Raw genomic sequence first — 45,462 nt, 5'->3', positions numbered from 1 at the left:
TTCTGGATCAGCTGGTTGGCGGCCAGCGGCCGGCCGAACTGCTTGCGGTCGAGCGTGTACTGCCGAACGCGATGCCAGCAATCCTCGGCCGCACCGAGCGCGCCCCAGGCGATGCCGTAGCGGGCGCTGTTCAGGCAGGTGAACGGGCCCTTCAGGCCCCGCACCTCGGGAAAGGCGTTTTCCTCGGGGCCGAACACCTCGTCCATCACGATCTCGCCGGTGAGCGAGGCGCGCAGGCCGACCTTGCCCTTGATGGCGGGTGCCGACAGGCCCTTCCAGCCCTTCTCGAGCACGAAGCCGCGGATGGCGCCCTCGTCGTCCTTGGCCCAGACGACGAACACGTCGGCGATCGGGCTGTTGGTGATCCACATCTTCGAGCCGGTCAGGCTGTAGCCACCGTCGACCTTGCGGGCGCGGGTGATCATGCTACCGGGGTCGGAGCCGTGGTTCGGCTCGGTCAGGCCGAAGCAGCCAATCCATTCGCCGGTGGCCAGCTTGGGCAGGTATTTCTGCTTGGTGGCTTCGTTGCCGAATTCGTTGATCGGCACCATCACCAGCGACGACTGCACGCTCATCATCGAGCGGTAGCCGGAGTCGACACGTTCGACTTCGCGTGCCACCAGGCCGTAGCAGACGTAATTCAGGCCGGCGCCGCCGTATTGCTCGGGGATGGTGGGGCCCAGCAGGCCCAGCTCGCCCATTTCGCGGAAGATCGCCGGGTCGGTCTTCTCGTGGCGGAAGGCCTCCAGCACGCGCGGGGCCAGGCGGTCCTGGCTGTAGGCGCGCGCAGCATCGCGCACCTGGCGCTCGTCGTCGGTCAGTTGCTGGTCCAGCAACAGCGGGTCATCCCAGTGAAAAGAGGCGCGAGCAGCCATGGCGAAGTCTCCAGTTGTTCCAGCGTGGAATCATAGAATCCTGAAGTCAGGCAATCAAACGCCTTTTTCGCACTGATCTGTGCGTTGATGGAACTCCGGAGCGCCGAATGCGCCGAAAACTGCCTTCCACTGCTGCGCTGGCCGCTTTCGAGGCGGCAGCGCGTCACCAGAGCTTCACCAAGGCGGCCGCCGAACTGGCGGTGACGCAGAGCGCCGTCTGCCGCCAGATCGCGTCGCTTGAATCGTTCCTGGGCGTGGCCCTGTTTCGCCGCAGCCAGCGCGGCGTGGGGCTGACCGAAGCCGGCCAGCGCTACAGCCGCAGCGTGGCCACCCGGCTGGACGAGGTCGAGCGCGACACGCTGGACCTGATGGCGCAAGCCGGGCTGGGCGGGCAGGGCGGGGCGCTGGAGCTGGCGGTGGTGCCGACCTTCGCGACGCAGTGGCTGCTGCCGCGGCTGGCGGGGTTTCAGGCGACGCACCCCGGCATCACGGTCCACTTCAGCTCACGCACGCGGCCGTTCCTGTTTGCCGATACCGGCCTCGACGCTGCGATCCACGCCGGCAACGGTCTTTGGCCCGGTACCGAAGGACGGCTGCTGATGGCCGAAACGCTGGTCACGGTCGCCAGCCCGGCGCTTTTGAAGGGGCGCACGGACTGGACGCCGCAATCGCTGTCGACCTTGCCGCTGCTGCAGGCCAGCACCCGGCCCTATGCCTGGCGGCATTGGTTCGAGTCGCAAGGCCTGGAAGTCGAGCACGACATGGCTGGCGCGCGGATGGAGCTGTTCTCGATGCTCAGCGAGGCGGCGGTGCAGGGCCTGGGCGTGGCACTGGTGCCGCGCATGCTGGTCGACAACGAGCTGGCCAGCGGAAGGCTGGTGCAGGTGGTGCCTCACGCCTTCCTGAGCGATCGGCGCTACTACCTGCTGTACCCGGAGCACAAGGCCGCGTCGCCGGCGCTGAAGGCGTTTGCGGATTGGCTGGATGCGGAGGCGGCGGGCTATCGTGCCGAGGTCGGCTTGGTGTAGCGACCAAGGTTTCGACAAGCTCAGCCTGAACGGATGAGTTGGCTCAGCCCGAACGGAGCGGGAAGAGTTCAGTCTCCGTGTTTATCGGCTTCCGAGGTGAACGCGTCGGCGTAGAACTCGTCGTCGGGCAGGCCGCACTGAACCTCGAAGTCCTTGTGGGCCGACTCGACCATGATCGGCACGCCGCAGGCGTAGACCTGGTGGCCGGAGAGATCGGGCCAATCGGCCATCACCGCATGGTGGACGAAGCCGGTGCGGCCGGTCCAGCCGTCTTCGGCCTTCGGCTCGGACAGCACCGGCACATAGCGCAGGTGCGGCAACCTGGCCGCGGCGGCTTCGGCCCAGTCGTGCAGGTACAGATCGGCCTTGCTGCGGGCGCCCCAGTACAGCACCGCCGGGCGTGTGCTGCGCAGCTCTTCGAGACGTTCGATCAACGCCTTCACCGGTGCGAAACCGGTACCCGAGGCGAGCAGGATCAACGGCTTGTCGGAGTCTTCGCGCAGGAAGAAGCTGCCGAACGGGCCCTCCATCCGCACGATGTCTTTCTCTTTCATCGTGCCGAACACGTGGTCGGTGAACTTGCCACCGGGCATGTGGCGGATGTGCAGCTCGATCGACGGCGGGGTGCCCAGGTTGTGCGGCGCATTCGCCATCGAGTAGCTGCGCCGGGAGCCGTCGCGCAAGATGAACTCGATGTACTGGCCGGCGCGGTACTGGAAGTTCTGGTTCGCGGGCAACTGCACGCGGATCACCGCGACGTCGCCGGTCGGGCGCTCGATGCTGAGCACACGGCCCGGCATCTTCAGGATCGGGAATTCGCCGGCGCCAGGCACGGTACGGGCTTCGACCAGGCAATCGGTCTGCGGCGTGGCGCAACAGGTCAGGATCAGGCCACTCGCCTCTTCGGCTTCCGACAGCGCCTTGAGCTGGTGCGCCCCGTGGATCACGCGGCCTTCGAGCAGACGGCTCTTGCAGGTGCCGCAGGCGCCGTCCTTGCAGCCATAGGGCAGGCCGATGCCCTGGCGGATCGCGGCGCCGAGGATGGGCTCGTCACGCGTGACGTCGAAGCTGCGGCCCGAGGGCTGGAGGGTTACGGTGAAAGTCATGGTCGAAGCAGACAGAGGCGATCGCGGCGAGGCTGGCGAGCCAGGTGGGCGGCGCGCAGGCCGGCAGGCAGGCAAGAAGGGGCGGGGCGCCGCCTACACTGGCGCGCGGTCCAGCCGCCATTTTGCCCGGCGCCTTGCTGCCCCCATCTGATGCACCCCAAGACCCTGCGTGCCAAACGCCCCACGTTGCTGATCGTCGGCTGCGGCGATGTCGGCCTGCGCGTGCTGCGCCTGCTGGGGACGGCGGGTCACCGCTGGCGGCTGTTGGCGCTGACCAGTTCGTCTGCGCGCGTGGCGCCCCTGCGCGCCGCCGGCGCGGTGCCGCTGCTGGGCAACCTGGACGATCCGGCCACGCTGGCCCGTCTGGCCGGCCTGGCCGATGCGGTGCTGCACCTGGCGCCGCCGCCGGGCGAGGGCACGACGGATCGCCGGACTGGCAACCTGCTGCGTGCGCTGGCGCTGCGTGGCGGGCCGCGCCGCATCGTCTACGCCAGCACCACCGGCGTCTATGGCGATTGCGAAGGCGCCTGGGTCGATGAGAGCCGGACGCTCGCGCCCGCCACCGCGCGCGGGCGTCGGCGCGCGGACGCGGAAGCACGCCTGCGCTGGGCCGGCAGGGCGTTCGGCTGGCGTGTCAGTCTGCTTCGCGTGCCGGGCATCTATGCGCTGGACCGCGAAGGCGGCGATCCGCGTGACCGGGTGCGCCGCGGCGCGCCGGTGCTGGCCGCCGCCGATGATGTCTACACCAACCACATCCACGCCGACGATCTGGCGCGAGCCTGCGTGGCCGCCTTGCTGCGCGGCGCAGCGCAGCGGGCCTACAACGTCTGCGACGACAGCGTGCTGAAGATGGGGGACCACTTCGACGCCGTCGCCGACCGCTTCGGTTTGCCACGCCCACCCCGCATCAGCCGCGCCGAGGCGCTGCAACGGATGACGCCGGTGCAGATGAGCTTCCTCAGCGAGTCGCGACGCCTGTCCAATCAGCGGTTGAAGCGGGAGCTGCGCCTGCGGTTGCGCTATCCGACGGTCGCGGATGGCCTGCAAACGCCTTGAACGGCGGTGTCGCGTCGTTCAGGTGCCACAGCGGATGCGCTGCTTGCTCAAGGCCACGTCGTCGAACCACAGCATCATCGGCTGCCCGGCATAACTCTCCCAGCCGATGCGGAAGTCGACCGGTGCCGGGCGCCAGCTGCCGCGGGCCAGCCATTGTGAGTCGACCTCCGGTGTGGGCGTGGTGTCCACGTGCAGGCCCGCGACCTCCGGGCCGTTGAACCAGGTCTTCATGACACCCTTGTTGCCATTGACCACGAACTCGACGCAATGCCACGCGCCGGCGGCCGGCGATACGCTCAGCGCGATGCCAGCCGGGCTCAGAACCGGCACGGTGGCGTCGTCGGATTCACGGTTCCACATCAGGATGCGGTTCTGGCCGCCCAGCCGCAGATCGCGCTGGTTGTCGTTGGCGTCTTTCATCGCCATGAACGTGACGTGGCCGTCCCCCAGCGGTTCGGCGAAACGGACGAAGAAGCGGCCGAAGAATCGCAGCCCCAGCGAGGCCGGGATCGGCGTGGCGGCGAAGATGTGGTTGCAGTAGCCGCCGGTGCTGGTGACCTTCAGCGATTGTTTGCCGCGGTGGGCGATGGTGGCGTCCACCGTGGCCTGGCCAGTGCCTGTGCAATTGGCGCCGCCCACGGCCCACAGCCCGGGGTTCGGTGGGCCGCCGGGTGTGGCCGACTCGAAGTTGTCGCACAGGGCGACATCATTGCAGGAGCCGGCCGGTTCCGACCAGCGCTCGGCGTCACCAGCAAGCGCGCCGGCGCCTGCCGCACATTGCGTGGCCAGCAGCAGGATGCTGGACAACGTTGTCTTTCTGAATCGAGCGGGGCGTTGGCGCAAGCCTTGCATGGGTCTTGTCTCCGGAGTTGGGGTGCGGGGGGTGTGGGGCCAGGACGCGTGGCACCGGCGGGTCGGGGCGAGCCCAGCCGGGGGGCCATTGACACGACCGGCGGCGATGCTAGGGGCGTCGGTCGTGTCCGGCAATGCCTTCCCGCGGCTTGGCCGCAGACCTTACGCGCCCTTACAGCGCCAGGGTGTGGTCGAGCCGGCGTTGCGGCGCGTCGACAGACCACCTCGTCGCCAGTGCGTGGCCGGCTACGTTCCTTCGGGCTGCTTGATCGTGGTCTGCCTGTCCACCGTATGCAGCGGCACACGCATCGAGCGGCCGTCTCGCAAGATGTCCAGCGACACGTCGCGCTCCGGCGCACCGCCACCCCAAAGCCGGTGCCACAAGGTCTGCAGGCTGTCGACGGCCTGCCCGTCGATGCGCACGATCTGGTCGCCCGGCCGCAGGCCAGCGGCTTCCGCCGGGCCTGCGCGGTTGACACGCAGCACCCGCACCTCACCGCCCAGCTCGATGCAATTCACACCCATCCACGCGCGTTTGCTTTGGGTGGAGCGGCCCTGGGCCAGCAGCTCATCCAGGATTGGCTTGAGCAGGTCGATCGGCACGAACATGTTGCCGGCCACCGACGGCTGGTCCGGCCCCAATGCATCGCTGACGACCAGGGAGCCGACCCCCAGCAACTCGCCTTGAAGGTTGAACAGCGCCGCGCCGCTGTGGTCGGTGCGCGGCGGTACGGTGAACAGCGCATGGTCGAGGTGGTACTCCCAGTAGCCCGAGAACGGGCGCTGCGACACCCGCCTGGCCATGCTGATGCCGGCACCTTCGCCACCCGAGATGACGAGCAGCGTGTCGTTGTCGCCGACGGTGGCCGGCTCGCCCAACGGCGCCGCCGGCAGGTCCAGCGGAATCAAGGACTTGATCAGCCCGAAGCCGGTGGCCACGTCGTAGCCCACCACCCTGGCCGGTACGCGGCGCCCGTCGTCAGGCAGCAACAGCACCTGGTCGGCTTCGAGGATCAGGTAGCCGATCGTCAGCACCAGACCATCGGCGCCAATGACCACGCCCGATCCTTGCCGCACGGCGCCCAATGTGGCGCTGGAGTTGGCGTTGTCGACCGCTACCGCGAGCACACCGACCACAGCGTCGCTGGCCCGCTTGATCCCTTGCGACGACGCGGCCTCCTCGGCTGCCAACACCGTCGGCCCACTGCAGGCCAACGCCCAGGCCCATGCCCAGAAAAGGATGGTGCGAACGACGCGACCCATGGCACACCTCCACGACGGCTGGCCGTGATTCGCTCCCAGCATGCGCCGAGCGGCGTCGGCAATCAAGCCGCAGGGTTACTCGCCGAACGTGCCTGCCGCCTTCGTCTCGGCCAATGGCGCCGGCGCGCGGTGTCAGCGGCGGCGGCGTGACGGGAAGGGGGCCTGGCCGCGCCAGAAACGGATCATCAGCCATCCGCCCAGCATGCCGCCCAGGTGGGCGAAGTGGGCGATGCCGTCCCGGCCCAGCAGGCCTTGCAGCAGCTCCAGCCCGCCGAACACCGCGACGAATGTCCGCGCCTTCATCGGGATCGGCGGGAACAGCGGCATGATCGTCCGGTTGGGAAACAGCATGCCGTAGGCGAAGAGCAGGCCGAACAATCCACCGGATGCACCCACCGTGGGCACGTACGAGTGGCGCAGCGCCGTGAACACCAGCTGGGTGGCTGCGGCCGTCAGCACGCTGGCCAGCAGGAAGGCCAGCAGGCGCTTGTGGCCCCACAGGCGTTCCAGCTCAGAGCCGAACATCCACAGGCCGAGCATGTTGAAGAACAGATGCAGCGGGTCGCCATGCAGGAAGGCATAGGTGACCGGTTGCCATGGCAGGAAGCGGCCGCTGTCCAGGGGCCACAGCGCGAACCAGGGATCCAGTGGAATGAAGTTGCCGAGCAGCAGCTGCACGCAGAAGACCGCCGTGCAAATCAGCATCAGCGCCTTGGTGACGGGAGGCATCGGCGGCATGGCGTGTCGCTGGAAGCGTGAAGCTGAGGGTCACTGGTGCCCGGGGCCGGACTCGAACCGGCACACCTTGCGGCGGGGGATTTTGAATCCCCTGCGTCTACCGATTTCGCCACCCGGGCCAGTGTGTGCTTGCGTGTGCTCGTGCCCGTTGGTGACTGCGTGGCGCAGCACCCAAAGGCACGTCGGGCGCGGATTATGGCATGCGCCGGCGCCGTCTTTGGCCCTGCACCCATAATGCAACGCAGCCTTCTTCACGACCTCGACATGCCTGCCTACAAGACGCTGGAAGACGCGATTGGTTCGACCCCGCTGGTGCGGTTGCAGCGCCTGCCCGGCCCGGAGGTGCAGGCGCGCGGCAACGTGATCCTGGGCAAGCTCGAAGGCAACAACCCGGCCGGCTCGGTGAAGGACAGGCCGGCGATCAGCATGATCCGCAATGCCGAGACGCGCGGCGAGATCAAGCCCGGCGACACGCTGATCGAGGCGACCTCGGGCAACACCGGCATCGCGTTGGCGATGGCGGCGGCGATCAAGGGCTACCGGATGCTGCTGATCATGCCGGAGGACCTGTCGGTCGAGCGAGCCCAGACGATGAAGGCCTTCGGCGCCGAGCTGATCCTGACGCCCAAGTCGGGTGGCATGGAGCTGGCGCGCGACCTGGCCGAGCAGATGCAAAGAGACGGCAAGGGCCGCGTGCTGGACCAGTTCGCCAACCCGGACAACCCGCGCATCCACTACGAGACCACCGGGCCCGAGATCTGGGCCGATACCGAAGGCCAGATCACGCACTTCGTCAGCGCGATGGGCACCACCGGCACGATCACCGGTGTCTCGCGTTTCCTCAAAGAGAAGAAGCCCGGCGTGCGCATCATTGGCGCGCAACCTTCGGAGGGCTCCCGCATCCCCGGCATCCGCAAATGGCCGCCGGCGTACCTGCCGAAGATCTACGACCCGAGCGCGGTCGACGAGATGGTCTACGTGAGCCAATCCAACGCCGAGGACATGGCGCGCCGGCTGGCGGCCGAAGAGGGCCTGTTCGCCGGTATCTCGGCAGCGGGTGCGCTGTGGGTCGCGTTGCAGGTGGCGCGGGTGGTCGAGAACGCGACCATCGTGTTCGTGGTCTGTGACCGTGGCGACCGCTACCTCTCGACCGGCGTCTTTCCGGCCTGACGCGCATGGCAGCGGACTACAAGTTTTGCCCCCAGTGCGCTGGTGCGCTGGCGTGGATCGAGGCCGATGAAGATGGCGGCGTCAAGAGCCGGCTGCGCTGCGCCGCTTGCGACTTCACCCATTGGAACAACCCGACGCCGGTGCTGGCGGCGGTGGTCGAATGCGTGGACCGTGGCGGCAAGCTGCTGCTGGCCCGCAATGCGGCGTGGACGGGCCGGATGTTCGCGCTGATCACCGGCTTCATGGAGGCCGGCGAATCACCCGAGGCGGGCATTGCGCGCGAGGTGCAGGAAGAAACCTCGCTGGTCGCCGAGGCCGTCAAGCTGATCGGCGTTTACGACTTCCAGCGCATGAACCAGGTGATCATCGCCTACCACGTGCAGGCTCGCGGCGAGATCGTGCTGTCACCCGAACTGGCCGAGTACAAGCTGTTCGAGCCCGGCGACACGCTCTGCTGGCCGGCCGGCACGGGCTATGCGCTGGCCGAATGGCTGCGGGGCCGCGGCTTCGAGCCGAAATTCATCGAGTTCGCCAAGCCGCAACCCAAGCCTGAGGGCGCGGGCGTCGGCGAAACCACCGCTTCATAGAAACCGAGGACGAACCATGGGACAGGCCATCGACGTACACAAGGAGCTGGACACCCGGGGCCTGAACTGCCCGCTGCCGATCCTGAAGGCGAAGAAGGCGCTGGCCGACATGAGCAGCGGCCAGATCCTGAAGGTCGTGGCCACCGACCCCGGCTCGATGCGCGACTTCCAGGCCTTTGCCCGCCAGACCGGCAACGAACTGCTGGACCAGCAGACGCAGGACGCGGAGTTCATCCACTTCTTGAGGAGACGTTGACCCCCACGCTCCCTCCGGTCGCTGCCTTGCAGGCCGCGCCGAGCCAGAGGCTCGACCCTTAGCTAGGCACAAACAGTCCTCAGGACTGTTTGTGTCCGAGCAAAGCCCCCCGAGGGGGCTCGCGCAGCGGACCGGCGAAGCCGGATCCGCGCACGCCACTTGGAAGGCGCCAATGAAAAAGGCCGCCTGTGAAGGCGGCCTTTGTTCATGGCGCGGAAGCTTCAAAGCTCGAGCTTTTTCAGGTACTCGCGGAAGCCCGGGCCGAGCTGTGGGTGCGCGAGTGCGAGTTCGACGTTGGCCTCGAGGAAGCCTTCCTTGCTGCCGCAGTCGTAGCGCTTGCCCTTGTAGCGGTAGGCGAAGACCTTTTCGCGGCGCATCAGCGCGGCAATGCCGTCGGTCAGCTGGATCTCGCCGCCCACGCCACGCGGTTGGCTCGCGATCTCGCGGAACACGCCGGGCGTCAGGATGTAGCGGCCGGCCACGCCCAGGTTCGATGGGGCGTTCTCCGGCGACGGCTTCTCGACGATGTGGGTCAGGTCCATCATCCGGTCGTTCACCGGCGTGCCGGCGACGATACCGTAGCGCCTGGTGTGTTCCGGCAAGACTTCCTGCACCGCGATGATGGACGCGTGCCACTCATCGAACTGTTCGACCATCTGGGTCAGGATCGGCGGTTCGCCAACCATCAGGTCGTCGGCCAGCAGCACCGCGAACGGCTCGTTGACGACCACGCACTGCGCGCACAACACCGCATGCCCCAAGCCGAGCGCCTTGGGCTGGCGGATATAGATGCATTCCATGTCGTCGGGCTTGACCGACGAAACCAGCTCCAGCAACTCTTTCTTGCCGGCCGCTTCCAGCTCCGACTCCAGCTCGTAGGCGGTGTCGAAGTGGTCGGGGATCGCGCGCTTGTTGCGGCCGTTGACGAAGATCATCTGCCGGATGCCGGCGGCGTAGGCCTCTTCGACCGCGTACTGGATCAGCGGCTTGTCGACGACTGGCAGCATTTCCTTGGGTTGGGCCTTGGTGGCGGGCAGGAAACGGGTGCCCAGGCCAGCGACCGGGAAGATGGCCTTGTTGATTTTCTTCACGCTGTGTGTTCCTTGTAGACGATTCGTCAAGGGGGCAAAGATTGTGCCGCCCCGGGCGCTTCAAGCCGCGGGCAAGCGGCCCAGTTGTTCACGCAACGAGGCCAGCGTGCGATCGTGGTCGGCCAACCGTTTGCGCATGTCGGCCACCACGGCTTCGGGCGCACGGGCGACGAACTTCTCGTTGCCGAGCTGCGCTTCGGCCTTGGCCTTCTCGCCCTCGATCCGAGTGATCTCCTTGGTCAGGCGAATGTGCTCGGCGCCGACGTCGATTTCGACCTTCAGCGCCAGACGGGCATTGCCCTGCACGGCGACCGGGGCCATGGCCGTGGCCTCGGCGAAGGCGGCTTCGTCGGGCATGATCTGCACTTCGCTCACCTTGGCCAGCGCCTTCAGCACCGGCGTCGCGGCGGCGAAGAACTCGGGCTCGCCGATCACGATCAGCGGCACCCGCTCGGCCGGCGACAGACCCATCTCGCCGCGCAGCCCGCGGCTGGCGCCCACCATGGCCTTCAGCTGCGCGACCCAGGCGTCGGCCACCGGGTCGATCTTGTCCGGTTGCGGCACCGGGTAGGTGGCCGTGGCCAGGGTGGTGCCGTCGCCTTCCGTGCGGCGGCCGGCGACCACTGCGACCGTGTCCCACAGCTCGGCGGTGATGAACGGCGTGATCGGGTGCAACAGGCGCAGCACCGTTTCCAGGACGCGGACCAGCGTGCGGCGCGTGGCGCGCGCTTCGGCTTCGCCGCCGGTCTGGATCTGCACCTTGGCGATCTCGAGATACCAGTCGCAGTACTCGTCCCAGACGAACGAGTAGATCGCGTTGGCGACGTTGTCGAGCCGGTAGTCGGCAAAGCCTTGCACGACAGCCATCTCGACGCGCTGCAACTCGCCGGCAATCCAGCGGTCGGCGGCCGAGAACTTCATGTAGCCGTGGAAGGCGCCGCCCGGCTCGCAGTCGGCCTTGCTGTGCTCCTTCAGGCCGCAATCGGCGCCCTCGCAGTTCATCAGCACGAACTTGGTCGCGTTCCAGAGCTTGTTGCAGAAGTTGCGGTACCCCTCACAGCGCTTCGAGTCGAAGTTGATCGTGCGGCCCAGCGAGGCCAGCGCCGCGAAGGTGAAACGCAGGGCGTCGGCACCGTAGCCCGGAATGCCTTCGGGGAACTCCTTCTCGGTCGACTTGCGCACCTTCGGCGCCGTCTCGGGCTTGCGCAGCCCCACCACGCGCTTGTCCAGCAGCTCGGGCAGCGCGATGCCGTCGATCAGGTCGACAGGGTCGAGCACGTTGCCCTCGGACTTGCTCATCTTGTTGCCGTGGGCATCGAGCACCAGGCCGTGGATATAGACGTCCTTGAACGGCACCTGGCCGGTGAAGTGCTTGGTCATCATGATCATCCGGGCGACCCAGAAGAAGATGATGTCGTGGCCGGTGACCAGCACGGATGACGGCAAGAAGAGCGATTGTTCCAGCGTCTTTTCAGGCCAGCCCAGTGTCGAGAACGGCACCAGCGCCGACGAATACCAGGTGTCCAGCACGTCCGGGTCGCGCGTCAGTGCACCGCGGTAGCCGGCCGCGTCGGCCTTGGCACGGGCCTCGGCCTCGGTGCGGGCGACGAACAGCTCGCCCTTGTCGCCGTACCAGGCCGGAATCTGGTGGCCCCACCAGAGCTGGCGCGAGATGCACCAGTCCTGGATGTTCTTCATCCACTGGTTGTAGGTGTTGACCCAGTTCTCGGGCACGAACCTGACCTGGCCCGAGTCGACCGCGTCGATGGCCTTCTGCGCGATGCTGGTGCCATCGGCGCCGGGCTTGGTCATCGCGACGTACCACTGGTCGGTCAGCATGGGCTCGATCACCTGGCCCGAACGGGCGCAGCGCGGCACGGTCAGGCGGTGCTTCTTGGTTTCGACCAACAGGCCTTCGGCTTCCAGTTGCGCGACGATCTTCTTGCGCGCCACGTAGCGGTCCAGCCCGCGATACGCCTCGGGCGACTCGTCGTTGACCTTGGCTTCGAGCGTGAAGATGGTCAGCATCGGCAGGCCGTGGCGCAGCCCGACCTGGTAGTCGTTCGGGTCGTGCGCGGGCGTCACCTTGACGACGCCGGTGCCGAAAGCCTTCTCGACGTAGTCGTCGGCGATCACCGGTACCAGGCGGCCGGTGATCGGCAGGCGCACCTGCTTGCCGATCAAATGGGCATAACGTTCGTCTTCAGGGTGCACCATCACCGCGGTGTCGCCCAGCATCGTCTCGGGCCGGGTGGTGGCGACGACCAGCGATTCGTCGCTGCCCTCGATGGGATAGCGGATGAACCAGAGGTGGCCGTCTTCCTCTTCGCTCTCGACCTCGAGGTCGGACACGGCGGACATCAGCCCCGGGTCCCAGCTGACCAGGCGCTTGCCGCGGTAGATCAGGCCTTCTTCATACAGCCGGACGAAGGTCTCGGTGACGGTGGCCGACAGCTTGTCGTCCATCGTGAAGTACTCGTGCTCCCAGCTCACCGAGTCGCCCATGCGGCGCATCTGGCGGGTGATGGTGGCGCCGCTCTGCGCCTTCCATTCCCAGACCTTGGCGACGAAGTTCTCGCGGCCCAGGTCGTGGCGGTTGGTGCCTTGCTCTTGCAGCTGGCGTTCGACGACGATCTGCGTGGCGATGCCGGCGTGGTCGGTGCCCGGCACCCACAGCGTGTTGAAGCCGCGCATCCGGTGGTAGCGTGTCAACGAGTCCATGATGGTCTGGTTGAACGCATGGCCCATGTGCAGGGTGCCCGTCACGTTGGGCGGCGGCAGCTGGATGCAGAACGAGGGTTTGCTGGCGTCCAGCGTCGGCGCATAGATGCCGCTGGCTTCCCACAAAGGGGCCCAGCGGGCTTCGATGGCGGCGGGCTCGAAGGATTTGGCGAGTTCGGTCATGGGCGAGGAATGGCGATTGCTGCAACAGCTTGACACGTAAAGCATGTCAACCCGCAAGGCGCCAAAAGAGTTGGGCCGATTGTAGGTCGCCCCTGTGGGCGGTCGAGACCAACGAGGAGACCCGGATGAGCTTGAATCCCCGAGTGAAAAAGACCTGGCTGGGCCGTTGGCCGGGCCGCGCCGCTGCGCTGGCCGCTGCTGCGTTGGTGGCCGCCTGCGGTGGCGGCGACGGAGGGCCGCTGACCTGTTCGGCGTCCGACGAGAAGATCTGGCTGCGCGAGTACATGGACGACTGGTACTTCTGGTACAAGGTCAGCCCCAGCCCGAACCCCGACGGCTACCTGTCGGTCGACAGCTACTTCAACGCCTTGCTCTACCAGGGCGGCCTGGCCGATTTTCCGAAGGCCGACGAGTGGAGCTACATGGTCTCCCAGGAAGCGTTCGACCGCACCTATGGCGATGGCCGCACGCTTGGATACGGGGTGATGGTGGCCGGTCTCGAGGTGGCGGGACACCCCGATTGGCCGCTGTACATCCGCTACATCGAGCCTGGCTCGCCGGCGGCGCTGGCTGGCCTGCAACGCGGTGACCGGATCATGGCCGTCAACGGCAAGTCGGCATCGCAGATCATTTCGGACAACAACTACGCCGATCTCTCGCCGGCCGACACCGGCGACATGGTGACGATCGACATCCGCAACGCCGACGGCGACAGTCGGGTGCAACTGACGGCGACCATCTACGACCTCGAGCCGGTCCCCAACAGCCGTGTGTTCTCGACGCCGGACGGCCGCAAGATGGGCTATGTGCAGGTCAAGGACATGATCGACCAGGCCTTGTCGCCATTCGACACGGTGTTCGGCCAGTTCAAGGCCGCCGGCGTGCAGGACGTGATCATCGACCTGCGCTACAACGGCGGCGGCCTGATTTCAGTGGCCAACAAGATTTCGTCGTTCCCCAATGGGGCGGCGACCAGCGGCAACGTCTTCGCGAGCCTGCTCTACAACGACAAGCGCTCGGGCCACAACGAGAGCTTCCGCTTCCAGAGCTATGCCAATGCGACCGGCCTGTCGCGCGTCTATGTGCTGACCGGGCCGCGCACCTGCTCGGCCAGCGAACAGGTCATCAACGGCCTGCGGCCCTACGTGACGGTGGTGACGATCGGCGACTCCACCTGCGGCAAGCCGGTGGGCTTCCTGCCCCAGGCGGATGGTTGCGGCGCGGTGGTCAACGCGGTGAACTTCGAGACGGTCAACTCGCAGAACCAGGGCCGCTATTTCGACGGCTTCGACGCGACCTGCGCGGTGGCCGAGGACTTCAGCCAGCCGCAAGGCTCGGCGACCGATCCGCTGATCATCGCCGCCGAAGACCTGGCCGACGGCTTCGCCTGCCCGACGCTGGCGGTGGCGGCGAAAAGCAAGCTGCTGGGCCTGCGCAAGCCTGCTGATCGGCCCCAGTGGGTCGAAGCGGGCGAACGCCGCGGCATGATCGGGAAGTAAGCCCCGGCGGCGGATTGCCGCCGCCCCTTGCAGCCGAGCCGGTCGCAACCCGACCGGCTCTTTCGCTGGGTGCTGCGCACGTTCACATGAACAGGTGCTCGCCCGCGTTCTCGCCGCCCAGCACGACGTAGTTGACCTTCTTCAGGTCGGGCAGCGCGCGGCCGCCCGCGTAGGAGATCGAGCTTTGCAGGTCTTCCTGCATCTCGCGCAGCGTCTCGGCCAGCGTGCCCTTGATTGGCTCGAGAATGCGCTTGCCTTCGACGTGCTTGTACTCGCCCTTGTTGAAGTCGCTGGCCGAGCCGAAGTATTCCTTGTAGAGCTTGCCGTCGACCTCGACCGTTTGGCCGGGCGATTCTTCATGGCCGGCGAACAGTGAGCCGACCATGACCATCGCGGCGCCGAAGCGCACGCTCTTGGCGATGTCGCCGTGATGGCGAATGCCGCCGTCGGCAATGATGGGTTTGGTCGCCACGCGGGCACACCATTTCAGCGCCGAAAGTTGCCATCCGCCGGTGCCGAAGCCAGTCTTCAGCCGCGTGATGCAGACCTTGCCCGGGCCGACGCCGACCTTGGTCGCGTCGGCGCCCCAGTTCTCGAGATCGATCACGCCCTCGGGCGTGCCTACGTTGCCGGCGATCACGAACGATTGCGGCAGCTTCTGCTTGATGTGGTCGATCATGCGGCGCACGCTCTCGGCGTGGCCGTGCGCGATGTCGATCGTGATGTAGTCGGCGCCCAGTCCTTCGGCGGCCAGGCGGTCGATCGCGGCGCGGTCTGCATCTTTCACGCCGGCGCTGATCGAGACCATCTGGCCCAGCCCGCGCATGCGGCGCGCGAACTCGACGTTGTCGAGGTCGAAACGGTGCATCACGTAGAAGTAGCCGTTGGCGGCCAGCCATTCGGCGATCGGCTCGTCGAGCACCGTCTTCATGTTGGCCGGCACCACCGGCAGCTTGAAGCGGCGGCCGCCGAATTCGACACTGGTGTCGCATTCCGAACGGCTGTCGACCCGGCACTTGCGCGGCAAGAGCAGGATGTTGTCGTAGTCAAAGATTTCCATGGCTTCGCATTGCGTGTCATGGCGGCGCGTTGATCGCAGTGCGCCGCCGTGGGCTGCGAGCGCTTGACCTGGACCGGCCATGTGCCGCTCAAGGGCGCCAGCGGTGGCGCGAAGCGGACACAAGAAACCGGGCGCCAGAGTTTGGGCCCGGTGGCACATTCTACGCAGGCGCACCTGCCAGCAGGCGCGAAAGGTCTAGCGTCGATTCGCGGCCCAGTTGCCCGCCGTGCAGGTCCCACCAGACCTCGGCAGCGGCTGCGCCCAACGCGCGCAGGTGTTCGAGAAAAGGCAGGTGCGCGATCAACCGGGTTTCACCCGCCAGGGCGGCCAGATGCGGCCGCCCGTCCACCAGGTGCAACCGGCGGCGGCGCAAACGGCGCTCGCGGGCGCTCATCGGCCAGCCGCCGGGGGCGTTGCGCCAATCGGCCAGCCACTGGAGTTCGCGCATCAGCGGCGTGGTGAAGGCCAGTTCTTGTGCGTGGTGTCGGATCTCTTCGGCGCTGCGCGGCGGGCCACCGTGGCCGGCGGGCGGGGTCAGCAGCACCAGCAGCAGGTCGTCGGCAGAGGTCTCGGTCAGCAATGGCCACAGTGGCGGGTTGGCGGCAAAAGCGCCGTCCCAGTAGGCCTCTCCGGCGATCAAGACGCTGTGGTGCAGGTTGGGCAGGCAGGCCGACGCGAGCAGGGCGTCGGCACTGATCTCGTGTTCGCGAAACAGGCGCAGGCGGCCGGAAGCCGCATGGGTGGTCGCAATGAACAACTGCACCGGGCTCTCGCGGCGCAGGCGCGCGAAGTCGACCTGGGCCTCGACGATCTCGCGCAGCGGGTTCAGCCCCATCGGGTTGAACTGATAGGGCGACACCAGATGCACCCAGCGCAGCGCGGCGCGGGCGGCTGGCGCGAAACCGGGTGCTTCATGTCCACCGGTGGTGAACCACTCGAATGGCAGGCGGGTGCCAAGCGCCTGCCAAAACGCACGCAAGGCTGCTCGTGCACCGTCGCGCCCGCCCTCGGCCAGGCCGTGGGCCAGCACCACCGCATTCATCGCACCGGCGCTGGCGCCGCTGAGCGCACGCACCTCCACGCTCTCGCGGGCCAGCAGCGCATCCAGCACGCCCCAGGTGAACGCGCCATGGGCGCCGCCGCCTTGAAGCGCAAGGGCCAGGGGGCGAGGGCGGTTCCACGGCGACCAGGTCATCGGCGATCGGTGAAGCAGGCGGTCCAAAGCGAAGAGGGCACGCACGAAGCATGCCCCGTTGGAGTGACATCCGTCGGTCGAGCCCTGAGGCCGGGCGCCCCGTCCCTAGAATGCAACGATGACAGATCTATTCGCCGGCGCGGACGCCGCAGCCCGCCACCCGGCCGCGGGCGACGCGCTGCTGCGTGCCCTGAACCCTGAGCAACTGGCTGCGGTGACGCTGCCCGCCGAGCCGGCGCTGATCCTGGCCGGCGCCGGATCGGGCAAGACCCGGGTGCTGACGACGCGCATTGCCTGGCTGCTGCAAACGGGCCAAGTGTCGCCCGGCGGCGTGATGGCGGTGACATTCACCAACAAGGCCGCCAAGGAGATGATGACGCGCCTGGGCGCGATGCTGCCGGTCAACGTGCGTGGCATGTGGATCGGCACGTTCCATGGCCTGTGCAACCGTTTCCTGCGCGCCCACTGGAAGCTCGCCGCATTGCCGCAAAGCTTTCAAATCCTCGACAGCGGCGACAGCTTGTCGGCCGTCAAGCGCGTGATCAAGGCGATGAACCTCGACGAAGAGCGCTTCGTGCCCAAGCAGGTGGCCTGGTTCATCGCCGGCAGCAAGGAAGACGGCCTGCGGCCGAAAGACGTCGAGATCCGCGATGGCCAGATGCAGAAGATGGTCGAGATCTACCAGGCCTATGAAGACCAGTGCCAGCGCGAAGGGGTGGTCGACTTTGCCGAGCTGATGCTGCGCAGCTACGAGTTGATGCGCGACAACCTGGCGCTGCGTGAGCACTACCAGCGTCGTTTCGCGCACATCCTGGTCGATGAGTTCCAGGACACCAACCGCCTGCAGTACGCGTGGCTGAAGATGTTCGCCGGCCCGCCGCGCGATGGTGCCGGCGCGGTGTTCGCAGTCGGCGACGACGACCAGAGCATCTACGCGTTTCGTGGCGCCCAGGTCAGCAACATGGCCGACTTCGAGCGCGAGTTCCGCGTCAAGCACCTGATCAAGCTGGAGCGCAACTACCGCAGCTTCGGCAATATCCTGGACAGCGCCAACCACCTGATCAGCCACAACACGCACCGGCTGGGCAAGAACCTGCGCACCGAGGCCGGCCCGGGCGAGCCGGTGCGCGTGCAGGAATCGAACAGCGACTTCAACGAGGCGCAGTGGCTGCTCGAAGAAGCGCAACAACTGCACCGCAGCGGCATGCCGCGGCGCGAGATCGCGATCCTCTACCGCAGCAACGCGCAGTCGCGGGTGCTCGAATCGGCGCTGTTCAATGCCGGGGTGCCCTACCGCGTCTACGGCGGCTTGCGCTTCTTCGAGCGGGCCGAGGTCAAGCATGCGCTGGCCTACCTGCGGCTGGTCGAGAACCCGAACGACGACACGAGCTACCTGCGCGTCGTCAACTTCCCGACCCGCGGCATCGGCGCCCGCACGCTGGAACAACTGCAAGACGCGGCCCGCAGCAGCGGCCGCAGCCTGTGGCAGTCGGCCGGGGCGATCAGCGGTAAGGGTGGCGCGAACCTGGCGGCCTTCCACACGCTGATCGACAACCTGCGTGCGACGACCCAGGGCCTGACGCTGCGCGAGATCATCGAACAGATGCTGCAGGCCAGCGGCCTCATCGACTTCTATCGCACCGAGAAAGAAGGGGCCGACCGGATCGAGAACTTGGAGGAACTCGTCAATGCGGCCGAGGCCTTCGTGACGCAAGAGGGTTTCGGCAAGGACGCCGTGGCGTTGCCGGTGGATGAGCAGGGGCCGGGCACGCTGGCCGTCGGGTTGCCACCGGCGCTGGCCGCCGTCGATGTCACGCCGGATGCAGAAACCGGCGAAATCATCAGCCCGCTGGCGGCATTTCTGACACATGCGGCGCTGGAGGCTGGTGACAATCAGGCACAGGCAGGTCAAGACGCCGTGCAATTGATGACGGTTCATTCGGCCAAGGGTCTCGAGTTTGATGCCGTGTTCATCACCGGCCTCGAGGAAGGCCTCTTCCCGCACGAAAACTCGTTGTCCGATGCCGACGGCCTCGAAGAAGAGCGGCGCCTGATGTACGTGGCGATCACGCGCGCGCGCCAGCGGCTGTACCTGAGCTTCAGCCAAACCCGCATGTTGCACGGCCAGACACGCTACAACGTCAAGAGCCGCTTCTTCGACGAGCTGCCGGAAGGCGCGTTGAAGTGGCTGACGCCGCGCAACCAGGGTTTCGGATCGGGGTATGCGCGTGACTATCAGGCGGCATGGCAGCGTGGCAGTGGCCTGGGCTCGATGGTGGGCGCTGGCCGCCATGCCGGCTGGCAGCCGCCCGCCGCACCACCGGTGCCGGCTCGCATGGTCGAGGCGGCGGCCAAGCAGGCCGGACACGGCCTGCGCGTGGGGCAGGGCGTGTTCCACAACAAGTTCGGCGAGGGCGTGGTGGTGACACTCGAGGGCGCGGGGCCTGATGCGCGCGCCCAGGTGCACTTCGGGCGTCACGGCACCAAGTGGTTGGCTCTGTCCGTGGCCAAGCTGACGCCAACGGAATAGACGATGACCCAGCCGCGGCGGCAGCCTCCATTTTGTCGGCGCATCGCCGGCATGGGGCTGCTGCTGTCGGCGCTGGTCCCGGCCACGCTCAACGCCCGGGCCGGTGTCGAGATCGATGCCGTCGAGCGGTTGGAGCGCGAGAGCCGCGCCAAGCCGGACGTCATTGCCGACGAACTGGAGAAGCTGCTGGCCAACGGGCCGGTCGAGGGCGCGGCGCGTCTGGATGCCGAGCACCTGCTGGGCATGTTGCGGGCCCACCTGCACCAGCCTGGCGCGGCCGAGACCGTCGCTCAGGCCCTGGTCAAGACGGGCGCGCCGGCGTACAGCAAGCTGCCGGGCGAGCAACTCCACGCCGCTGCGATGTGCATCCGCGCGCAGGTGGCGCTGAGCAACGGCGGTTCGCTGACGCGGGCCGATACGCAGTGGGACGAGATCGAACATTCGCTGCGTGCGATCCCGTCGGTGCGCGTGCGCATGCGGTGCCTGTCCGCTGCCGCCGGGATCAAGCAACGCATCGGCCACATCGATGAGTCGGTGCGCTTGTCGCAGGAAGTGATCCGCCTCGCCGACGAAGGCGGCATGGCATGGCGACGCAGCGTGTACCGCTCGGCGCTGGCGTACACGCTGTACCGCGGCGGTCAGCTCGAACATGCGACGCGCCTGAACGACGAGGCCAAGAAGATCGCCGCCGAAAGCCAGGACTGGATGTCGATGGCCGAGGCGATGACGACCGACAGCATCCTGCTGACGGACAGTGGGCGCCCGAAAGAGGAACTGGCGGCACTGAACGGCGCGATCGAGTATGCCCGCAAGGCCGGCGCCGCGCGCGACGAGGCGCTCGGCTTGGCCAATCTGTCGGACTACTACCTGCACGCCGCCGAATACTCGCGCGCCTACGAGATCGCCCAACGAGCCGTGCCGCTGGCTCGCGCGCTGCACGACGTGTCGACCGAGAACCTGGCGCACCTGAACAGCGGGCTGGCGTTGATCTCGATGAAGCGCAAGGACGAGGGCATGGCATTGATCCGCCCGCTGCTGGAGTTCGACCGCGCCGCCAACGACATCGCCAGCCTCGCCGAATCGACGCGCGACGTGGCCACCTACCTGGAAAGGGCCGGCTACCTGACGGAGGCCTATGCGGCCTACCAGTCGCTGCGTGGGCTGTCGAACGAGCTGGCTCGGCGCGACCAGCAAGAGGCCGTGCTGGAGCTGCAGGAAAGCTTCGACGCCCAGCAGCGCAAGCGCGAGCTGGCCTTGTTGAACGAGGACAACGCGCTGAAAGAAGAGCAGCTGCGCGGCCGCGAGCTCGAATACAAGATCTGGGCCCTGACCGCGGGGATCGTGCTGTCGCTGCTTGCGCTGGCGGCGCGCATGTACGGTAGCCTGCGCGCCACGCAGCAGGCGCTGCGCCTGCGCAATGCCCAACTGCGCCGCCACAGCCTGCAAGACCCGCTGACCGGCCTGGCCAACCGGCGCCAGTTCCACGAGATCACCAGCGGCGACGGCGCGAGCGGCTCGGCGCGGGGCACGCTGTACCTGCTGGACCTGGACCACTTCAAGAGCATCAACGATCACCATGGACATGCGGCCGGCGATGCGGTGCTGGTCGAGACCGCTCGCAGGCTGCGGGCTGTGCTGCGCGAAGAAGACCTGGTGGTGCGGTGGGGAGGCGAAGAGTTTCTGGTGCTGGTGTCGGCGATGGCGCACGAACGCGTCGAGCCGCTGGCCCAGCGGCTGCTGAACGCGGTGGCCGGCATGCCGATGATCGTGGGCGACAAGCGCGTCAACGTGACCACCTCGATCGGTTTTGCCGAGTTTCCGTTCCCGCCGCATCGGTTGGACCTGCCATGGGACCTGGCCGTCGACATCGTCGACAACGCGATGTACGTGGCCAAGACGCTGGGGCGCAATCGGGCCTGCGGCGTCGGCGCGGTGCCGGCCGGCACGCTGGCCGAAGTCGATGCGGTGGTGCAGGATCTGGAGCAGTCCTGGCGCGAAGGGCGGGTTCAGCTGACGGTGCTGGAAGGCCCCGCGGCGGAGGCCAACCCATGAGGCCTGTTCACATCGTCGCGGTCTGCTTCATCGTCGCAAACCTGACCCTGGCCTGGCCGCTGGTCGGCCAGCCGGCAGCCCCGCAGGCCGCGGCGCAGGGCGCGCCGCAGACGGTGATGCAGGAAGCGCCGCCGAGCGCTGGCACGCCTGTCAGGGCCGGCCAGAACGCCCCGGCGACAGCCTCGCTGGAGGCCTGGCGCGGTCTCGACAAGCTCGAAGGCGCCATCGCGCTGGCCGAGTTGAACGAATTGGCCAACCGCTGGGCCGTCGAAGGCTACGACGAACCCGACATCGTGCTGCAACGGCTGGACGAACTGCAAAAGGGCCTGTCGGCGGCGCCATCACTGGCCTGGACCCGGGTGGTCGAGCGCACCCGGGGGCTGGTGGCCGCCCGCGCGGGGCGTGAGGCCCAAGCCCAGGAAGCGGCTGGTCGGCTGTCGCAGATGGCCGATCGCGACCCGGTGGCTGCCGCCGACGCGGCGATGGTGCGGGCCATGCTGGACGACCAGCTGTGGCGCACCGAGTCGGCCACCGGCCATGCGCAGGAGGCCGATGCGGCCTATGCGCGGGCCTGCGCCGGCGGACAGCGCAGCGGTGCCTGCGATCACCGTGGGTGGTGGCAGGTCGTGCGCCTGTTGACCTTGCGCGCCGACCGCCAGGGCAATCGGCTCGAGGCGGCCCGGTTGCAGCAGCGCGCGAACGAGCTGGCCGCGCAGGTCAACGACGACGTGCTGCTCGCCTGGGGCTTGTCGTCGCAGGCGGTGTTGAGCCACTACCTGAACGACCCCGAAAAATCTCGACGCGAGATGGCCCAGGCCGAGCGGCACGCGAGGAAAGACCCGACTGGCCAGGCGATGATCCGGGTGCTGATGAACAGTGCGGTGCTGGCGTCGGCCCGCAATGAGAACGCCGGTTCGCAACCAACACTCGAAGAGGCCGTGCGCATCGCGCGCAATGCGGGCTCGATCCGCCTCGAGGCGCAGATCCTGGCCTCGCTGAGCGACGAGTTCTTGCGTGCCGGCAAGCCGCGCGAAGCCCTGGCGGCGGTGGAGCGCGCGCTGCCGGTGATGCAGCGCTTCAATGACCGGCGCAACCTGCCGGTGATGCTGCACAACGGTGGCCTGGCGCGGGTGCGGCTGGGTCAACTCGCGCAGGGCAAGGCCGATCTCGAATCGGCGCTGCGATTGTGGGAGCAGGCCAAGGCCCGCGCGCGCATCGAAGCGGCGCTGAACGAATCGGCCGATGCGCTGGCGGCGGTGGGTGACGTGAAAGCCGCGCTGGAGCATTTCCACCGTGCCATCGAGCTGCGCGAGCAGATCGACAGTGACACCCGCGATGCCGTGCTTGGCCAGCTGAAGGAGCGCTTCCGCACCGAGGCCGGCCAGCGCGATCTGGAACTGGCGGAGCGCGAAAACAGCCTGAAGACCACGCGGCTGGAGAACCAGACGCTGATGCAGCGGGTCTGGATGCTGGCCTCGTTCATGCTGGCGATGGCGGCTGGTGTGCTGGTGGTGCAACTGCGCCGCACACGCCACGCGAACCTGCAGCTGCGCCGCAGCGAGGCGCTGTTGAAGGTGCAGAGCGAACGCGACCCGCTGACCGGTCTGGCCAATCGTCGCCATTTCCGCGAGGCGCTCGCAGCCCGGCAAGACGACGAGGGCGACGGCTTCGTCGGCGGCCTGATCCTGCTCGATGTGGATCATTTCAAGCGCATCAACGACGAGCACGGCCACGCGATCGGCGACGCGGTGCTGGTGGAGGTGGCGCAACGCCTGGCTGCCTGCGTGCGCGCTGGCGACGTGGCCTGCCGCTGGGGCGGCGAAGAGTTCCTGGTCCACACGCCGGCGCTGCGTGGTGAAGCGCTCGAAGCGCTGGCGCTGCGCGTGCTGGGCGAGATCGGCAACAGGCCGTTCAAGCTGGCCGACGGGCGCGAGATTTCAGTGACGATGTCGATGGCCTACGCGGGCTTCCCGTTGCCGCCGCACGGCGTGACGCTGCCGTGGGAGCAGGCGGTCAATCTCGTCGACATGGCGCTGTACAGCGCCAAGGCGATGGGCCGGGATCGTGCCGTGGGCCTGGCCGCCACCAGCGCCAACACGACTGAAGGGTTGGCCCGCGCGGCAGCTGACTTCGAGCGTGCGCGCCTGGAGGATCGGTTGACGGTGAAGGTGACGCCGCGCGCTGCCACCTTCTGACCCGCCGTGCTCAAGGCTCGCCGAAGCAATCGCGGAAGCTGAAGTACAGCGAGACGTAGAAAACCGCGGTCAGCACCAGTCCGACAGGCATCACCAGCAGGCTGGTCACCGCAGGGCCGAACACTGCGGCCATGAGACTGGTCAGCATGCCAGCCAGCACCAGCACTGCCAGACACCCGACGCCGAAGGCGAAGAAGGCGGCCCGCGCGCGCCATAGCGCCAGCGCACTCGAAAACAAGGCTTGCGCAGCCCCTTGCTGGGCCCAGAACACAAGCGCCGGTGCGAACCAGAACGGGATGCTCAGCAACGTGCTCAGGCCCATGCGCCACAACGCGCCGGCGGTGACCCCGGGGGCATTGCCCAGGCGCGCCAGCTCATCCGGCGGCGTATTGCCCTTGGCCACTGCCGTCAGCCAGGTGTTGAAGGCGCCGCCATCGATCCACTCGCACCACCACAATGCGGCGGCGGTCAACACGGCGTAGGTGATCAGCAGCGTAAGCAGCGGTCTGCGGCGGTTGGGCTCGCGCTGTTGCCAGGGCACCAGGAAGATGCCGGCATGCACCGGCCGCCCTTGCAGCGAGGCATGGGTGGCCATCATGAAACCCAGGCTCAGCAACGGCACGGACAACATCAGCAGCACCCCGCCTATCCAGGGCAGCAGCATTGTCAGCAGCACGGCGAACATGAAGGCCATGAACAGGCCGATGTACGCCAGCGGGCGGCGGAAGTACTCGCCGAAGGCCTGAGTCACCCAGCGCCAACCGGCGGCGGCCGGCACGTCTTGCAGTTTCAATCCCATCGGTGTTCAGGCGCCGGGGTGCCAGGGGTTGGCCACGCAGTCGCGCAGCACGCGCTCGAAGTGGCGCGGGTCCTTGGGTGTCAACAGGGCGGCGTCGCGCGGTGCGTGCCAATCGGCCAGGCGCGACAACCAGAAGCGCAAGGCCGCAGCACGGCGCATCGCCGGCAGCGTGCGCCATTCGACGCCGGTGGGTTCGCGCTCGGCGCGGTAGCCGGCGATCAGCGCATTGGCGCGGGTCTCGTCGAGGTGACCCGAATCGTCGTCGATGCACCAGTCGTTGATTGCCACGCCCAGGTCGAACGCGAAGCTGTCGACACCGGCGAAGTAGAAATCGATCACGCCGCACAAGCGCTCGCGGCCGGGCAGGCCGTCGAACAAGGCGTTGTCGCGGAACAGGTCGGCGTGCACCGCGCCGTGCGGCAGTTGGGCGTAGGTCGGCGAGGCGGACAGGTGCACCTGATAGGCGAGCTCCGCGTCCAGCAACGCAGCGCTGTCGGGGTCCAGCTGGGAGCGCACGAGCGGCGCCGTGGCCTGCCACCAAGCCAGACCGCGCAGGTTGGGCTGGTAGGGGGCGAAATCGGCGACCGCCTTGTGCATCCGCGCGAGCGTCGCACCCACCTGGTCGGCATGGTGCACATCCGGCGCGTCGACTGGCACGCCGGGCAGCCGGTTCACCACCGCGGCCGGCTTGCCGGCGAGGTCATGGCACAGCACCCCGCTGCCGTTGGCATGCGGCTCAGGCACCGGCAGCCCATGCTGGGCCAGGTGCTGCATCAACTGCAGGTAGAACGGCAATTGCGCGGCCGACAGGCGCTCGAACAGCGTCAGCACCCATTCGCCCGCGTCGGTCGTCAGGAAGTAGTTGGTGTTCTCGATGCCGGAGCCGATCGGCTCGAGCGCACGAACAGCCCCCAGCTTCAGCTGGGTCGACAGCGCCTGCGCCTGCGCGAGGCTGACTTCGGTATAGACCGCCATGACTTGCCGGTGAAGCGCCGCGCGAACACGGCGCGGCGGTGTATCAGAAGGTGATGGACAACCAGACTCGCTGGCCGGCCTTGGGATCGTCGGCCGGGGCGCGGCCGGGTTCGGGCGGGGCGATCTCGTAGGGGCCGACGCCGCGAATCTTGGGCTGCACCGTCAGGCGTTTGGTCTGGCCACGGACCCGTAATTCCTCGATGCGGATCTTCTCGTCTTCGGTGACTTGTTGCAGCACCTGCGGCTCGGGCGGCGTTCGCCGCGCGGTCTCTTCGGCCCGCACGGCGGCAGTGGCCAGAAGCAGCAGCGTGAGCGAAGCATACCGAAGCGTTTTCATGCGCTGGATTCTATGCCTCGGGTTTGCCCTGGCCATGTCGGACGAGACCACCAGGCCACGTCAGCGGGGTGACGTGGCGCTGAGGCGAGGTAACAGGTAACAAAGACTCCGGTCTGGTCCTGTTGCGCATTGAGAAAAGCAGGCAGCAAATGGAACGAACGGTCGTGCGATTCCGGGGCGTTCGACCGTAACTCCAACCTCCCCGGGAACGGAGACTTTCACATGCCGAAATTTTTGGGGCGGCGCCTTGCTGCCCTGGTTGTGTGCCTGCCGTTGTTCTCTCCCATCGCCTCTGAAGCCGCGAGCTGCCGTGCACCCACCCCCGCCGAAGCAGCCATCTACACCACGCCGTTGCTGATGCCCGGCGTCATCTCGCCAAAAGACGGGACCTGTTTCTTGAACAACTTCACCGTCGCCACAAGCGATGGCGTGAGGTTGACCGCGAATGTCTTCCTGCCCTCTGGCGCCGGCGATGGAAGCAAGTTCCCTGCCGTGGTCTATCCCGCCAGCTGGGCGGCTGCCGATTTCTTCGAGTACCTGGGCGAGCAGCAGCGCATGGCGCTGGGCGGCTACGTGGCGCTGGCCTATACCGCACGGGGCTTTTACGGCTCGGAAGGGGTCGTCGGCGTCGCCAGCGAGCAGGACGCTTCGGATTTCCGCAGCGTGCTCGACTGGTTGGTGGCCAACACCGCGACCGACGTGAACCGAATCGGTGCGGCCGGGATTTCCTACGGTGCCGGGCTGTCCATGATCGGTGCGGCGAATGACAGCCGGGTGAAGGCGGTGGCCTCGATGTCCGGCTGGGCGAACCTGATCGACCAGATGTACGGCAACTCCGTGCCGAACCCTACCTGGTTGTCGATCCTGACGCTGTCGGGCACTTTCACCGGCAACATGGACCCGCTCATCTACGAGTACGACGCGGCGATCCGTGACCCGGACACCTCGCAGGCCAAGATCGACGAGATCGCGGCCTGGGGCGTGATCCGATCGCCGATCAACGCGGTCGACGCGTTGAATGCCCGCAAGGTGCCGGTGCTGATCAGCAAGAACTACCAGGACGACATGTTCTCGCCGAACTCGACGCTGCTGATGTACACCCGGCTGACCGGGCCGAAGAAGCTGTTGCTGCAACCGGGCATCCACGCTTCGGCCGAGCTGCCCGGCGCCCTGTTGGGCGTCGACAACCCGGTGTTCGACCAGGTGCACCGCTGGATGGACCGCTGGTTGAAGGGCATTCCGAACGGCGTCGACACCGAGCCGAAGGTGACCATGCAGCTGAAGTTCGGCGGCAGCCGCGACACGCTCAGCAACTGGCCGGCACCGGAGCTGCGCAGCACCACCTACTACCTCGGGCCGCGGGGCAACCTGCGCTGGGACTTCGGCTGCTTCTGCTGGAAGGGCGTGACCGGCACGCTCGGCACCTCACCCAACCGCCAGAGCCATGGGGACCAGATCGACAGCTTGCTCGACACGACCGCCACGACGGGGTTGATCCCGATCCTGTCGCCGATCATGGAGAGCGTTGGTTTGCCGGTCATCAACCACATGGCCACGATCCTGGCGGGCAACGGCATCCGCTACGAGGGTGATTCGCTGAATGCGCCGCTCAAGCTGCGTGGCTCGCCGAAGCTGCAGATCCGGGCCAAACCAAATCTCAAGCGCGGCATGCTGGTGGCCTACCTGTACGACGTGGACTGGGCCGGTTTCGGCACGCTGATCACCCACGGCGCGCGGGCGGTGCACTGGGCATCGCCCGGTGTGGCGACCGACTTCTCGTTCGACATGAACGCGATCGCCTACGACGTGCCGGCCGGCCACCACCTGGTGCTGGTGTTCGACACGGCCGACAGCTTGTACGGCTCACCGGTGCACTGGGGTGACATGTTCCGCATGTCGCTGCCGTTCGATGGCAACAGCCAGATGACGATGACGCTGCCGGTCCGGTAGCCGCCGACAGCGCGGGACGGAGGGCGCTACATCGCGTCCGTTTCCGCAGCCGGACGGGCGCGAGGGCCACCCGCCCTCGCGCACAATGCCGCGCATGAGTGAAGACAAGACCTTGCTGCTGGTCGACGGCAGCAGCTACCTGTACCGTGCCTACCACGCCTTGCCCGACCTGCGCGGCCCGGGCGGCGTGCCCACCGGCGCCGTCCACGGCATGGTGGCGATGATGAAGCGCCTGCGCGAACAGGTGCCGTCGGGGCACGCCGTGTGCGTGTTCGACGCCCCTGGCAAGACCTTCCGCGACGAGTGGTACCCGCAGTACAAGGCCCATCGCGCGCCGATGCCGGACGACCTGCGCAAGCAGATCGAACCCATCCACGAAGTGGTCAAGCTGCTCGGCTGGCCGGTTCTGATGGTGCCTGGCATCGAGGCCGACGACGCGATCGGCACCCTGGCCTGCATCGGGGCCCAGTCGGGACACCGGGTGGTTGTATCAACCGGTGACAAGGACCTGGCCCAGTTGGTCAACGAACGGGTCACGCTGATCAACACGATGAGCAACGAAACGCTCGACATCGAGGGCGTCAAGGCCAAGTTCGGCGTGCCACCGGACCGCATCATCGACTACCTGACGCTGATCGGTGACGCGGTCGACAACGTGCCCGGCGTCGAGAAGGTGGGCCCGAAGACGGCCGCGAAATGGATCGCCGACCATGGCTCGCTGGATGGCGTGATCGCCGCCGCGGCGAGCATCAAGGGCGTGGCGGGCGAGAACCTGCGCAAAGCGTTGGACTGGCTGCCGCAAGGGCGCCGGCTGATCACCGTGGTGACCGACTGCGACCTGGCCGACCACGTGATCGGCTGGCCGACGCTCGATGCGCTGGAACTGAAGCCGGTCGACAACGACGGCCTGCTGGGCTTCTACGAGCGCTTCGGCTTCAAGGCCTTCCGCAAGGAACTCGAAGCGTCGTTGGGGCGCACGAGCGCTGCTGCCGGTGCCCCTTCCGTGGGCGCTGGTGCGGTGGCCGTGCCCACGGACGCATCGGTGTCGCGCGCTGCCAGCGCGCTGACCCTGCCTCCACTCGCCCTGGCCCGCGAGTACGAGTGCATCACCAGCCGCGAGCGCCTGGACGCCTGGCTCGAAGTGCTGCGTGGCGCGCCGCTGACGGCGATCGACACCGAGACCGATTCGCTCGATCCGATGCGCGCCCGCATCGTTGGCATTTCGTTCGCCACGGAGCCCGGCCGCGCCGCCTATGTGCCATTGGCGCACGACTACCCCGGCGCGCCGGACCAGTTGCCGCTGGACGACGTGCTGGCGCTGATGAAGCCGTGGCTCGAAGACGCTGCGGCGGCGAAGGTCGGCCAGAACATCAAGTACGACCAGCATGTATTTGCCAACCATGGCATCGAGGTGCGCGGCTACACCCATGACACCCTGCTGCAGAGTTATGTGCTGGAAGCGCACCTGAAGCACAGCCTCGAAAGCCTGGCCGAGCGTCATCTCGGCCGGCAGGGTTTGAGCTATGAACAGGTCTGCGGCAAGGGCGCGAACCAGATCCCGTTCTCTCAGGTCGATGTTGCTCAGGCCACCACCTACAGCGGCGAAGACAGCGAGATGACACTGCACGTCCACCAGACGCTGTGGCCGCAGATCGAAGCAGAACCGGGCCTGCGCGGGATCTACGAGCGCATCGAGATGCCGGTCTCGACCATCCTCGAGCGGGTGGAGCGCAATGGCGTGTTGATCGATGCGGCGCTGCTGGCGACGCAAAGCCGCGAACTGGCCGAGCGCATGCTGGCGCTGGAACGCGAAGCCTACGAATTGGCGGGCCAGCCCTTCAACCTGGGCTCACCCAAGCAGATCGGCGAGATCCTCTTCGGCCGCCTCGGCCTGCCGGTGAAGAAGAAGACCGCCAGTGGCGCACCGAGCACCGACGAAGACGTGCTGCAGGAGCTGGCGGCCGACTACCCGCTGCCGGCCAAGCTGCTGGAGCACCGCTCCTTGAGCAAGCTGAAGGGCACCTACACCGACAAGCTGCCGCTGATGGTGAACCCGAGCACCGGCCGCGTGCACACCAACTACGCGCAGGCAGTAGCAGTGACCGGCCGGCTGTCGAGCAACGACCCGAACCTGCAGAACATCCCGATCCGCACGCCGGAAGGCCGGCGCGTGCGCGAAGCCTTCATCGCGCCGGCGGGCCACAAGATCATCAGCGCCGACTATTCGCAGATCGAGCTGCGCATCATGGCCCACATCAGCGGTGACCCGGGCCTGACCAAGGCCTTCGCCGAAGGCATGGACGTGCACCGTGCCACTGCGAGCGAAGTGTTCGGCATCGCGCCCGACACGGTCACCTCTGAACAACGGCGTTATGCGAAGACGATCAACTTCGGACTGATCTACGGCATGGGCGCCTTTGGCCTGGCGCAAAGCCTGGGTATCGACCAGAAGGCTGCACGCAACTACATCGACCGCTACTTCGACCGCTTTGCCGGCGTCAAGCGCTACATGGACGAGACCAAGGCCCGCGCCGCCGAGCTGGGCTACGTCGAAACGCTGTTCGGTCGCCGCATCTACCTGCCGGAGATCCGCGGCGGCAACGGCCCGCGCCGCTCGGGCGCCGAGCGCCAGGCGATCAATGCGCCGATGCAGGGCACGGCGGCCGATTTGATCAAGTTGGCGATGATCGCGGTGCAGGGCGCACTCGACACCGAACAGCGTGCCACGCGCATGGTGATGCAGGTGCACGATGAACTGGTGCTCGAAGTGCCCGAGGCCGAGCTCGACTGGGCCAAGGAGGCGGTGCCGCGCCTGATGGCCGGCGTGGCGAGCTTCAGCGTGCCGCTGCTGGCCGAAGTCGGCGTGGGGATGAACTGGGACGAGGCCCACTGATAGGGCGGAACGGGCCTCGGCGGCGGGCTGGATCCCGCGGTGGCCCGGTCTCTCGTGGTTTGCACCACCTTGGTGTTTACAAGCGTGTCGGCCCAGGCGCGGAACGTGCATGATGGATCACGCCCGCGAAGAGGCTCGCACCCATGTCAGACCCGTTCCACATCCTCTGCCTCTGCGCCCAGCCGCCGGACTTGGTGACCTCGGCCTTCGGGCCGTTCGTGGTCCAGGCCTGCACTCGGCTCGATGAGCTGGACAGCCAGCTGCATGCGCAGGCCTACGACGCGGTGCTGATCGATCTCAGGCTGACGGGCACCCCCGATCGGCTGTTGCACTGGGCGGGCCTGCCAAGGGCGGTGCTGGAATCGGCCGTCGTCGTGATCGGGCCGGAGCCCACGCCTGCCGTGTGCATGCGGCTGCTGCAAGCGGGCGTGCGTGACGTGTTGTCCAGCCGCGAGGCCTCGCCCGAGGTGTTGGGGCGTGTGTTGCGCCTGGCGGTCGAGCGCAAGCGCATCGACGATGCGGCGCGGCGCGCCTACAGCATCGACCTGACGACCGGCCTGCCCAACCACAACCAGCTGCAAGAGCACATGACGCATTTGCTGGCGCTGCGCGAGCGCGAGCCGGCGGCCATGGCACTGATCGTGCTGCATCTCGACGGCTTTCGCAGCGTCGAGGCCAGCCTCGGCGCCGAGGCGGCCAATGTGCTGCGCCGCAAGGCCGCGGTGCGGCTGCGCAGTTCGTTGCGGGCCAGTGACGTGGTGGCTTCGCTGGGGCCGGACATGTTCGCGGTGCTGCTGGCCTGGCTGGACGCCGATGACGATGCCGACCATGTGGCCCGCAAGCTGCTGGCGGCGGTCAATCAGCCGTTCCAGGTGGCGGGACAGGACGTGCCAGTGGGGGCGCGGATCGGCGTCAGCCAGTATCCGGGCCATGGCAAGGATGCGGGCACCTTGCTGCGTCACGCGGTGGGCCTGGCGTCAGGCGGCAGCTTCGGTCGACTGCTGGGCCAGGGCGCCGCCGCGAACGACGAGTCGTGAGCGCTACGCGGCCTTGCCGCGCCCGCGCCACCAGACGGTGAACAGCCCCAGCAGGCCCACACCACCCGCCAGCAGCCAACCCCAGGGCAAGTCGTCGTCCACCGGGGGCGTTGTCGCGGCGGAAGCTGCCGCATCCACCCGGGCAAACGGGTTCAAGGCGATGTGTCCGGCCTCACCCGGAGCCGGGGCCACCGCTGCTGCAGGCGCCGGTGTCATCGTCAAGGCCGGCAGGCCGGAGAGTTCGGCAGTCTGCAGCCCCGTGCGCCACAGCCAGCCGAGTCCGCCCCACAACAGGTAGACGTCGTCGTCATCGTCGTCGCTGGTCGGCCCGCCGGGCATCGGTGCCAGCCGCGGCTGGCGGTCCTTCGGGCCGACGACATAGACCTCGCGGCCAGGCTTGGGGCCGGTCAGCACATCGACGCCCAGGGCGACGACGCCGTCCGGGCCGGCGGCCAGCGACAGCGGGCGGCTGCGCTCCAGGCCCGGCCGCTTCCACAGTCCGCCGGCGCCAAAGCCATACTCCAGCGCGCCGTTGGGTTTCAAGCGCCACAAGCCGGTGTCGTTCTCGCCTTGCGAGCCGTACAAGGTGCCGGTGACCCAGGCGCCGCCATCGTCGGCCGGCAACAGGTCGACCACCATCAGGCGCTGGCCGACGGGTGAGGCAATGCTGCGGCCAGCGGCGCCCCAACTGGTGTCGGCCATCCCGTTGGCCTGCAGGCGCTGCACCATGGGGCTGCTGGTTCCCGTTGCCAACGAGGTGACGCCGAGCCAGATGCGGCCGCTGGTGTCCACGCGCAGCACGGCTACGCTGGCGTCGATGCCGCCGAAATCCAGCGCCAGCCGGCCGGCCTTGCCAAAGGCCGTGTCGAGCGCGCCGCCGGGCAGCTTGCGCTCCAGCAGCGAAGGTTCCTCGTCGTCGTTGACGCGCCAATGGGTGCCGTCCGGCCCACGCACGGCCATCGGGCCGGCCAGCACGACGGCGTGGAACAGACAAAGGGCCAGGGCGGCCCCGGCCCTTGCAGCCACGCGCCGCGCGTTCACTTGTTGATATCGCCCAGGCAGAGGTATTTGATCTCGACGTAGTCGTCGATGCCTTGGTGAGCGCCTTCGCGGCCGAGGCCCGATTGCTTGACGCCGCCGAAAGGCACTTCTGCCGTCGAGATCAGGCCGGTGTTGACGCCGACCATGCCGTACTCCAGCGCTTCGCCGACGCGGAAGATGCGGCCGATGTCGCGGCTGTAGAAGTAGCTCGCGAGGCCGAATTCGGTCGCATTGGCCAGCTCGATCGCCTCGGCTTCGGTCTCGAAGCGGAACACCGGGGCCACCGGGCCGAAGGTCTCTTCACGCGAGACCATCATGTCCGAGGTCACGTTGGAGAGCACCGTCGGGCTGTAGAAACGCTCGCTGATGCGCTCGCCGCCGGTCACGACGGTGGCGCCCTTGCCGAGCGCATCGGCCACGTGCGATTCGACCTTGGCGACTGCCTGGTCGTCGATCAGCGGGCCCTGGCTGACGCCGGCCTCGAAGCCGTTGCCAACCTTGATGCCCTTGGCCTTTTCTGCCAGCTTGGCGACGAACTCGTCGTAGACCTTGGCCTGCACGTAGAAGCGGTTCGCGCAGACGCAGGTCTGGCCGGCGTTGCGGTACTTGCTGATCATCGCGCCCTCGACAGCCGAGTCGATGTCGGCGTCGTCGAACACGATGAAGGGCGCGTTGCCGCCCAGCTCGAGCGAGAGCTTCTTGATCGTTGGCGCGCACTGCTTCATCAGGATGCGGCCGACTTCGGTGGAGCCGGTGAACGACAGGTGTCGCACGACATCTGAATCACACAGCACCTTGCCGACCTCGATCGAGTTCGACGCATCGGCGGTGACGATGTTCAGCACGCCGGCGGGCATGCCGGCGCGTTGCGCCAGCTCGGCCACGGCCAGCGCCGACAGCGGCGTGGCTTCGGCCGGCTTGATCACCACCGGGCAGCCGGCGGCCAGCGCCGGGGCGACCTTGCGGGTGATCATCGCGATCGGGAAGTTCCACGGCGTGATCGCCGCGCACACACCGACCGGCTGCTTGATGACGAGGTAGCGCTTGTTGTTGTCGGTCGACGGGATGGTCTCGCCATAGACGCGCTTGGCCTCCTCGGCAAACCACTCGAGGAAACTGGCGCCGTAGTTGACTTCGCCCTTGGCCTCGGCCAGCGGCTTGCCCTGCTCGGCGGTCATGATGCGGGCCAGGTCGTCTGCATTCGCATGCAGCAGCTGGAACCACTTCATCAGGATCGCGGCGCGCTCCTTCGCGGTCTTGCCGCGCCAGGCTGGCCAGGCCTTGTTGGCCGCAGCAATCGCGGCTTCAGCCGATTCGGCGCCGAGGTTGGCCACATCGGCCAGCTTCGAGCCCGTGGCTGGGTCGGTCACATCGAAACGCACCGAGCCGGCGACCCATTCGCCGCCGATCAATGCATCCGTCTTCAGCAGGCTGGGGTCGGCAAGCGACGCCAGCGGAGAGGTCTTCATGTCCATGGGTACATCCTAAGCGGAGGCAAGCCTCCGCCTGTTTCAGGCCGCGACGGCCGCGTCGAAAGCGTCGGCCAGGATCTTCAAGCCTTCTTCCAGCTGCGCTTGCGGCACGGTCAGCGGCACCAGGATGCGCAGCACGTTGGCATAGCTGCCGCACGACAGCATCACCAGGCCGCGCTTGAGGGCTTCGACGCAGACGCGCTTGGTCAGGTCGGCATCCGGTTGGTGGGTGTCGCCGTTCTTGAACAGCTCCACCGCCACCATCGCGCCCAGGCCGCGCACGTCGCCGATCGCCTTGTGCTTGGCGGCGATGGCCTTCAGGCCGGTCATCAGCGTCTCGCCGACGGCCTTCGAGCGGTCCAGCAGCTTCTCTTCCTCGAACACGTCCAGCACGGCCAGCGCCGCGGCGCAGGCCAGCGGGTTGCCGGCGTAGGTGCCGCCCAGGCCGCCGGGCAGCGGCTTGTCCATCAGCTCGGCCTTGCCGATCACGGCCGAGATCGGGAAGCCGCCGGCCATCGACTTGGCCATCGTGACCATGTCGGGAGCGACCCCCCACTGCTCGCACGCCAGCCAGGTGCCGGTGCGGCCGGCGCAGGTCTGCACTTCGTCGGCGATCATCACGATGCCGTGCTTGTCGCAGAGCTTGCGGACGGCCACGGCAAATTCCTTCGGCGCGACGTAGAAGCCGCCTTCACCCTGCACCGGCTCGAAGATGATCGCGGCGACACGGTCGGCCTCGACGTCGTACTTGAAGATGTGCTCGAGCGACTTCAGCGAATCCTCGACGCTGACGCCGTGTAGCGCGTTCGGGTACTCGGCGTGGTAGATCTCGGCCGGGAAGGGGCCGAAGCCGGCCTTGTACGGCGCGACCTTGCCGGTCAGCGCCATGCCCAGCAGCGTGCGGCCGTGGAAGCCGCCGCCGAAGGCGATGACGGCCTGGCGCTTGGTGGCGTAGCGGGCGATCTTGATCGCGTTCTCGACGGCTTCGGCGCCGGTCGACAGGAAGTAGGCCTTCTTCGCGAAGTCGCCCGGGGTCTTGGCGATCAGACGCTCGGCCAGGTCGATGTAGGGCTCGTAGGCCAGCACCTGGAAGCAGGTGTGGTGGATCTTGTCCAGCTGGGCCTTCACGGCAGCGACGATCTTCGGGTGGCGGTGGCCGGTGTTCAGCACCGCGATGCCGCCGCCGAAGTCGATGTAGCGCTTGCCTTCGACGTCCCAGACTTCGGAGTTCTCGGCGCGCTCGGCGACCACGTCGTAGGTCTGGCCCAGGCCCGAGGGCAGGGCGGCGCGGCGGCGCGCCATGAGGGCGGCGTTGCTTTTTTCCGCGTTGGTGGCAGTGGCGGCGGGGTCGCGGTGCATATCGGGCTCCTGAAGGTGTGCGGCGCCGGGCGGATGCCGGGTGGGCGCCAAGAATGCGACTCTAGTCCCACGGGGGCTGCCGGTACCATGTACAGCGCCCAAGCCCCCTGTCGCGCACTGTGCTGGGTGCGCACCCAGTACAGCCTCCAGACCACGCATGCTGACCCTCGATTCCCAGGCCGCCGTGCCGCTCGTCACCCAGATCGTCGAGGGCCTGCGCCGCCAGATCGACGAGGCGGCGCTGCGTGAAGGGGCGAAGCTGCCGTCGATCCGCCAGTTCGCGCTGACGCACCAGGTGAGCGTCTTCACCGTCGTCGAGGCCTATGACCGGCTGGTGGCGCAGGGTTACCTGGTGTCGCGGCCGCATTCGGGCTTCTTCGTGCGGAAAAGGGCGGCGTCCGGAGCGGTCGAGCCGGTGGCGGCCAGCCCGCAGGGCTTCGACTCGGCCTGGTACCTGCGCCGGATCTTCGAGAACCGCCACCTGGCGGTGAAGGCCGGCTGCGGCTGGCTGCCCGGCGACTGGCTGTTCGAGGATGGCCTGCGCCGCGGCCTGCGGGCGCTGGCGGCCGATGACGCCGACCTGGGCGGCTACGGCGACCCGAAGGGCTATCCGCCGCTGCGCCAGGCCATTTGCGAAGCGCTGGCCGAACAGCAGGTGAGCGTGCCGCCCGCGCAGGTGCTGCTGACGCAGGGTTCCAGCCAGGCGCTCGACCTGTGCGTGCGCCGCCTGGTGCGGGCCGGCGATGCGGTGCTGGTCGACGACCCGGGCTACGCCAACCTGTTGTTTTCACTGCGTTTCCAGGGCGCAAAGCTGCTCGGCGTGCCGCGCAGCCCGCAGGGCTACGACCTTGCCGCGCTAGAGGCGATGCTGCAATCGACATCCGGCGAGCACCGGCCCAAGGTCTTCTTCACCCAGCCGCGGCTGCAGAGCCCGACCGGCTCGGTGGCGCCGCTGGGCCAACTGCACCGCGTGCTGCAGCTGGCCGAGAAGCACGATCTGACGATCGTCGAGAACGACATCTACGTCGAGCTCGACCCCGAGCCGCGCCCGAGCCTCGCCAGCCTCGACCAGCTGACCCGGGTGATCTACATCGGCAGCTACTCGAAGACGATCTCGCCCAACATCCGAGTCGGCTTCCTGGCTGCGCACCCCGATCTGCTCGAAGACCTGGCCCAGCTGAAGATGATCTCGGGGCTCACCTCGGCCGAATTCGGCGAACGTCTGGCCCACTCGGCGCTGCTGGACGGCCGCCGTCGCAAGCACCTGAAGGCACTGCGCGAGCGCCTGGCCGAGGCGCATCAGCAGGTCGGCGGCCGGCTCGTGGCCATGGGTTTCGAGCTCTTTGCCGAGCCCAAGGCCGGCATGTTCCTCTGGGCCCGCCACCCCCGGCTGCTGGACACCCCGGCGCTGGCCAACCGCGCCGCCGAGGCCGACGTGATGCTCGGCCCCGGCCACCTGTTCCGCGCCGGGATGCAGCCGACCGATTGGTTGCGCTTCAACGTCGCTTTCTCAGGAGATGAGCGCCTGTTCGCGTTTCTCGCACGCGAGCTCGGGCAGCGCTGAACAAGCCCCTTGCGGGTTGCGCATCCCTGCTTTGGGCGGCCTGCGGCGTTGCAAATCCTCGCCATAGGCGGGCTATGGCTGTGGTTTGCGCCTTGCATCCCATCCCAAACCAGGGCGCGCACCCTCGCAGGGACTTGCCCAGCGCTGCCATAATTTCAGGTTCCTTTCCCCGTCCAGACCCACCGAGAGAGACCCCGGATGAAAGCCTCCGAGATCCGCCAGACTTTCCTGAAGTTCTTCGAATCGAAGGGCCACACCATCGTCGCCTCGAGCCCGGTGGTGCCCGGCGACGACCCGACGCTGCTGTTCACCAACGCCGGGATGAACCAGTTCAAGGACGTCTTCCTCGGCTTCGACAAGCGGCCGTACAACCGCGCGACCACCTCGCAGAAGTGCATCCGCGCTGGCGGCAAGCACAACGACCTCGACAACGTGGGTTACACCGCGCGCCACCACACGTTCTTCGAGATGCTGGGCAACTTCTCGTTCGGCGACTACTTCAAGCACGACGCGATCCAGTACGCGTGGGAGCTGCTGACGGTGCAGTTCAAGCTGCCGGCCGAGAAGCTCTGGGTCACCGTCTATTCCGAAGACGACGAGGCCTACGAGATCTGGAACAAGGTGGTCGGCGTGCCGGCCGAGCGCATCGTGCGCATCGGCGACAACAAGGGTGCGCGCTACGCCAGCGACAACTTCTGGATGATGGGCGACACGGGCCCCTGCGGCCCCTGCACCGAGATCTTCTACGACCACGGCCCCGAAGTGGCCGGTGGCCCCCCGGGCAGCCCGGACGAAGACGGTGACCGCTACATCGAGATCTGGAACAACGTCTTCATGCAGTTCAACCGCACCGAAGACGGCGTGATGCACAAGCTGCCCAAGCCCAGTGTCGACACCGGCATGGGGCTGGAGCGCATCACCGCGGTGCTGCAGCACGTGCATTCGAACTACGAGATCGACCTGTTCGTCGCGCTGCTGGCGGCGGCGAAGAAGGCGGTCGATGCGGCAGGCGGCGGCGACAGCGACAAGGATTCGCCCAGCCTGAAGGTCATTGCCGACCACATCCGCGCCTGCACCTTCACGGTGGTCGACGGCGTGATCCCCGGCAACGCGGGCCGCGGCTACGTGCTGCGTCGCATTGCGCGCCGCGCAATCCGCCACGGCTACAAGCTGGGGGCGCGCAAGCCGTTCTTCTATTCGCTGGTGCCGGCGCTGGTCGAGCAGATGGGCGAGGCCTATCCCGAGCTGCGTCAGGGCGCGGCACGCGCGACCGAGGTGCTGAAGCAGGAAGAAGAGCGCTTCTTCCAGACCATCGAGCGCGGCATGGAAATCCTCGAGACGGCGCTGGCTGCCAAGCCGGCGGTGCTCGATGGCGACACGGCGTTCAAGCTGCACGACACCTATGGCTTCCCGGTCGACCTGACGGCGGATGTGTGCCGTGAACGAGGCTTGACCGTCGATCAGGTGCGTTTCGACGAGTTGCTGGAGCGCCAGAAGCAAGGCGGCCGCGAGGCCGGCAAGTTCAAGATGGCGCAGGGGCTGGCGTACGAAGGCACGCCGACGACCTTCCATGGTTATGACGAGTTGGTGCGTGAAGGTGCCAAGGTCACGGCCGTCTATGTGGATGGCAGCCCGGTCGACGTGGCCCGCGCGGGCGATGACGTCGTGGTCGTGCTCGATCACACGCCGTTCTACGCCGAGAGCGGCGGCCAGGTCGGCGATGCCGGCGAGTTCCGCAATGCGACGACGCGCGTCGTGGTCGACGACACGCTGAAGATCCAGGCCGATGTCTTCGGCCACCACGGCACCGTCGCCGAAGGCGAGATCAAGGTCGGTGACGTGTTCACCGCCAAGGTCGACGCTGAGCGCCGCGCCAAGACCGTGCGCAACCACAGCGCGACTCACCTGATGCACAAGGCGCTGCGCGAAGTGCTGGGCGGCCATGTGCAGCAGAAGGGCTCGCTGGTCAACGCCGAGCGCACGCGCTTTGACTTCGCCCACACCGGCCCGATGACCGACGAGCAGATCGCCAAGGTCGAATCCATCGTCAACGCCGAGATCCTGGCCAACGCCGGTGCGAAGGCCGAGGTGATGGCGCTTGACGACGCGCAGAAGAGCGGCGCGATGATGCTGTTCGGCGAAAAGTACGGCGACACGGTGCGGGTGCTCTCGATCGGCTCCAGCAAGGAGCTGTGCGGCGGCACGCACGTCGGCCGCACGGGTGACATCGGCCTGTTCAAGATCGTCGGCGAGGGCGGCGTGGCCGCCGGCATCCGCCGCGTCGAAGCAGTGACCGGCGAGAACGCGCTGGCCTACCTGCGCAGCCTCGAGAACACGGTGAACGGCCTGGCTGGCTCGCTGAAGGTCGCGCCCGGCGAGGTGCCGGCGCGCGTGGCCAGCGTGCTCGACCAGGTCCGTGCGCTGGAGAAGGAAGTCGCCGCGCTGAAGGGCAAGCTGGCCTCGGCGCAGGGCGACGAGCTGCTGTCGCAGGCCGTCGATGTCAAGGGCATCAAGGTGCTGGCCGCGACGCTGGAAGGCGCCGATGCCAAGGCCTTGCGCGAGACGATGGACAAGCTGAAGGACAAACTGAAGACAGCGGCCATCGTGCTGGCGGCGGTCGAAGGCGGCAAGGTCCAGATCGCCGCTGGCGTCACCAACGATTCGATCGGCAAGGTCAAGGCCGGCGAACTGGTGAACTTCGTCGCCCAGCAGGTCGGCGGCAAGGGCGGCGGCAAGCCCGACATGGCCATGGCCGGCGGCACCGACGCCAGCAAACTCAGCGGCGCCTTAGCCAGCGTGGCCGGCTGGGTGGCCGAGCGCGCCTGACGCGCCATTCCAACAAAAAGGGCCGAGACGCTTTGCGGCGTCTCGGCCTTTTTGCTGTCCGTGCTTGTTGAAGCAGGGCGCAGCCTGTCGAGCGGGGGTGTGTTGGCGAGAGTCTCGCGCTAGACGTGGGATGTGCGCCGCCAGTCTTGCCCGAGCCGGCGGCACTTCCAGCATTCCTGGGGTTGATTTTCATGCGCAAGCCGACGTGAAACTGCCTGCGTATCATGGCGCTCCACCCAAGAAATCAAGGATCCACCATGGCCATCACCCTGTCATCCGCCAGCTTGCCGATCTTCCGTACCGGCCTGGCCAATCTGGACCATTGCCTGGCCAAGGCCGAAGCGAATGCAGCGGCGCGCAAGTTCGATCCCAACGTGCTGGTGACCGTTCGCCTGGCGCCGGACATGCTCCCGTTCGCCGCACAGATCCGCATCGCCTGCGACGCCGCCAAGCTGGCCGTCGCACGCATCTCGGGTATCGAGGCGCCGAAGTTCGAAGACAACGAGACCACCTTTGCCGAGCTGCGTGCTCGCATCGCCAAGACCCAGGAATGGCTGGCCACGGTGCCGGCCGACAAGCTGGATGGCCGCGAGGAGATCGACATCACCTTCCCGGTCGGGCGCGACAAGACCCGCACCTTGAAGGGCGAGGCCTACCTGAAGCATTGGGCGTTGCCGAACTTCTTTTTCCACATGACCACCGCCTATGCGCTGCTGCGTCACAACGGCGTCGATCTGGGCAAGTCCGACTACCTGCTCGGCGCCCAGGCGGGCAACTGACGGAAGGCTTGGCCGATGGTGTTCCAGATCCGCCCGTTTGAGGATGCCGATGAACCGGCTGTCGTGGCACTGTGGCAGCGCTGCGGCCTGACGCGGCCCTGGAACGATCCGGGCAAGGACATTCGACGCAAGCTTGCCGAGCAGCCGGAGCTGTTCGGCGTGATGGTCGATGGCGGTGAGGTGGTGGGCACCGTGATGGCCGGCTACGAGGGCCATCGCGGCTGGATCAACTATCTGGCGGTCGAGCCGTCGCGCCAGCAACGGGGTTTGGGACGCCAATTGATGGATTGGTCGGAAGCGCGGCTGCGCGAGCGTGGTTGCCCCAAAATCAACCTTCAGGTCCGGCAAGGCAACGAAGCCGTGCTGGCCTTCTATGCGGCGTTGGGATACGCAGGCGACAACGTGGTGAGCCTGGGCAAGCGGCTCGAACACGACAACCTCTGATTGATCGTCTAACCAGCAGCAGGCGCCCACAAGGCGCCAGGGAGACATGGATGAGTTCGACCCCACCGGCCCTGTCAGCGCCCGCCTTGTTGGCCGGCCTGCAGTACAGCGAGTTGCGCCAGCATGAGCTGCGTAAGTCCCGCGTGATGATGATCGACGGCAACCTGACGCAGAACAGCAGCAGCAGCGACGGGGGCACCAGCGCCCGGGTTTATCGCGACGGCTACTGGGGCTTTGCTTCGGTGCCGGCCACCGGAGCCGATGCGACTGAGCGCGTGGGGCGCCAGGCGCGTGACAACGTGCAGGCGATGGCGCGCTTCGGGCAACGCTCGTCGGTGGCGTTGCCGATGGGCGGCTACCGGGGCGAGCATGTCTACCGTGGCCGTGCCGCACTGGACCAGGCCGAGATCCAGGACCGCCTGGGGGCCTTGAACGCCTGGTGCAAGCAACGCTATCCAGGCCTGAAGTCGATCCGTTTCGTCGTCAGCGATGAGCACCACACCAAATGGCTGGCGACCAGCACCGGCGGCCAGTCGCTGGCGAGCATCCAACGTGCGGTGTGCCAGGTGGTGTTCGTCGCCCAATCGGCCGACGGGGCACCGGTCGAGTTGGCGGAGCAGGTGTCCGGCAAGGGCAGCCTGGCCGACATCGACTGGTCGATCGACACATTGGCGCCGCAGCTTGACGAGCTGCACCGGCACTTGCGCGCCAAGTGCGAAGCGGTGCCGGCGCGTGGGGGCTTGCAGACCGTGGTGCTGGCACCCCCGCTGGCCGGCATGCTGGCGCATGAGGCCATGGGCCACCCCTGCGAAGCCGACATCGTGCTTGGCGGCGCCGTCACCGGCAGCCTGCGGGGCCAACGGGTCGCCAGCGACCTGATCAGCATGGTCGACTATGCCCACCACTACCAGGGCACAGAGGTGATGATCCCGGTCTATGCCGACGATGAAGGCACGCCGGCACGCGATGCGGTGCTGATCAAGGACGGCGTCCTGACCGAGTTCATGAACAGCCGCGAGACGGCGGCGCGCCTGGGCATGGCGCTCACCGGCAGTGCACGCGCCTATGCGCCGAGTGACGAGCCACTGGTTCGCATGCGCAACACGGCCATCCTGCCCGGCAAGTCGACGCTGGACGAGATGGTTGCCGGTGTCGACGATGGCTACCTGCTGCTGAAGACGGCCAATGGCCAGGCAGACTCCACCACCGAGTTCATGTTCGGCATCAGCCTGGCGTACGAGATCCGCAGCGGCAAGCTCGGTCCGGCGATCCGCGATACGACGGTGTCCGGCTCGGCGATCAAGGTGCTGCAGTCGGTCGATGCAGTGTCCAGCGACATGTACTGGAGCTGCAGTGGCTACTGCGGCAAGAAGCAGCCGATGGTGGTGTCGATGGGCGGGCCGGCGCTGCGGGCGCGCGCGCACATGGGGGGTGAATGAGCATGACCGCATTGAACTTTGATCCCGCACTGCTGGACCAGGCCGAACAGGTGTTGGGCCTGATGCGCGCTCAGGGCTTCGACCAGGCCCAGGTCAGCGTCGGCCGGCATCGGCAGCGTGAGCTGAACGTGGCCCACAACGAGCCCAGCCTGATGCGCAGCACCGAGCAGATCCAGGTCTCGCTGCTGGGCCTGTTGGACGGCCGGCGCGCCAGCACCCAACTCAGCTCGCTCGACGAAGCGGCGCTGCGCCATGGCGTGGCCGAGCTGTGGGCGGCTGCACAGGCAGCGCCGCAGGATGCGGCGAACACCGTGTCGGCCGGCCAGCACGCACGCATCGTGCAGGGCCCGTTGGAGGTCGAGCCCGCCTCGTTGGCTGACAAGATGGCCGAGCTGCTGGCCTTTCGTGCCCGCGAGACGCCGCGCTTCACGCTCGAAGAAAGTGCTGCCTCGCACCACCAGAGCCAGTCGCACACGCTGACCACCGGCGGCAGCGACCTGGCCGACCGCGCAGGCTGGCTGTCGTTGAGCGCGTTCGGCACCGCCCGCGAGGGTGACCGTGCCAGCTCGTTCAACTACGCCGGCGGCGACGCCCACGATTGGGTCGACCAGGCGGCCGAAACCTGGTTCGGCATCGGCGAGATGATGCGCGACACCTCGCAGCAGATCGACACCCAGCCGCTTGGCGGCAAGTTCGTCGGCGAGGTGGTGTTCACGCCGAATGCCGTCGGCGACCTGCTGGGTTGGTTGCTCGGTCAGTTGGGCGATGCGCAGCTGATCGCCGGCAGCTCGCTCTACCGCGACCAGGTGGGCCAGGTGATCGCTTCGCCGTTGCTCGCACTGAAGAGCCGGTTCGAAGCCCCGGGGGTGGTGCCGTTGTCGGGCGACGCTTGCCACACGCCGGCGGTCAGCGTGCTGGAGGAAGGGCGGTTGCAGACGTTGCTGCCCAGCCTGTACGGCAGCCGCAAGACCGGCTTGCCCCATGTGCCGACGACGTTCGGTTGGGAGATGGCTGCCGGCGCTACGCCACGGGCCGAGCTGGTGGGCCAGGTGCAGCGCGGGGCAGTCGTCGGCCGCTTGTCGATGGGCATGCCGGCCGCCAACGGCGACTTCTCCGGCGTGATCAAGAACAGCTTCCGGATCGAAGACGGCGTCGTCGGTGCGGCCCTGTCCGAAGTCATGATCAGCGGCAACATCGCCCGCATGCTGAAGGACATCCTGGCCGTCAGCCGTGAGCGGCTCGACACCGGCAGCACGGTGCTGCCCTGGCTGCGCATCGGCGGCCTGCATTTCTCGTGAGCACGATGAGCGACTCCAACGCCACCCCCTGGACCTTGCGCCGCGCACGTCCGACCGACGCCGAGGCCTTTGCTCGCATGATGCAGGAGCATGAGGTATTCCGGCAACTGCTGCAACTGCCATTCCCGGATGCCGAGCTGTGGCGACAGCGGTTGAGCAACCAACAGGCGCCCAACAGCCCCGAGCTGCACCTGGTGGCCGAAGTGCAAGGCGAGGTGATCGCCAGTTCCGGCCTGCATCCGGTGGGAGCCCATCTGCGGCGGCGCCATGTGATGGCGCTCGGCATGTCGGTGGCGGTGCCGTGGCAGCGCCGTGGCGTGGGCTCGGCGCTGATGGCCGAGCTGTGCAACTACGCCGACAACTGGCTGGGGGTGTTGCGCATCGAGCTGGGCGTCTTTGCCGACAACCTCTCCGCGCAGGCGCTGTACCGCAAGTTCGGCTTCGAGCTGGAAGGGCGGCAACGTGCCTTCGCGCTGCGCGACGGCGAGTATGTCGACTCGTTGATGATGGCGCGCCTGCACCCGAACCCGCCGCGCTGGTCGTCGGCATCCGAATCGACCGCCTGAGGCGGAACCGGCGTTCCATCGTCGCAGCGCACATGCGACACTGCCGGGTTGCGAGAACGCAAGAGGAATGTGGGCGATGGCCGAACCCCGGATGAGCACTGAAGAAGAAATCGAGGCGCTGGACGCGTTGTGCCAGCGCATGGCTGGATTCGAGGACGAGGTGTCGCTCGAATGGCTAGATGGTTACATGGCGGCCTTGCTGGCCGGCCCGCGCCGGATCGAAGCCGACGAGTGGCTGGCGGTGTTTGCCGACGGCGTGTTCGCCCGCACATTCAGCGACCCGGTGGACGCCGCCGCAGCGCGGGCGGTCATCGACGCGCGCTGGCAGGTGCTGGCCGACCAACTGGACCCGGAGCTGATCCTCGACGACCCGGACGTGCTCCGCCTGGCGCCGCTGATGATCGAGCTGAGCGACGAAGACAAGCAACGCCTGGTCGACGAAGGGCATGTGAAGCCCGATGAGATGGCGCTGCTGGAGCAGACGGGCGAGGTCTGGGCGGTCGGCTTTCTCGATGCCACGCAAGACTTCCCGAAAGACTGGCCAGAGCCCGATCTCGAGACCGAGGAGGGCCAGCTCTACGACGAGACCCTGCTGCGCATCGCGTCGTTGACGATGGACGACGACGAGCTGAAGGAGGTCTTCGAAGAACTCTACGAAGGTGAGCAGCTCAGCCGCGACGAGTTGATCCAGGAAGCGCTGTACGCCGCGCAGGACTTGCGCCTGTACTGGCTCGACCATGCGCCGAAGCCACCGCCGCGCCGTGTCGACGCGCTGCCGGGCCGCAACGACCCTTGCCCTTGCGGCAGCGGCAAGAAGTTCAAGAAGTGCCACGGCGCACAGATGCAGTGACCAGACGGGCGGTGCGCTGATGTCGATCAACACCCCTGTCACCACCGAGCTGGCCGGCAAGCACGTCGTGCTGGGCCTATCCGGTGGCATTGCCTGCTACAAGTGCGCCGAGCTGGTGCGTGAACTCGTCAAGGCCGGCGCTACCGTGCAGGTGGTGATGACCGAAGCCGCCGAGGCCTTCATCACGCCGGTGACGATGCAAGCCTTGTCGAACCGCAGCGTCTACACCAGCCAGTGGGATGCGCGCGAGCCGAACAACATGGCGCACATCAACCTCACCCGTGAAGCGGATGCGGTGCTGGTGGCGCCGGCGAGCGCCGATTTCATGGCCAAGCTGGTGCAAGGGCGCGCGGACGACTTGCTGTCGCTGATGTGC

General features: G+C 67.4%; 36 protein-coding genes and 1 tRNA gene. 21 read left to right on the top strand and 16 right to left on the bottom strand.

Going from position 1 to position 45,462, the window contains the following annotated elements; genetic code table 11:
* The coding region (locus VFY73_RS08325; RefSeq protein WP_329717562.1) for an acyl-CoA dehydrogenase family protein at positions 1-875 on the bottom strand (875 nt) is incomplete at its 3' end.
* 107 nt (positions 876-982) lie between these two features.
* On the opposite strand from VFY73_RS08325, the gene VFY73_RS08320 reads away from it, so the two are divergent.
* The gene (locus VFY73_RS08320; protein ID WP_329717560.1) at positions 983-1,903 is read left to right on the top strand and encodes a LysR family transcriptional regulator; all 921 of its coding nucleotides are present in this window, start codon (positions 983-985) and stop codon (positions 1,901-1,903) included.
* 68 nt (positions 1,904-1,971) lie between these two features.
* Here the strand turns inward: VFY73_RS08320 and VFY73_RS08315 are convergent, their stop codons facing one another.
* Positions 1,972-3,009, bottom strand: a complete 1,038-nt coding sequence (locus VFY73_RS08315) for a CDP-6-deoxy-delta-3,4-glucoseen reductase (protein ID WP_329717558.1) — start codon at positions 3,007-3,009, stop codon at positions 1,972-1,974.
* A gap of 150 nt (positions 3,010-3,159) precedes the next feature.
* Here VFY73_RS08315 and VFY73_RS08310 point away from each other — a divergent pair, with 150 nt between their 5' ends.
* Positions 3,160-4,065, top strand: a complete 906-nt coding sequence (locus tag VFY73_RS08310; RefSeq protein WP_329717557.1) for an SDR family oxidoreductase — start codon at positions 3,160-3,162, stop codon at positions 4,063-4,065.
* An 18-nt stretch (positions 4,066-4,083) separates the two neighbouring features.
* Here the strand turns inward: VFY73_RS08310 and VFY73_RS08305 are convergent, their stop codons facing one another.
* From VFY73_RS08305 to VFY73_RS08290, 4 genes are all read right to left on the bottom strand, one after another.
* Positions 4,084-4,872 carry a hypothetical protein gene (locus VFY73_RS08305; protein ID WP_329717555.1) on the bottom strand — a complete coding sequence of 263 codons (789 nt, stop codon included), beginning with the start codon at positions 4,870-4,872 and terminating at the stop codon, positions 4,084-4,086.
* A 291-nt stretch (positions 4,873-5,163) separates the two neighbouring features.
* Entirely contained in the window at positions 5,164-6,180 is a 1,017-nt protein-coding gene (locus VFY73_RS08300) for a S1C family serine protease (RefSeq protein ID WP_329717553.1), read from the bottom strand.
* A gap of 132 nt (positions 6,181-6,312) precedes the next feature.
* Complete coding sequence (locus VFY73_RS08295; protein WP_329717551.1) at positions 6,313-6,918, bottom strand: rhomboid family intramembrane serine protease; 606 nt, start codon at positions 6,916-6,918, stop codon at positions 6,313-6,315.
* A 34-nt stretch (positions 6,919-6,952) separates the two neighbouring features.
* Positions 6,953-7,037 (bottom strand) — tRNA-Leu (locus VFY73_RS08290).
* A 145-nt stretch (positions 7,038-7,182) separates the two neighbouring features.
* Between VFY73_RS08290 and cysM the strand changes: the two genes are divergently transcribed.
* Genes cysM through VFY73_RS08275 form a run of 3 tightly spaced genes read left to right on the top strand, consistent with a single transcriptional unit; the run spans position 7,183 to position 8,931 of the window.
* On the top strand, positions 7,183-8,088 hold the full coding sequence (cysM, locus tag VFY73_RS08285) for a cysteine synthase CysM (protein WP_329717549.1): 906 nt from the start codon (positions 7,183-7,185) through the stop codon (positions 8,086-8,088).
* Between the two features lie 5 nt (positions 8,089-8,093).
* Positions 8,094-8,675 carry an NUDIX hydrolase gene (locus VFY73_RS08280; RefSeq protein ID WP_329717547.1) on the top strand — a complete coding sequence of 194 codons (582 nt, stop codon included), beginning with the start codon at positions 8,094-8,096 and terminating at the stop codon, positions 8,673-8,675.
* 28 nt (positions 8,676-8,703) lie between these two features.
* The gene (locus VFY73_RS08275; protein WP_329717564.1) at positions 8,704-8,931 is read left to right on the top strand and encodes a sulfurtransferase TusA family protein; all 228 of its coding nucleotides are present in this window, start codon (positions 8,704-8,706) and stop codon (positions 8,929-8,931) included.
* 221 nt (positions 8,932-9,152) lie between these two features.
* Here the strand turns inward: VFY73_RS08275 and galU are convergent, their stop codons facing one another.
* A complete protein-coding gene (gene galU / locus VFY73_RS08270; protein WP_329717545.1) occupies positions 9,153-10,022 on the bottom strand; it encodes a UTP--glucose-1-phosphate uridylyltransferase GalU in 870 nt (289 codons plus the stop codon).
* Between the two features lie 60 nt (positions 10,023-10,082).
* Positions 10,083-12,926 (bottom strand): valine--tRNA ligase, encoded by a 2,844-nt coding sequence (locus tag VFY73_RS08265; protein ID WP_329717543.1) that lies wholly within the window; start codon positions 12,924-12,926, stop codon positions 10,083-10,085.
* A 125-nt stretch (positions 12,927-13,051) separates the two neighbouring features.
* Between VFY73_RS08265 and VFY73_RS08260 the strand changes: the two genes are divergently transcribed.
* The gene (locus VFY73_RS08260; RefSeq protein ID WP_329717541.1) at positions 13,052-14,425 is read left to right on the top strand and encodes a S41 family peptidase; all 1,374 of its coding nucleotides are present in this window, start codon (positions 13,052-13,054) and stop codon (positions 14,423-14,425) included.
* Positions 14,426-14,507: 82 nt separating this feature from the next.
* Here VFY73_RS08260 and VFY73_RS08255 read toward each other — a convergent pair whose 3' ends face one another.
* Both VFY73_RS08255 and VFY73_RS08250 read right to left on the bottom strand, forming a co-directional pair.
* Positions 14,508-15,485, bottom strand: a complete 978-nt coding sequence (locus tag VFY73_RS08255) for a GMP reductase (protein WP_329717539.1) — start codon at positions 15,483-15,485, stop codon at positions 14,508-14,510.
* 160 nt (positions 15,486-15,645) lie between these two features.
* Positions 15,646-16,680 carry a patatin-like phospholipase family protein gene (locus VFY73_RS08250; protein WP_329717537.1) on the bottom strand — a complete coding sequence of 345 codons (1,035 nt, stop codon included), beginning with the start codon at positions 16,678-16,680 and terminating at the stop codon, positions 15,646-15,648.
* 118 nt (positions 16,681-16,798) lie between these two features.
* On the opposite strand from VFY73_RS08250, the gene VFY73_RS08245 reads away from it, so the two are divergent.
* The 3 genes from VFY73_RS08245 to VFY73_RS08235 are packed head-to-tail and all read left to right on the top strand — an operon-like array spanning position 16,799 to position 23,457.
* Positions 16,799-19,210: a UvrD-helicase domain-containing protein gene (locus VFY73_RS08245; protein WP_329717535.1), complete on the top strand. Its 2,412-nt coding sequence runs from the start codon at positions 16,799-16,801 to the stop codon at positions 19,208-19,210.
* Positions 19,211-19,261: 51 nt separating this feature from the next.
* Complete coding sequence (locus VFY73_RS08240; protein ID WP_329717533.1) at positions 19,262-21,262, top strand: GGDEF domain-containing protein; 2,001 nt, start codon at positions 19,262-19,264, stop codon at positions 21,260-21,262.
* Complete coding sequence (locus VFY73_RS08235) at positions 21,259-23,457, top strand: GGDEF domain-containing protein (RefSeq protein WP_329717531.1); 2,199 nt, start codon at positions 21,259-21,261, stop codon at positions 23,455-23,457. The genes VFY73_RS08240 and VFY73_RS08235 overlap by 4 nt, the downstream gene beginning before the upstream one ends.
* Positions 23,458-23,467: 10 nt before the next feature.
* Here the strand turns inward: VFY73_RS08235 and VFY73_RS08230 are convergent, their stop codons facing one another.
* The 3 genes from VFY73_RS08230 to VFY73_RS08220 are packed head-to-tail and all read right to left on the bottom strand — an operon-like array spanning position 23,468 to position 25,568.
* Positions 23,468-24,256 (bottom strand): BPSS1780 family membrane protein, encoded by a 789-nt coding sequence (locus VFY73_RS08230; RefSeq protein ID WP_329717529.1) that lies wholly within the window; start codon positions 24,254-24,256, stop codon positions 23,468-23,470.
* A gap of 6 nt (positions 24,257-24,262) precedes the next feature.
* Positions 24,263-25,231: a homoserine kinase gene (locus VFY73_RS08225; protein ID WP_329717527.1), complete on the bottom strand. Its 969-nt coding sequence runs from the start codon at positions 25,229-25,231 to the stop codon at positions 24,263-24,265.
* Between the two features lie 43 nt (positions 25,232-25,274).
* Positions 25,275-25,568 carry a hypothetical protein gene (locus VFY73_RS08220; RefSeq protein ID WP_329717525.1) on the bottom strand — a complete coding sequence of 98 codons (294 nt, stop codon included), beginning with the start codon at positions 25,566-25,568 and terminating at the stop codon, positions 25,275-25,277.
* Positions 25,569-25,790: 222 nt separating this feature from the next.
* Between VFY73_RS08220 and VFY73_RS08215 the strand changes: the two genes are divergently transcribed.
* The 3 genes from VFY73_RS08215 (at position 25,791) to VFY73_RS08205 (ending at position 31,448) form a co-directional block, all read left to right on the top strand.
* Positions 25,791-27,518, top strand: coding sequence for a CocE/NonD family hydrolase (locus VFY73_RS08215; protein WP_414654431.1), 1,728 nt, complete (start codon positions 25,791-25,793; stop codon positions 27,516-27,518).
* A 94-nt stretch (positions 27,519-27,612) separates the two neighbouring features.
* Positions 27,613-30,411 carry a DNA polymerase I gene (gene polA, locus VFY73_RS08210; RefSeq protein WP_329717521.1) on the top strand — a complete coding sequence of 933 codons (2,799 nt, stop codon included), beginning with the start codon at positions 27,613-27,615 and terminating at the stop codon, positions 30,409-30,411.
* Between the two features lie 143 nt (positions 30,412-30,554).
* On the top strand, positions 30,555-31,448 hold the full coding sequence (locus VFY73_RS08205) for a diguanylate cyclase domain-containing protein (RefSeq protein WP_329717517.1): 894 nt from the start codon (positions 30,555-30,557) through the stop codon (positions 31,446-31,448).
* A 3-nt stretch (positions 31,449-31,451) separates the two neighbouring features.
* Here the strand turns inward: VFY73_RS08205 and VFY73_RS08200 are convergent, their stop codons facing one another.
* Genes VFY73_RS08200 through gabT form a run of 3 tightly spaced genes read right to left on the bottom strand, consistent with a single transcriptional unit; the run spans position 31,452 to position 35,320 of the window.
* Positions 31,452-32,474: a hypothetical protein gene (locus VFY73_RS08200; RefSeq protein ID WP_329717515.1), complete on the bottom strand. Its 1,023-nt coding sequence runs from the start codon at positions 32,472-32,474 to the stop codon at positions 31,452-31,454.
* A gap of 11 nt (positions 32,475-32,485) precedes the next feature.
* Positions 32,486-33,964, bottom strand: coding sequence for an NAD-dependent succinate-semialdehyde dehydrogenase (locus tag VFY73_RS08195; protein WP_329717513.1), 1,479 nt, complete (start codon positions 33,962-33,964; stop codon positions 32,486-32,488).
* A 36-nt stretch (positions 33,965-34,000) separates the two neighbouring features.
* The gene (gabT, locus tag VFY73_RS08190; protein ID WP_329717511.1) at positions 34,001-35,320 is read right to left on the bottom strand and encodes a 4-aminobutyrate--2-oxoglutarate transaminase; all 1,320 of its coding nucleotides are present in this window, start codon (positions 35,318-35,320) and stop codon (positions 34,001-34,003) included.
* A 157-nt stretch (positions 35,321-35,477) separates the two neighbouring features.
* Here gabT and VFY73_RS08185 point away from each other — a divergent pair, with 157 nt between their 5' ends.
* The 9 genes from VFY73_RS08185 to VFY73_RS08145 form a co-directional block, all read left to right on the top strand.
* Positions 35,478-36,884 carry a PLP-dependent aminotransferase family protein gene (locus tag VFY73_RS08185; RefSeq protein WP_329717509.1) on the top strand — a complete coding sequence of 469 codons (1,407 nt, stop codon included), beginning with the start codon at positions 35,478-35,480 and terminating at the stop codon, positions 36,882-36,884.
* Positions 36,885-37,082: 198 nt separating this feature from the next.
* Positions 37,083-39,710: an alanine--tRNA ligase gene (alaS, locus tag VFY73_RS08180; protein ID WP_329717507.1), complete on the top strand. Its 2,628-nt coding sequence runs from the start codon at positions 37,083-37,085 to the stop codon at positions 39,708-39,710.
* A 257-nt stretch (positions 39,711-39,967) separates the two neighbouring features.
* Complete coding sequence (locus VFY73_RS08175; protein ID WP_329717505.1) at positions 39,968-40,489, top strand: DUF1993 domain-containing protein; 522 nt, start codon at positions 39,968-39,970, stop codon at positions 40,487-40,489.
* A gap of 15 nt (positions 40,490-40,504) precedes the next feature.
* Positions 40,505-40,933 carry a GNAT family acetyltransferase gene (locus VFY73_RS08170; RefSeq protein WP_329717503.1) on the top strand — a complete coding sequence of 143 codons (429 nt, stop codon included), beginning with the start codon at positions 40,505-40,507 and terminating at the stop codon, positions 40,931-40,933.
* Between the two features lie 50 nt (positions 40,934-40,983).
* Positions 40,984-42,372 (top strand): TldD/PmbA family protein, encoded by a 1,389-nt coding sequence (locus VFY73_RS08165; protein WP_329717501.1) that lies wholly within the window; start codon positions 40,984-40,986, stop codon positions 42,370-42,372.
* Between the two features lie 2 nt (positions 42,373-42,374).
* A complete protein-coding gene (locus tag VFY73_RS08160; protein ID WP_329717499.1) occupies positions 42,375-43,670 on the top strand; it encodes a metallopeptidase TldD-related protein in 1,296 nt (431 codons plus the stop codon).
* A gap of 5 nt (positions 43,671-43,675) precedes the next feature.
* Positions 43,676-44,236: a GNAT family N-acetyltransferase gene (locus VFY73_RS08155; RefSeq protein ID WP_329717497.1), complete on the top strand. Its 561-nt coding sequence runs from the start codon at positions 43,676-43,678 to the stop codon at positions 44,234-44,236.
* 76 nt (positions 44,237-44,312) lie between these two features.
* On the top strand, positions 44,313-45,086 hold the full coding sequence (locus VFY73_RS08150) for a UPF0149 family protein (protein ID WP_329717495.1): 774 nt from the start codon (positions 44,313-44,315) through the stop codon (positions 45,084-45,086).
* A gap of 19 nt (positions 45,087-45,105) precedes the next feature.
* On the top strand, positions 45,106-45,462 hold a 357-nt coding region (locus VFY73_RS08145; protein ID WP_329717493.1), incomplete at its 3' end, for a flavoprotein.

Origin of the sequence: Ideonella sp. (assembly GCF_036277275.1) — a bacterium.
Classification (GTDB): domain Bacteria; phylum Pseudomonadota; class Gammaproteobacteria; order Burkholderiales; family Burkholderiaceae_C; genus Ideonella.
Note: the sequence above shows the minus strand (reverse complement) of the source record. Positions and strands in the feature narration are given on the sequence as shown.

Coding starts and splice junctions, on each gene's coding strand:
- VFY73_RS08320 (WP_329717560.1), top strand. CDS start 983: ATGCGCCGAAAACTGCCTTCCACTGCTGCGCTGGCCGCTTTCGAGGCG.
- VFY73_RS08315 (WP_329717558.1), bottom strand. CDS start 3,009: ATGACTTTCACCGTAACCCTCCAGCCCTCGGGCCGCAGCTTCGACGTC.
- VFY73_RS08310 (WP_329717557.1), top strand. CDS start 3,160: ATGCACCCCAAGACCCTGCGTGCCAAACGCCCCACGTTGCTGATCGTC.
- VFY73_RS08300 (WP_329717553.1), bottom strand. CDS start 6,180: ATGGGTCGCGTCGTTCGCACCATCCTTTTCTGGGCATGGGCCTGGGCG.
- VFY73_RS08295 (WP_329717551.1), bottom strand. CDS start 6,918: ATGCCGCCGATGCCTCCCGTCACCAAGGCGCTGATGCTGATTTGCACG.
- cysM (WP_329717549.1), top strand. CDS start 7,183: ATGCCTGCCTACAAGACGCTGGAAGACGCGATTGGTTCGACCCCGCTG.
- VFY73_RS08280 (WP_329717547.1), top strand. CDS start 8,094: ATGGCAGCGGACTACAAGTTTTGCCCCCAGTGCGCTGGTGCGCTGGCG.
- VFY73_RS08265 (WP_329717543.1), bottom strand. CDS start 12,926: ATGACCGAACTCGCCAAATCCTTCGAGCCCGCCGCCATCGAAGCCCGC.
- VFY73_RS08260 (WP_329717541.1), top strand. CDS start 13,052: ATGAGCTTGAATCCCCGAGTGAAAAAGACCTGGCTGGGCCGTTGGCCG.
- VFY73_RS08255 (WP_329717539.1), bottom strand. CDS start 15,485: ATGGAAATCTTTGACTACGACAACATCCTGCTCTTGCCGCGCAAGTGC.
- VFY73_RS08250 (WP_329717537.1), bottom strand. CDS start 16,680: ATGACCTGGTCGCCGTGGAACCGCCCTCGCCCCCTGGCCCTTGCGCTT.
- VFY73_RS08245 (WP_329717535.1), top strand. CDS start 16,799: ATGACAGATCTATTCGCCGGCGCGGACGCCGCAGCCCGCCACCCGGCC.
- VFY73_RS08240 (WP_329717533.1), top strand. CDS start 19,262: ATGGGGCTGCTGCTGTCGGCGCTGGTCCCGGCCACGCTCAACGCCCGG.
- VFY73_RS08235 (WP_329717531.1), top strand. CDS start 21,259: ATGAGGCCTGTTCACATCGTCGCGGTCTGCTTCATCGTCGCAAACCTG.
- VFY73_RS08230 (WP_329717529.1), bottom strand. CDS start 24,256: ATGGGATTGAAACTGCAAGACGTGCCGGCCGCCGCCGGTTGGCGCTGG.
- VFY73_RS08225 (WP_329717527.1), bottom strand. CDS start 25,231: ATGGCGGTCTATACCGAAGTCAGCCTCGCGCAGGCGCAGGCGCTGTCG.
- VFY73_RS08220 (WP_329717525.1), bottom strand. CDS start 25,568: ATGAAAACGCTTCGGTATGCTTCGCTCACGCTGCTGCTTCTGGCCACT.
- VFY73_RS08215 (WP_414654431.1), top strand. CDS start 25,791: ATGCCGAAATTTTTGGGGCGGCGCCTTGCTGCCCTGGTTGTGTGCCTG.
- polA (WP_329717521.1), top strand. CDS start 27,613: ATGAGTGAAGACAAGACCTTGCTGCTGGTCGACGGCAGCAGCTACCTG.
- VFY73_RS08205 (WP_329717517.1), top strand. CDS start 30,555: ATGTCAGACCCGTTCCACATCCTCTGCCTCTGCGCCCAGCCGCCGGAC.
- VFY73_RS08195 (WP_329717513.1), bottom strand. CDS start 33,964: ATGGACATGAAGACCTCTCCGCTGGCGTCGCTTGCCGACCCCAGCCTG.
- gabT (WP_329717511.1), bottom strand. CDS start 35,320: ATGCACCGCGACCCCGCCGCCACTGCCACCAACGCGGAAAAAAGCAAC.
- VFY73_RS08185 (WP_329717509.1), top strand. CDS start 35,478: ATGCTGACCCTCGATTCCCAGGCCGCCGTGCCGCTCGTCACCCAGATC.
- alaS (WP_329717507.1), top strand. CDS start 37,083: ATGAAAGCCTCCGAGATCCGCCAGACTTTCCTGAAGTTCTTCGAATCG.
- VFY73_RS08175 (WP_329717505.1), top strand. CDS start 39,968: ATGGCCATCACCCTGTCATCCGCCAGCTTGCCGATCTTCCGTACCGGC.
- VFY73_RS08170 (WP_329717503.1), top strand. CDS start 40,505: ATGGTGTTCCAGATCCGCCCGTTTGAGGATGCCGATGAACCGGCTGTC.
- VFY73_RS08165 (WP_329717501.1), top strand. CDS start 40,984: ATGAGTTCGACCCCACCGGCCCTGTCAGCGCCCGCCTTGTTGGCCGGC.
- VFY73_RS08160 (WP_329717499.1), top strand. CDS start 42,375: ATGACCGCATTGAACTTTGATCCCGCACTGCTGGACCAGGCCGAACAG.
- VFY73_RS08155 (WP_329717497.1), top strand. CDS start 43,676: ATGAGCGACTCCAACGCCACCCCCTGGACCTTGCGCCGCGCACGTCCG.
- VFY73_RS08150 (WP_329717495.1), top strand. CDS start 44,313: ATGGCCGAACCCCGGATGAGCACTGAAGAAGAAATCGAGGCGCTGGAC.